The 55,979-nt window shown below is 73.4% G+C and carries 48 protein-coding genes, 6 tRNA genes, 1 rRNA gene, 2 pseudogenes and 1 riboswitch (1 of these 58 running past the window's edge); of the genes and pseudogenes, 33 read left to right on the top strand and 24 right to left on the bottom strand.

Annotated elements, in window-relative coordinates; translation table 11 throughout:
• Both ACPFP2_RS26410 and ACPFP2_RS26405 read right to left on the bottom strand, forming a co-directional pair.
• Window positions 1–433 (bottom strand): annotated as a pseudogene (locus ACPFP2_RS26410) (alpha/beta hydrolase); it reaches 352 nt to the left of the window's first position.
• A 19-nt stretch (window positions 434–452) separates the two neighbouring features.
• Entirely contained in the window at window positions 453–1,052 is a 600-nt protein-coding gene (locus ACPFP2_RS26405) for a TetR/AcrR family transcriptional regulator (RefSeq protein WP_424092428.1), read from the bottom strand.
• Between the two features lie 170 nt (window positions 1,053–1,222).
• Here ACPFP2_RS26405 and ACPFP2_RS26400 point away from each other — a divergent pair, with 170 nt between their 5' ends.
• Window positions 1,223–1,903 carry an NADPH-dependent F420 reductase gene (locus ACPFP2_RS26400; RefSeq protein WP_424092426.1) on the top strand — a complete coding sequence of 227 codons (681 nt, stop codon included), beginning with the start codon at window positions 1,223–1,225 and terminating at the stop codon, window positions 1,901–1,903.
• On the opposite strand, the gene ACPFP2_RS26395 is transcribed toward ACPFP2_RS26400, so the two are convergent.
• Window positions 1,904–3,088 (bottom strand): spore photoproduct lyase family protein, encoded by a 1,185-nt coding sequence (locus ACPFP2_RS26395; protein ID WP_424092425.1) that lies wholly within the window; start codon window positions 3,086–3,088, stop codon window positions 1,904–1,906.
• 421 nt (window positions 3,089–3,509) lie between these two features.
• Between ACPFP2_RS26395 and ACPFP2_RS26390 the strand changes: the two genes are divergently transcribed.
• From ACPFP2_RS26390 to ACPFP2_RS26360, 7 genes are all read left to right on the top strand, one after another.
• A tRNA-Trp gene (locus tag ACPFP2_RS26390) sits at window positions 3,510–3,582 on the top strand.
• A 132-nt stretch (window positions 3,583–3,714) separates the two neighbouring features.
• A tRNA-Glu gene (locus ACPFP2_RS26385) sits at window positions 3,715–3,788 on the top strand.
• Window positions 3,789–3,798: 10 nt separating this feature from the next.
• A tRNA-Gly gene (locus tag ACPFP2_RS26380) sits at window positions 3,799–3,871 on the top strand.
• Window positions 3,872–4,068: 197 nt separating this feature from the next.
• Window positions 4,069–5,268, top strand: coding sequence for an RtcB family protein (locus tag ACPFP2_RS26375; RefSeq protein WP_424092423.1), 1,200 nt, complete (start codon window positions 4,069–4,071; stop codon window positions 5,266–5,268).
• 37 nt (window positions 5,269–5,305) lie between these two features.
• Window positions 5,306–5,377 (top strand) — tRNA-Arg (locus tag ACPFP2_RS26370).
• Between the two features lie 37 nt (window positions 5,378–5,414).
• Window positions 5,415–5,486: transfer RNA gene (locus ACPFP2_RS26365), tRNA-Gln, on the top strand.
• An 82-nt stretch (window positions 5,487–5,568) separates the two neighbouring features.
• A tRNA-Cys gene (locus tag ACPFP2_RS26360) sits at window positions 5,569–5,639 on the top strand.
• A 207-nt stretch (window positions 5,640–5,846) separates the two neighbouring features.
• On the opposite strand, the gene ACPFP2_RS26355 is transcribed toward ACPFP2_RS26360, so the two are convergent.
• From ACPFP2_RS26355 to ACPFP2_RS26345, 3 genes are read right to left on the bottom strand one after another with little or no spacing between them, the layout of a single operon-like run.
• Window positions 5,847–6,752: a Gmad2 immunoglobulin-like domain-containing protein gene (locus tag ACPFP2_RS26355; RefSeq protein ID WP_424092422.1), complete on the bottom strand. Its 906-nt coding sequence runs from the start codon at window positions 6,750–6,752 to the stop codon at window positions 5,847–5,849.
• Window positions 6,749–8,137 (bottom strand): ATP-binding protein, encoded by a 1,389-nt coding sequence (locus ACPFP2_RS26350; RefSeq protein ID WP_424092420.1) that lies wholly within the window; start codon window positions 8,135–8,137, stop codon window positions 6,749–6,751. The genes ACPFP2_RS26355 and ACPFP2_RS26350 overlap by 4 nt, the downstream gene beginning before the upstream one ends.
• A gap of 13 nt (window positions 8,138–8,150) precedes the next feature.
• Window positions 8,151–8,831 carry a response regulator gene (locus ACPFP2_RS26345; protein WP_424092418.1) on the bottom strand — a complete coding sequence of 227 codons (681 nt, stop codon included), beginning with the start codon at window positions 8,829–8,831 and terminating at the stop codon, window positions 8,151–8,153.
• Window positions 8,832–9,424: 593 nt separating this feature from the next.
• On the opposite strand from ACPFP2_RS26345, the gene ACPFP2_RS26340 reads away from it, so the two are divergent.
• Both ACPFP2_RS26340 and ACPFP2_RS26335 read left to right on the top strand, forming a co-directional pair.
• On the top strand, window positions 9,425–11,161 hold the full coding sequence (locus tag ACPFP2_RS26340; RefSeq protein ID WP_424092416.1) for a M28 family peptidase: 1,737 nt from the start codon (window positions 9,425–9,427) through the stop codon (window positions 11,159–11,161).
• A 107-nt stretch (window positions 11,162–11,268) separates the two neighbouring features.
• Window positions 11,269–11,682, top strand: a complete 414-nt coding sequence (locus tag ACPFP2_RS26335) for a type II toxin-antitoxin system Phd/YefM family antitoxin (protein WP_424092414.1) — start codon at window positions 11,269–11,271, stop codon at window positions 11,680–11,682.
• Between the two features lie 10 nt (window positions 11,683–11,692).
• Here ACPFP2_RS26335 and ACPFP2_RS26330 read toward each other — a convergent pair whose 3' ends face one another.
• The 5 genes from ACPFP2_RS26330 to ACPFP2_RS26310 form a co-directional block, all read right to left on the bottom strand.
• Entirely contained in the window at window positions 11,693–12,655 is a 963-nt protein-coding gene (locus ACPFP2_RS26330) for an anti-sigma factor RsbA family regulatory protein (protein ID WP_424092412.1), read from the bottom strand.
• Entirely contained in the window at window positions 12,652–13,467 is an 816-nt protein-coding gene (locus ACPFP2_RS26325) for an MEDS domain-containing protein (protein WP_424092410.1), read from the bottom strand. Before ACPFP2_RS26325 ends, ACPFP2_RS26330 begins: the two co-directional genes overlap by 4 nt.
• A 98-nt stretch (window positions 13,468–13,565) precedes the next feature.
• The gene (gene smpB / locus ACPFP2_RS26320) at window positions 13,566–14,048 is read right to left on the bottom strand and encodes an SsrA-binding protein SmpB (protein ID WP_424092408.1); all 483 of its coding nucleotides are present in this window, start codon (window positions 14,046–14,048) and stop codon (window positions 13,566–13,568) included.
• An 86-nt stretch (window positions 14,049–14,134) separates the two neighbouring features.
• Entirely contained in the window at window positions 14,135–14,701 is a 567-nt protein-coding gene (locus ACPFP2_RS26315; protein WP_424092406.1) for a hypothetical protein, read from the bottom strand.
• Window positions 14,702–14,832: 131 nt separating this feature from the next.
• Complete coding sequence (locus tag ACPFP2_RS26310) at window positions 14,833–16,614, bottom strand: S8 family serine peptidase (protein WP_424092405.1); 1,782 nt, start codon at window positions 16,612–16,614, stop codon at window positions 14,833–14,835.
• 198 nt (window positions 16,615–16,812) lie between these two features.
• Here ACPFP2_RS26310 and ACPFP2_RS26305 point away from each other — a divergent pair, with 198 nt between their 5' ends.
• The 4 genes from ACPFP2_RS26305 to ACPFP2_RS26290 all read left to right on the top strand — a co-directional run bounded on the left by ACPFP2_RS26305 (window position 16,813) and on the right by ACPFP2_RS26290 (window position 21,291).
• Entirely contained in the window at window positions 16,813–17,469 is a 657-nt protein-coding gene (locus ACPFP2_RS26305) for a class I SAM-dependent DNA methyltransferase (protein ID WP_424092403.1), read from the top strand.
• Window positions 17,470–17,557: 88 nt separating this feature from the next.
• A complete protein-coding gene (gene htpG, locus ACPFP2_RS26300; protein ID WP_424092401.1) occupies window positions 17,558–19,444 on the top strand; it encodes a molecular chaperone HtpG in 1,887 nt (628 codons plus the stop codon).
• A gap of 100 nt (window positions 19,445–19,544) precedes the next feature.
• Window positions 19,545–20,297 (top strand): hypothetical protein, encoded by a 753-nt coding sequence (locus tag ACPFP2_RS26295; RefSeq protein WP_424092399.1) that lies wholly within the window; start codon window positions 19,545–19,547, stop codon window positions 20,295–20,297.
• A gap of 141 nt (window positions 20,298–20,438) precedes the next feature.
• Window positions 20,439–20,609, top strand: a riboswitch (cyclic di-AMP (ydaO/yuaA leader).
• A complete protein-coding gene (locus ACPFP2_RS26290; RefSeq protein ID WP_424092397.1) occupies window positions 20,608–21,291 on the top strand; it encodes a transglycosylase family protein in 684 nt (227 codons plus the stop codon). Its footprint overlaps the riboswitch before it by 2 nt.
• A 122-nt stretch (window positions 21,292–21,413) precedes the next feature.
• On the opposite strand, the gene ACPFP2_RS26285 is transcribed toward ACPFP2_RS26290, so the two are convergent.
• Entirely contained in the window at window positions 21,414–22,064 is a 651-nt protein-coding gene (locus tag ACPFP2_RS26285; protein ID WP_424092395.1) for a universal stress protein, read from the bottom strand.
• A 57-nt stretch (window positions 22,065–22,121) separates the two neighbouring features.
• On the opposite strand from ACPFP2_RS26285, the gene ACPFP2_RS26280 reads away from it, so the two are divergent.
• The 4 genes from ACPFP2_RS26280 to nhaA all read left to right on the top strand — a co-directional run bounded on the left by ACPFP2_RS26280 (window position 22,122) and on the right by nhaA (window position 26,337).
• The gene (locus ACPFP2_RS26280) at window positions 22,122–23,339 is read left to right on the top strand and encodes a D-arabinono-1,4-lactone oxidase (RefSeq protein ID WP_424092393.1); all 1,218 of its coding nucleotides are present in this window, start codon (window positions 22,122–22,124) and stop codon (window positions 23,337–23,339) included.
• Window positions 23,339–23,713, top strand: a complete 375-nt coding sequence (locus ACPFP2_RS26275; protein ID WP_424092391.1) for a sensory rhodopsin transducer — start codon at window positions 23,339–23,341, stop codon at window positions 23,711–23,713. The genes ACPFP2_RS26280 and ACPFP2_RS26275 overlap by 1 nt, the downstream gene beginning before the upstream one ends.
• A gap of 34 nt (window positions 23,714–23,747) precedes the next feature.
• The gene (locus ACPFP2_RS26270) at window positions 23,748–24,887 is read left to right on the top strand and encodes an FUSC family protein (RefSeq protein ID WP_424092389.1); all 1,140 of its coding nucleotides are present in this window, start codon (window positions 23,748–23,750) and stop codon (window positions 24,885–24,887) included.
• 121 nt (window positions 24,888–25,008) lie between these two features.
• The gene (gene nhaA, locus ACPFP2_RS26265; protein WP_424092387.1) at window positions 25,009–26,337 is read left to right on the top strand and encodes a Na+/H+ antiporter NhaA; all 1,329 of its coding nucleotides are present in this window, start codon (window positions 25,009–25,011) and stop codon (window positions 26,335–26,337) included.
• A 19-nt stretch (window positions 26,338–26,356) separates the two neighbouring features.
• Here the strand turns inward: nhaA and ACPFP2_RS26260 are convergent, their stop codons facing one another.
• Both ACPFP2_RS26260 and ACPFP2_RS26255 read right to left on the bottom strand, forming a co-directional pair.
• Window positions 26,357–27,037, bottom strand: coding sequence for a potassium channel family protein (locus ACPFP2_RS26260; protein ID WP_424092385.1), 681 nt, complete (start codon window positions 27,035–27,037; stop codon window positions 26,357–26,359).
• Complete coding sequence (locus ACPFP2_RS26255) at window positions 27,030–28,391, bottom strand: TrkH family potassium uptake protein (RefSeq protein ID WP_424092383.1); 1,362 nt, start codon at window positions 28,389–28,391, stop codon at window positions 27,030–27,032. Before ACPFP2_RS26255 ends, ACPFP2_RS26260 begins: the two co-directional genes overlap by 8 nt.
• Before the next feature lie 244 nt (window positions 28,392–28,635).
• Between ACPFP2_RS26255 and ACPFP2_RS26250 the strand changes: the two are divergent.
• A pseudogene (locus ACPFP2_RS26250) lies at window positions 28,636–29,868 on the top strand (cation:proton antiporter); the annotation flags it as partial.
• 256 nt (window positions 29,869–30,124) lie between these two features.
• Here the strand turns inward: ACPFP2_RS26250 and ACPFP2_RS26245 are convergent.
• A complete protein-coding gene (locus ACPFP2_RS26245) occupies window positions 30,125–30,901 on the bottom strand; it encodes an ABC transporter permease subunit (protein ID WP_424092381.1) in 777 nt (258 codons plus the stop codon).
• A gap of 4 nt (window positions 30,902–30,905) precedes the next feature.
• The gene (locus ACPFP2_RS26240) at window positions 30,906–31,817 is read right to left on the bottom strand and encodes an ABC transporter ATP-binding protein (RefSeq protein WP_424092379.1); all 912 of its coding nucleotides are present in this window, start codon (window positions 31,815–31,817) and stop codon (window positions 30,906–30,908) included.
• Window positions 31,818–31,902: 85 nt separating this feature from the next.
• Between ACPFP2_RS26240 and ACPFP2_RS26235 the strand changes: the two genes are divergently transcribed.
• Window positions 31,903–32,361, top strand: a complete 459-nt coding sequence (locus ACPFP2_RS26235) for a GbsR/MarR family transcriptional regulator (protein ID WP_424092378.1) — start codon at window positions 31,903–31,905, stop codon at window positions 32,359–32,361.
• Between the two features lie 9 nt (window positions 32,362–32,370).
• Here ACPFP2_RS26235 and ACPFP2_RS26230 read toward each other — a convergent pair whose 3' ends face one another.
• The 5 genes from ACPFP2_RS26230 to ACPFP2_RS26210 form a co-directional block, all read right to left on the bottom strand.
• Window positions 32,371–32,817 carry an OsmC family protein gene (locus tag ACPFP2_RS26230; protein ID WP_424092376.1) on the bottom strand — a complete coding sequence of 149 codons (447 nt, stop codon included), beginning with the start codon at window positions 32,815–32,817 and terminating at the stop codon, window positions 32,371–32,373.
• A 75-nt stretch (window positions 32,818–32,892) separates the two neighbouring features.
• Entirely contained in the window at window positions 32,893–33,954 is a 1,062-nt protein-coding gene (locus ACPFP2_RS26225; protein ID WP_424092374.1) for an ABC transporter ATP-binding protein, read from the bottom strand.
• Window positions 33,951–34,772 (bottom strand): ABC transporter permease, encoded by an 822-nt coding sequence (locus tag ACPFP2_RS26220; protein ID WP_424092372.1) that lies wholly within the window; start codon window positions 34,770–34,772, stop codon window positions 33,951–33,953. The genes ACPFP2_RS26225 and ACPFP2_RS26220 overlap by 4 nt, the downstream gene beginning before the upstream one ends.
• On the bottom strand, window positions 34,769–35,548 hold the full coding sequence (gene modA / locus ACPFP2_RS26215) for a molybdate ABC transporter substrate-binding protein (RefSeq protein ID WP_424092445.1): 780 nt from the start codon (window positions 35,546–35,548) through the stop codon (window positions 34,769–34,771). The genes ACPFP2_RS26220 and modA overlap by 4 nt, the downstream gene beginning before the upstream one ends.
• 5 nt (window positions 35,549–35,553) lie before the next feature.
• The gene (locus ACPFP2_RS26210; protein ID WP_424092371.1) at window positions 35,554–35,973 is read right to left on the bottom strand and encodes a TOBE domain-containing protein; all 420 of its coding nucleotides are present in this window, start codon (window positions 35,971–35,973) and stop codon (window positions 35,554–35,556) included.
• 294 nt (window positions 35,974–36,267) lie between these two features.
• Here ACPFP2_RS26210 and ACPFP2_RS26205 point away from each other — a divergent pair, with 294 nt between their 5' ends.
• The 5 genes from ACPFP2_RS26205 (at window position 36,268) to fxsT (ending at window position 44,667) form a co-directional block, all read left to right on the top strand.
• Window positions 36,268–36,447, top strand: a complete 180-nt coding sequence (locus ACPFP2_RS26205) for an FXSXX-COOH protein (RefSeq protein WP_424092370.1) — start codon at window positions 36,268–36,270, stop codon at window positions 36,445–36,447.
• Window positions 36,419–38,755 carry an FxsB family cyclophane-forming radical SAM/SPASM peptide maturase gene (locus ACPFP2_RS26200; protein ID WP_424092368.1) on the top strand — a complete coding sequence of 779 codons (2,337 nt, stop codon included), beginning with the start codon at window positions 36,419–36,421 and terminating at the stop codon, window positions 38,753–38,755. The genes ACPFP2_RS26205 and ACPFP2_RS26200 overlap by 29 nt, the downstream gene beginning before the upstream one ends.
• A 164-nt stretch (window positions 38,756–38,919) precedes the next feature.
• On the top strand, window positions 38,920–39,600 hold the full coding sequence (locus ACPFP2_RS26195) for a TIR-like protein FxsC (protein WP_424092366.1): 681 nt from the start codon (window positions 38,920–38,922) through the stop codon (window positions 39,598–39,600).
• Window positions 39,587–40,753, top strand: a complete 1,167-nt coding sequence (locus ACPFP2_RS26190) for a TIR-like protein FxsC (RefSeq protein ID WP_424092364.1) — start codon at window positions 39,587–39,589, stop codon at window positions 40,751–40,753. The genes ACPFP2_RS26195 and ACPFP2_RS26190 overlap by 14 nt, the downstream gene beginning before the upstream one ends.
• Complete coding sequence (gene fxsT / locus ACPFP2_RS26185; protein WP_424092362.1) at window positions 40,750–44,667, top strand: FxSxx-COOH system tetratricopeptide repeat protein; 3,918 nt, start codon at window positions 40,750–40,752, stop codon at window positions 44,665–44,667. Before ACPFP2_RS26190 ends, fxsT begins: the two co-directional genes overlap by 4 nt.
• Here the strand turns inward: fxsT and ACPFP2_RS26180 are convergent.
• Together ACPFP2_RS26180 and ACPFP2_RS26175 are read right to left on the bottom strand one after the other, a co-directional pair.
• A complete protein-coding gene (locus ACPFP2_RS26180) occupies window positions 44,661–45,614 on the bottom strand; it encodes an alpha/beta fold hydrolase (RefSeq protein WP_424092360.1) in 954 nt (317 codons plus the stop codon). The two genes, fxsT and ACPFP2_RS26180, sit on opposite strands and share 7 nt — an antisense overlap.
• Before the next feature lie 237 nt (window positions 45,615–45,851).
• Window positions 45,852–46,850 (bottom strand): helix-turn-helix domain-containing protein, encoded by a 999-nt coding sequence (locus ACPFP2_RS26175; protein ID WP_424092358.1) that lies wholly within the window; start codon window positions 46,848–46,850, stop codon window positions 45,852–45,854.
• A gap of 229 nt (window positions 46,851–47,079) precedes the next feature.
• Between ACPFP2_RS26175 and ACPFP2_RS26170 the strand changes: the two genes are divergently transcribed.
• The 6 genes from ACPFP2_RS26170 (at window position 47,080) to ACPFP2_RS26145 (ending at window position 50,969) form a co-directional block, all read left to right on the top strand.
• The gene (locus ACPFP2_RS26170; protein ID WP_424092356.1) at window positions 47,080–48,012 is read left to right on the top strand and encodes a diacylglycerol/lipid kinase family protein; all 933 of its coding nucleotides are present in this window, start codon (window positions 47,080–47,082) and stop codon (window positions 48,010–48,012) included.
• Between the two features lie 26 nt (window positions 48,013–48,038).
• Entirely contained in the window at window positions 48,039–48,671 is a 633-nt protein-coding gene (locus ACPFP2_RS26165) for a DUF998 domain-containing protein (RefSeq protein WP_424092355.1), read from the top strand.
• 58 nt (window positions 48,672–48,729) lie between these two features.
• Window positions 48,730–49,533, top strand: coding sequence for a nucleotidyltransferase domain-containing protein (locus ACPFP2_RS26160; RefSeq protein ID WP_424092353.1), 804 nt, complete (start codon window positions 48,730–48,732; stop codon window positions 49,531–49,533).
• A gap of 119 nt (window positions 49,534–49,652) precedes the next feature.
• Window positions 49,653–49,964, top strand: coding sequence for a hypothetical protein (locus tag ACPFP2_RS26155; RefSeq protein ID WP_424092351.1), 312 nt, complete (start codon window positions 49,653–49,655; stop codon window positions 49,962–49,964).
• Window positions 49,958–50,182 (top strand): helix-turn-helix transcriptional regulator, encoded by a 225-nt coding sequence (locus ACPFP2_RS26150; RefSeq protein WP_424092349.1) that lies wholly within the window; start codon window positions 49,958–49,960, stop codon window positions 50,180–50,182. The genes ACPFP2_RS26155 and ACPFP2_RS26150 overlap by 7 nt, the downstream gene beginning before the upstream one ends.
• A gap of 190 nt (window positions 50,183–50,372) precedes the next feature.
• The gene (locus tag ACPFP2_RS26145; RefSeq protein WP_424092347.1) at window positions 50,373–50,969 is read left to right on the top strand and encodes an NAD(P)-dependent alcohol dehydrogenase; all 597 of its coding nucleotides are present in this window, start codon (window positions 50,373–50,375) and stop codon (window positions 50,967–50,969) included.
• Between the two features lie 38 nt (window positions 50,970–51,007).
• On the opposite strand, the gene ACPFP2_RS26140 is transcribed toward ACPFP2_RS26145, so the two are convergent.
• Window positions 51,008–52,411 carry a hypothetical protein gene (locus tag ACPFP2_RS26140; protein ID WP_424092345.1) on the bottom strand — a complete coding sequence of 468 codons (1,404 nt, stop codon included), beginning with the start codon at window positions 52,409–52,411 and terminating at the stop codon, window positions 51,008–51,010.
• A gap of 282 nt (window positions 52,412–52,693) precedes the next feature.
• On the opposite strand from ACPFP2_RS26140, the gene ACPFP2_RS26135 reads away from it, so the two are divergent.
• Window positions 52,694–53,710: a glycosyltransferase gene (locus tag ACPFP2_RS26135; RefSeq protein WP_424092343.1), complete on the top strand. Its 1,017-nt coding sequence runs from the start codon at window positions 52,694–52,696 to the stop codon at window positions 53,708–53,710.
• Between the two features lie 666 nt (window positions 53,711–54,376).
• Window positions 54,377–55,893 (top strand): 16S ribosomal RNA (locus ACPFP2_RS26130).
• Window positions 55,894–55,979: the final 86 nt, after the last annotated feature.

The following is a 55,979-nucleotide window of genomic DNA, read 5'->3' as shown; positions in this document are numbered from 1 at the left end:
CGGCGGCGAACCGCTCGGGCCGGCGCAGCGCCCACTTCACCGCGCCGTAGCCGCCCATCGACAGCCCGGCGACGAAGGTGTCCTCCCGCCGGGTGGAGAGGCGGAACAGCGAGCGGCACACCTGCGGCAGTTCCTCGCTGAGGAACGTCCAGTACCGGTTGCCGTGGACCTCGTCGGCGTAGAAGCTGCGCTCGGCGCGGGGCATGACCACGGCCAGGCCCAGCGGGGCGGCGTACCGCTCGATGGAGGTGCGCCGCAGCCAGATGGTCTCGTCGTCGGTGAGGCCGTGCAGCAGGTAGAGCACGGGCGGGTCACCGTCGGTGCTCGCGCCGGCCAGCCCGATCTGGGACGCCGTGGGCTGCGGGAGGATCACCTGCATCGAGGTGTTGAGGCCGAGCGCCTCGGAGAAGAAGTCGCAGCGGACCAGTGCCATGGTCCAAGACCGTACCGGCTCAGTCCGTCGGCCGTGGGCACGCGGCGGCCACCAGCGCCTCGGCGGCGGCGCGCGCCTCGGCGGGGGCCGACGGGTCGGCATCCAGGACGCCGGCGGCGAGCCCTCCGTCGAGCAGCAGGGTGAGCTGGCGGGCGAGCCGGTCCGGGTCCTGCGCCCCGGCACGGCGGGCCAGGTCGGTGACCCAGGCCCGGACCACCGCCTTGTGTTCCACGGTGCGGGCGTGCACGTCGCTGCCCGGGGCGCTCTCGGCCGCGGTGTTGATGAACGCGCAGCCGTGGTACCCCTCCCGGCGGCACGCCGTGCCGAGGGCGTCGAACATCCCGACGAGCTGGTCGCGAGGCTCGTCCCCGGCAGCCCGGGCGGCGGCGCGCAGCGCGCCGAACCAGGCCTGGTCCACCGTGTCGAGGTACGCCAGGACGAGGTCGTCCTTGCGGGGGAAGTGCTTGTAGAGGGTCGCCTTGGCCACCCCGGACTGGGCGATCACCGTGTCGACCCCGACGCCCCGGGGGCCGTGGGCGTAGAAGAGCCGGAAGGCGGTCTCCAGGATGCGCTCGCGCGCGGGCTGCCGGCCGCTGCCGGCCGGGGTCGTCGCCGCCATGTCGCCACCTCCCGTGGGCCGCTGGTCCCGCCATGATACCGACCGGTCTGTCCACCGGTCCGGTTGTGCTCGCGGATGGGCTCCCCGCATACGTCTTGTCGGTAGACAGACCTGTCTGTTAGTTTCGGTGGGGCGGGCAGGACGCCCGCCATGACGACAGGAGCAGGACCATGAAGATCGCCGTACTGGGCACCGGGGTGGTCGGGCAGACCTTGGCGGGACGGTTGACCCGGCTCGGCCACGAGGTGCGTGTCGGCACCCGTGACGTCGCCGCCACCCTCGCCCGCACCGACCCCGACGGCATGGGCAACCCGCCCTACTCGCAGTGGGCGCGCCAGCACCCCGACCTCGCGCTGGGCACCTTCGCCGAGGCGGCGGCCGACGCCGAACTCGTCGTCAACGCCACCCACGGCGAGGCGTCGCTCGCCGCGCTGACCGCCGCCGGGGCGCAGCACCTCGCCGGCAAGGTGCTGCTCGACACCGCCAATCCGCTCGACTTCTCTCAGGGCTTCCCGCCCCGCCTCTTCGTCGCCGACACCGACTCGCTCGGCGAACGGATCCAGGCGGCCTTCCCCGAGCTGAAAGTGGTCAAGGCCCTCAACACGCTCACCGCCGAGCTGATGGTCAACCCGAAGGCGGTCGCCGCCGGGGAGCACAGCGTCTTCGTGGCGGGCAACGACAGCGAGGCCAAGGCGACGGTGGTCGCCCTGCTGGAGAGCTTCGGTCACACCGACGTCATCGACCTCGGTGACCTCACCGGCGCCCGGGGCACCGAGATGCTGCTGCCGATCTGGCTGCGGCTGATGGGCACCCTGAACACCCCGATGTTCCAGTTCAGGATCGTGCGGTAGTCAGGTCCAGTAGAGGACCCGGCAGTCGGGCACCCGGGCGGCCAGTTCGGCGGTGAACCAGGAGCGAAGCTCCGCCATCGTCTCCCGCGGGTAGACGTACTTGACCGCGCCGAACCTGCCGTGTTTGCGGCTGCGGCGCGCCTCGTCCATCTCCAGCTTCGTGCCCGGGTACCAACCGAGCAGCACCTCCCGGCTGCCGGGGGTGAACCGGTGGGTGATCAACTCGGCGGTCAGGTCCAGTCCCGGCACCCCGCGCACCGCGTCGGCGACCATGGCCAGCAGGTGCCCGTAGTGGGTCCGCCAATCCGGCAGCGGCATGATCGGAGCGACGGTCAGCCCCACCGGATAGCCGTCGAGCGCCAGCCGGCGCAGCGCGGCCAACCGCGCCGGCACCGGGCTGGTGCCACCCTCGAACCGGGTACTCACCGGCAGGCAGTTCACGCTGAACCGGACCCGGGTGCGCCCGGCGTGCGGCAACCCCACGAACGTGCCGACGTCGTCGTACTTGGTGGTCCAGCGCAGCTGCACCGGGGCCTCCCAGGCGGCGAAGTGCTCCACCGCCCGCCGCCAACTGCCGGTCAGGTGCTCCAGCGCCAGCGGATCGGTGTAACAGGACGCCTCGAACGTGGTGCCCTCGTCGGCGCGCCCGGCGCTGCGGCTGGTCACCGTGCCCCTGCCGGCATAGTCGGCCAGCCCGTCGAGGATCTCGTCCAGGTCGGCGTACACCCGGGTCACGGGCGGGCCGGAGAGCGAACCGGCGAGGTAGCAGTACTGGCAGTGCGCGGGGCACCCCTCGGCCAGGTCGACCCGCCAGTCCGCGCTCGGCGCGATCGGCTGCAACCGGCGTCGCGACGGTGGGCTCGCCACGATCGCCATGGTCGCCTTCGCCCGGGCGTACGTCTCCCGCTCGGTCTCCCCGCGCAGGCCGGTCAGCCGGTTGGCGCGCAACCGCTGCACCTCGATGCCCAGCGCCTCGACCCGGGCGGCGATCCGCCGGGCGTGCGGGTGCTCCCAGGCGGCCGGAGTGACGACCACCCGGCGCGGCGTCCACCGCCGCGCCGGGCGCGGCGGTGGGGCCAGCCCGGCCAGATCGCGGGTCGCCACGCCCTCGCCGCTGGCGTCGTGCGGCGCCGGCGGCACACCCACCGCGAGCGGCCGGTCGACGTCGACGCTGTCCGGTTGCATCCCGCCCGGTTACCCAGGTCCCGCCGGTCCACGCGGGCGCCCGTCATCGGATGCGTCCCGCTCGGCCACCCGCGCTCCGGCGTCACCGTGCTCAAGTCCGGCAGGACGGCGGACGGCGCCTGCCGAAGCGTGATCGCGAATATCCGTTGCGGGCTCCGGAGGGCTCACCTACCTTCAATGGGCAACGTCACGCCGATCGATCCGGGGAGCCCACCGTGCAGCAGCGAACCAGCACCGAGACCACGCGGCCCATGCCGCGCGGCGGTGCCATGCTGCCCGCGGGCGAACGAGCCCGGGGCCCGCTCCAGGGCCGATGCGGCTGGCGACCAGGGTGGCGGCGCGGATAGCGCCACGCGCGACACGCGCAGCCGCCCACCCCACCGGGGACCGGGCGGCTCTTTCGTCTCCCGGCACCCGCCCAAGGGGTGTAGCTCAACTGGCAGAGCATCGGATTCCAAACCCGACGGTCGCAGGTTCGAATCCTGTCACCCCTGCATCCTGTCCCGGCGTGCGCCGGCGACGTCGCATCTTCTCAACTCCACAGTGGACGGCATGAGCACGAACCCGGCCGGCGCCCCAGCGCGCCGGCCGGGCGAACGACACGGGGTGGACGCACCACCCCGCACGGGCCGTTGGAGCAACTGGCAGCTCACCCGGCTCTCCACCGGGAGGTTTACGGGTTCGAGCCCCGTACGGCCTACGCACGACCCGCGGTTGTAGCGCAGCAGGCAGCGCGTCGCCTCGCCATGGCGAAGGTCGCCGGTTCGAACCCGGCCAACCGCTCTCCGGGCCCCGCCACCGGGGCATGACGGGCCCCGCCACCGGGGCATGACGGGCCCCGCCACCGGGGCGTCACGGGCTGCGCGCCGGGCGCAGAGAGGCCTTGCACGCCACTCCCGCCGGGTTCGACTCCCGGGCGGTCCACGAACCTTCCGCCGCCCCGATCGGGGTACGGCACCACGACGACACAGGAGACGACGATGGCATTCACCCCGCTGCCGGGCACCAGGGCCCCGGTACGGGTCTGGACCGACCCGTACGGCATCGAGCCGCAGGCCGCGCAGCAGCTGCGCAACATCGGCGCGCTGCCCTGGGTGCAGGGCGTCGCCGTCATGCCCGACGTGCACTTCGGCAAGGGCGCGACGGTCGGCTCGGTCATCGCCATGCGGCAGGCCGTCTCCCCGGCCGCGGTCGGTGTCGACATCGGCTGCGGGATGAGCGCGGTGCGTACCTCGCTCACCGCGGCCGACCTGCCCGACAACCTCGCGGCGCTGCGCGCGGCGATCGAGGCGGCCGTCCCGGTCGGCTTCGCCAAGCGGACCGACCCGGTCGACCCGCGCCGGGTCCGCGGCCTGGAGCAGGCCGGCTGGGACGCCTTCTGGCGGCGCTTCGGCGAACTGGACCGGAAGGTGGCGCAGCTGGAGAGCCGCGCCCAGCACCAGCTGGGCACCCTCGGTGGCGGCAACCACTTCATCGAGGTCTGCGTCGAGCAGGACGGCCCGGACGCCGGGCAGGTCTGGCTGATGCTGCACTCCGGCTCCCGCAACATCGGCAAGGAACTCGCCGAGCGGCACATCGGGGTGGCGCGGCGGCTGCCGCACAACACCGACCTGCCCGACCGGGACCTGGCGGTGTTCCTCGCCGGCACCCCGGAGATGGACGCCTACCGCCGTGACCTGTGGTGGGCGCAGGAGTACGCCCGGCGCAACCGGGCGGTCATGCTGGCGCTGCTCTGCGGCGTGGTCCGCGACCACTTCCCGCAGGTCAGCTACGGCGAGCCGATCTCCTGCCACCACAACTACGTGGCGGAGGAGACGTACGACGGCGTCGACGTGCTGGTCACCCGCAAGGGCGCGATCCGGGCCGGTCGGGGGGACCTGGGCATCATCCCCGGGTCGATGGGCACCGGCTCGTACATCGTGCGCGGCAAGGGCAACCCGGACGCGTACTGCTCGGCGTCGCACGGCGCGGGGCGGCGGATGTCGCGGGGGCAGGCGAAGCGCACGTACAGCACCGAGGACCTGCGGCAGCAGACCGAGGGGGTGGAGTGCCGCAAGGACGCCGGGGTGGTCGACGAGATCCCCGGCGCGTACAAGGACATCACCGAGGTGATGGCGCAGCAGGACGACCTGGTCGAGGTGGTGGCGCACCTCAAGCAGGTGGTCTGCGTGAAGGGTTAGGCCGACCGGTGCCCCGAGGGGTGGGCGCCGGTCGTACGCCCCGGTGGCTCAGCGGAGAGAGCGCCGGTCTACGAAACCGGAGAGCCAGGTTCGAATCCTGGTCGGGGCACGGTCCGCATCCGGCGCGACGTCGGAGCAGAACCCCTTGCGAGCTGGTGCAATCGGCAGCACACCCGTCTCTGGAACGGGCGATGGAGGTTCGAGTCCTCCGCTCGCAGCACGAATCCTCGTGGCCCAACACCAGGTTCCGGACCTGGGGGTCGCTGATTCGAATCCAGCCGGGGGCGCGTTCCATCACCCGACCGAGTGCCCGAGTGGCCAGGGAGCGGTCTGCAAAACCGCGTACACCGGTTCGATTCCGGTCTCGGTCTCGATCTGCCGTCCACTGTGGTGACGCCGGAGGACGTGGGTCCAGCTGCTGCTCATGACGGCGGCCCGCCCGGTTCGACCCCGGGGCCGGCGACCGGTGACGGCGCGGCCGTCGGTCTCCCTGCCCGGGGTGACCGACGGCCGCGCCCGTGCATGTACCGGTGCACAGGGGCTCCGGGCAGCAGCAGGGACGGCCGGAGCGGATGGGCTCAGCCGGTGGCGGCGAGCGTCACCGGAACGGTCACCAGGTGGGTGCGGGCGCCGTCGTGGGGCGACACCTCGTACACCTCGACGGTGCCGGTGCCGGCCGTCGGCAGCCGGTAGGCGACACCGGCCCGGTAGTCGCCCCGGCAGCCGCTGCCGCAGGTGGCGGTGGTGAAGCCCGCGCCGACCACCCGCCCGCCGGCGTCGAGGATCCGGATCGAGACGGTGGCCTCGTACACGTCGGCGCTGCCGGCGACGGTGACCGGCGTGCCGACCCGCTGCCCGACGGTGGGCTCGGTGACCAGGATCGGCGCCAGCACGTCGGCCAGGTCGGCCCGTCCGAGCACCAGGTCCGGGTCGGTGAAGGCCACCCGGCGCACGGTGGGGAACTGGGTGAGCGTCCAGACGATCTGGGCGCGTCGCAGCCGCAGCGTACGGGTGTCGGTGTCCGCCAGCGACGGGTGCGCGGCGATCGTGGCGGTGCCGTCGGCGATGCGGACCACCTCGACCCCGGGTGGGACGAGGGTGGCCAGGCCCGCCGCCGCCTCGGCGGGGGTGGGGCCGGTGGCCAGTTCGGCCAGCGCCAGCCGGGAGGTGGCGACGGTGGCGGGTCGGGTACGTCGGGTCGGCGTCACCGTCCGGTCCCGGGTGAACCAGAGCTGCACGGTGACGCTGCCGGTCGGCGCCGGTGTGGCGGTGCGGGTGGGCGCGGGTGGCGGGGTCGGCCGGGCGGTCGGGGTCGGCCCGGTCGGCGTGCCGGTGGGCGGGGACGGCACGGTCACGGGCGTGCCGGTCGGCGGGCTGCCGGGCGGGGCGGCGGTGGGGGCCGGGCCGAGGGTGCCCGAGGGTGCGTCGGCGCAGCCGGTGAGCAGCAGCACCAGCGCGGTGAGCAGGGCGGCCGGGCGGCTCACGGGTCGCCGTCCGGTGCGGGGGTGACGGGCAGCGTCAGCCGGAACGTGGTCCCGACGCCGGGGGCGCTGCGGACCGTCAGGTCGCCCCGGAGCAGCCGGGCGTTCTCCCGGGCGATGGCCAGGCCGAGGCCGCTGCCCGGCCCGGAGCGCGCCGGGTCGGCCTTGTAGAAGCGCTCGAACAGGTGCGGCAGGTGTTCGGCGGCGATCCCCGGCCCCCGGTCGCTCACCTCGTACACGAGCAGTGGGCCGCGGCGGGCGGCGGTGGCGCGGAGGTCGCCCCGGCCGTGGGTGACGGCGTTGCCGATTAGGTTGGCCAGGATCCGTTCCAGCCGGCGCGGGTCGGTGCGGACGGTGACCGGGTCGCCGTCGACGACGACCCGGTCGGCCCAGCCGTGTGCGGTGACCAGGGCGTCGAGCAGGGCGAGGGTGTCGACCGCGCGGACGGTCACCGGTTCGCGTCCGGCGTCGAGCCGGGAGATCTCCATCAGGTCCTCGACCAGGCTCCGCAGCCGCACCACGTCGGCGACCAGCAGCTCGGCGGTGCGCCGGCTGTCGGCGGGCAGCGTGTCGAGCTGGTCGCCCAGCAGCGAGGCCGCCGCCACCAGGGCGGTGACCGGGGTACGCAGCTCGTGCGCGACGTCGGCGGTGAACCGCCGTTCCCGTGCCTCCGCCCGGGTCAGGTCGTCGATCTTCGTCTGGAGCGCCTGGGCCATCTCGTTGAACGCCGTGGCCCAGTCGCTGAACTCGTCGCGGCCGTGCACCGGCAGTCGGGTGGCCAGCAGTCCCTCGGCGACCGCCCGGGCCGCCCGGCTGGCCCGGCCGACGGGGTCGAGGGTACGCCGGGCCATCCAGTGCCCGACCCCGGCCGCGAGCGCCACCACCGCCAGCCAGCCCACCGTGAGCGCGGTGCGCAGCTGGTCCAGCCCGCTCATCAGGTCGCTCTCGTCGGTGACGGCGTACAGCTCGGCGGTGGCGCCGGGGATCCGGCCGCCGACCACGAGCAGGTGCCGTCCGTCGTCGTCGACGCGTTCGTAGCCCAGTTGCCCGTCGGCGACGGCGTCGCGCAGCGGGTGGCCCGGGGCCGGGGCGTATCCGGGGTGGGAGGCCTCGGTGCGGTCGGTGACCAGCAGCACGTGCCGGCCGCTGCCCTCGAAGCTGGCCAGCAGCTCGGTGCGGCGGGCGTCGGTCAGCGGCACGAACTGTCCGGCGAGGACGAGCTGGTAGCGGGCGTCGGCCGCCGCCCGTTGCACCGCGCCGTCCAGCCGGGCCTGGCGCACCATCAGGTACGACCCGCTCGCCAGCCCGCCGGCGGACACCCCGGCGACCAGCACGAACGCCACCGTCAACCGGCGTCGCAGCCGGCCCGGCGGTACGCCCGTGTTCATCGCCGTCCTCCCGTCAGCCGGTGGCGAGTTTGTAGCCGACCCCGCGTACGGTGCGGATCAGCCGGGGTGCGACCGGGTCGTCCTCGATCTTGGCGCGCAGCCGCTGCACCGCCACGTCGACCAGCCGGGAGTCGCCGAGGTGGGAGTGGTTCCACACCCGGTCGAGCAGCAGTTCCCGGGTGAACACCTGCCCGGGCCGGCGGGCCAGCTCCAGCAGCAGCCGGAACTCGGTGGCGGTGAGCGGCAGCTCCCGGCCGGCCTTGCGGGCGACGAAGCGGGCCGGGTCGATCTCCAGGCCGCCGACGGTGAGGGTGCCCTCCTCGACCACGGCGGCGGCGCGACGCAGCCCGGCGCGGACCCGCGCCACGAGTTCCGGCATGTCGAACGGTTTGCGCAGGTAGTCGTCCGCGCCGCACTCGAGGCCGACGACCACGTCGATGGTGTCGGTGCGGGCGGTGAGCATCAGGATCGGCACGGCGCTGGTGCGCCGGATCTCCCGGCAGACCTCCAGCCCGTCGAGGCCGGGCAGCATCACGTCCAGGACGACGAGGTCGACCGGCTGGGACCGCCAGGCGGCCAGCGCGGCCCGGCCGTCCACGGCGGTGGCGACCCGGAAACCGGCCCGCCGCAGACCGAGGGCGGTGACCTCCCGGATGGAGGCATCGTCCTCGACGAGCAGCACCCGGCCCTCCATGACCTCCTCAGGGTAGTCCCGCGACGGCGGCGTGGACCCCGGCGTAACGGCTGGTGACGGGGGGTCCGGTCGACGGTCGGCCCGGTCCCGACGGGCGGGGTGACCGTCCTCAGCGGCCGGTCCGGCGGGTGGTCCGGACGTCGCGGGGTCCCGGTGGGCCCGCCCGCGACGGCGCCGCGCGGGCGGCGGGGCAGCCGCTCAGGCGACCCGGGCGACCGCGTCGACGAGCGGCGCGGGAACGGCCTGCGGGTGCAGCACGGCCGCGATCGCCTCGACGCCGTCGGCCAGGCGGGGGCAGGTCCGGCGGGCTGACGTCCCGGCAGTGTGCCCAGCGCAGCGGGTGGTCGATCGTCGGGTCGTCGTCGCGGTGCGACCGGTCGCCCGGAGGCGGGGTCGATGCTGCCGTCGTCCTCCGTACGACTGGCAAATTGTGACACCGTCCGGCCGGTTGACCGCGAGATTGATACATGTCAGTGTTTGCTTCCCCGGTGTGACCGCCGCGACCTCACCCCCGGGTCGCGGGCGTCCCGTCCGCCCCGAACCACACCCCCACTCGGGACCCGGTCACACCCGTGCCCCCATGAGGAGCCCGCATGAAACTGAGAACGCCGACCACGGGCCTCGCGCTCGCCGTGCTCGCCGCGGCGACGCTGACCCTGGCCGCGCCACCGGCCACGGCGATCCGGCCGACCGCCGCCGCACCCGTGGCCGCGCTCGCGGCGCCGGACATCTCGGTGACCAACGTCCAGGCCCACCTGACCCAGTTCCAGACCATCGCCACCAACAACGGCGGCAACCGCCGGGCCGGCTCGGCCGGCTACACGGCCTCGGTCAGCTACGTCAAGTCCAAGCTCCAGGCCGCCGGGTACACGGTCACCGAGCAGGTCTGCACGAGCTGCGTGTACCGGTCGAATAACCTCATCGCCGAGTGGCCGCAGGGCCCCGCCGACCAGGTCGTCATGTTCGGCGCCCACCTGGACGGCGTCTCCGCCGGCCCGGGCATCAACGACAACGGCTCCGGCTCGGCCAGCCTGCTGGAGAACGCCCTCGTCCTGGCGAGCCAGAACCCGACGATGACCAAGCGGGTCCGGTTCGCCTGGTGGACCGACGAGGAGCAGGGCCTCAACGGCTCGGAGTTCTACGTCAACTCGCTGACCGCCACCCAGCGCGGCTACATCAAGGGCTACTACAACTTCGACATGGTCTCCTCGACCAACGGCGGCTACTTCATCAACCGGCTCACCTCCACCACCGCCGCGCCGCTCAAGGCGTACTGGGACTCGCTGGGCCTGCAGCCGGAGGAGAACGTCGAGGGCCAGGGCCGCTCCGACGACTACCCCTTCCAGCAGGCCGGCATCCCCACCTCCGGGTACGCCACCGGCGCCAGCGCCCGCAAGACCAGCACCCAGGCCGCCAAGTGGGGCGGCACCTCCGGCGCCGCGTACGACCCGTGCTACCACCGGTCCTGCGACACCACCAGCAACATCAGCGCCACCCACCTCAACCGCAGCGCCGACGGCGTCGCGTACGCCATCTGGCAGCTCGCGGTCGGCACCGGCACCCCGACCAACGACTTTTCCGTCGCGGTCAGCCCGACCTCCGGCAGCCTGGTCCGGGGCGGGTCCACCACCGCGACGGTCAGCACCGCCACCACCAGCGGCAGCGCGCAGACGGTGGCGCTGTCGGCCTCCGGCGCGCCGGCCGGCGTCACGGTGTCGTTCAGTCCGTCGTCGGTCACCTCCGGCGGCTCCGCGACCATGACGGTCAGCGCCTCGTCGACCGCCACCACCGGCACCTTCGCCATCACGGTCACCGGCACCGGCTCGGTGACGCGCACCGCCACCTACAGCCTCACCGTGACCGGCACCGGCGGCTGCACCGGCGGACAGGTGATCGGCAACGGCGGCTTCGAGTCCGGCACCACCCCGTGGACCGCCACCTCGGGCGTGATCACCAACTCGACCAGCCAGCCGGCCCGCACCGGCTCGTACAAGGCGTGGCTCGACGGGTACGGCAGCACCCACACCGACACGCTGTCGCAGTCGGTGACGGTGCCGGCCGGGTGCTCGACGTACACGCTCGGCTTCTACCTGCACATCGACACGGCCGAGACCACGACCGGCACCGCGTACGACAGGCTGACCGTGCAGTTCGGCAGCACCACCCTGGCCACGTACTCCAACCTCAACGCGGCCAGCGGCTACCAGCTGCGCTCGTTCAACGTGGCCGGGTACGCCGGGCAGACCGTCACCCTGAAGTTCACCGGGACCGAGGACTCGTCCCTGCAGACCAGCTTCGTCGTCGACGACGTGACCCTGCAGGCGAGCTGACCGGGCGGGGCGGGGTGGGCCGGGTGCCCACCCCGCCCCGACCTGCGGCGCCGGCCGGGCAGACCCCGACGACGGTAAATGTCGTACCCCGGTCGGACCATGTGGGCATGGCTGCCCCCGCGCTGACCCACCACAGTGGTCCACCCCGCTCCATGCCGCTGCGCGAGCTGCGCACCCGGCTGACCCAGGTGATCGCCATGGCCGAGCTGACCGACACGGTCACCCTGGTCACCCGGGACGGCGATCCCCGCCCGCTCGCGGCCGTGGTGCCCGTCGCGGCGGCCCGCACCGCCGCCCAGGCCCGCGCCGACGACGAGCGCCTCGCCGCGGTCACCGCCGGCTGGGCCCGTCGCCTGGAGGAGACGCACCGCCACGGCGTCCGCCGGCACGCGGCCGAGCTGCGGGCGGTCACCGACGCTCTCGCCGCAGTGTGGGCGGAGCTGGACCGGCGCGTCCCACCCGGGGTCGACGCCGCCGTGGACCGGCTGCGCGCCGCCCAGGCGGACCTGCTGCGCGGCTGACCCGCCCCGCTCAGCCGGCGTGGTTCGGGTCGCCGGTGGTCAGCCGCAGCGTGAAGCCGTCCGGGCCGGGCTGCATCACCACGTGGTCACAGGACTGGTAGGTGATCCACAACCCCAGCCCTCCGGCGGTGGCGCCCGGCGTCGGCAGTAGGCCGGCGTACGGGTCCGACGGCCCCTTGCCGGCGTCGCTGACGGTCACCACCACCCGTCCGCCGCCGGCCCAGAGCCGGAACCGCACCGGCGGCAGGCCGTGCCGCAGTGCGTTGGTCACCGTCTCGCTGACCGCCACGGACAGGTCGTCCACCTCCTCGGCGGAGAGGTGGGCGGTGGCGATGGCGTACACCGCCGCGCGGGTCCGGGCCGGAGTCGGGTCGCACAGCTCGATCAGCGGGGCGTCCCGCTGCAACGGGTCGGGCGGCACCTCCCGGGGCTCGCGCAGGTAGGTCTCCGGCTCGGTGTAGACCTCGTTGGGCAGGTGCCGGCCGTCGGCCGTGGTGGTACGCGGGTGGGTGCGGGCGACATCGGCGAGGATCTCCGCCGGCGTGGTCCGGGTGTCGTACGGGCACACGCTCCACAACGGGAACTCGTCGAACGCGTGGTTTGTCGCCGACTCGTAGCGTGCCCACCAGTCCCAGGACCGGCCGAACGCCACCGGTGGCAGCTCGCCGACGATCCGGATCTGCGCCGCGCCCGCGGCGACCTGGTCGGCCAGCAGCCGGCGGTACGACCGGATCGCGGCGGTGGGGCGCGCGTAGACGTCCCCGCCGTCGAGGAACGTCACCCCGGATCCGGCGGGCAGCGCCGAGCGGACCAGGGCGGTGTTGCGCTCGCCCAGTGACACCAGGGACGGCTCGCCCGCCGCGACCCCTTCGCGCAGGAACGGCAGGACGGCGGCGAGCAGTTCGTCGTCGGAGTCGTAGAGCAGGGCCTCGTGGTAATAGCCGCGGTGCCCGACGGCGGCGCCCGTCCTCATCCGGCCGCCTCCACGCGCACCCGGGTCAGCCCGAGCAGCGCGACCAGTCGGGACGCGGGCGCCAGGTCGGTGCGCAGCACCACGTCGCCGTGCCGGCCCTCGGCGTGCCGGTGCAGGTGCACCAGACTGCGGTAGTCGATGAAGCGCAGGTCGGCGGCGCGGATCACCACGTCGCCCGTGCCGGAGTCGGTGCGCCGCAGGGCGGTGGCGAACACGTCCTGGTTCGACGTGTCCAGCTCGCCGTCGAGGACCAGGCCGTCGTCACCGGCGTGCAGGTGGAAGAGGCTGGCGCCCGGGTCGGACGTCGGGTGCAGGCAGGCCAGCTCCTCGATGACCAGCTCCCCGAGGCGGGTGCGGTCGTAGCCGCAGACGGCCGACATCGGCCGGGTGAGCATGAACCGGTCCACGAGGTGCTCGTAGCGGGCGAACGCCTCCCGCCGCCGCGGGTCGCGTACCAGGCAGGTGGCGTCGGCGGCGATCCGCCAGCCGGTGTACCCGTCGGTGAGCGCCGCCTCGATCGTCGTGGTGTAGGACTCCAACTGGGCGTCGTGGGCCAGGATGCCGTCGCCGTACATCTGCTCCACGGAGACGATCTCCGCCGCGCCCGTCTGCAGCGCCTCGCGCAGCCGGGGCGTGCTGTTCCACCGCTCCACGACCACCGGCACCGGTTCGGGGCTGACGTAGCTGACGCGGTCACCGGCGGTCAGGCCGGCGAGCAGGAACTCGCGGGCCCGCGCCTCGAAGATGGCCGGATCGTCGTAGCTCCAGCAGGCGTGACCGACACGCCCGGAAGCCGTCGCTCCGCTGGTCACGCCGACCGCCTCCTCATGCCCGCAGTGTATGCCCGCCGCGCAGGCGGCCAGGAACCCGGCCGGTCGGTCGATGGCCCGTGCCCGTACGGCGGGCCGGATCATGTGGGGCGGCGGCCCTTGAGCCTGCGCCCCAGCTCACGGGCGATCTCCCGGTTGGCGTCGCGCTCGGCGAGCGCCTGCCGCTTGTCGTACGACCTCTTGCCCCGGGCCAGGGCCAGCTCGACCTTGGCCCAGCCGTTGCTGAAGTACATCGACAGCGGCACCAGCGTCACGCCGCCGTCGCGCAGCTTCTCCAGGATCCGGGCGATCTCCACCCGGTGCAGCAGCAGCTTGCGGGTGCGCCGGGGCTGGTGGTTGGTCCAGGTGCCGAAGCCGTACTCGGCGATGTGCAGGCCGTAGAGCATGATCTCGCCGTCGCGTTCCTGGGCGAACGCGTCGACCAGCGACACCCGTCCCTCGCGCAGCGACTTCACCTCGGTGCCGGCCAGCACGATCCCGGCCTCGTAGGTCTTCAGGACGGTGTAGTCGTGCCGGGCCTTCTTGTTGGAGGCGATGAGTGTGCGCCCGGTCTCCCTGGCCACGGCGACCTCCCCGGTGAGCTGCGGACCGGGAGCAGGATACCCGCCGGCGCCGCCCGGGGAGGCGACGCCGGCGGGCGTCGGGCGGGTCAGACCCGGCACTGCCAGGAGTACGCGTCGCGGAAGCTGACGAAGCGTTCCACGGTGGCGTACCCGAAGGTGGTCTCGCGGCACGCGGCGAGCACGTCGACGTCCGAGTACGTCGGGCCGCCGCGACTGTAGGTCACGCACCGCCAGTCGTAGACGGTCGTGCCGAGCAGCGCCGCGTCGGAGTGGCCGGTGGCCTGGCACCAGCGACGGAAGTCGGGGGCGACCACGTCGGCCCGCACCCGCCAGCAACGCACCGACGTCGGGTCGTAGAAGTCGCCGATCCGGTCCACCGCGCTGTCGGTGGCGTACGTCCACCGGCAGGCGGCGTCGAACGTCAGGCCGGTGCGGCGTCCGTCGGCGGTGCGGCAGTGCCAGTCGTACGCGGTGCCGCCGGTCAGCACCGCGTCGGACGCCCCCTGCGAGCGGCAGTACGCGGACAGGTCGAGCCCGCCCAGCTCCTGAGGCGGTAGTGGTGACGCGTTGGCCGGGGCAGCGACGGCCGACGCGGTGAGCAGGGTGAGGACGACGGTGGCGAGGACGCGCAGGACACGGTGCAGCGGGCGCATGGTGCTCCTTCCGGTTGCCGGGTCGTACGGATCGGGGTGCCGGCCGGCGGGCGGGCCGGACCGGCGTCCGGGACCTGCCGGGCCGGTGGTGCGGCGGCGGGGCCGGACGGGGACGGGGCGGCGGAGGCGGGTCAGCGGTCGCACGGCCACACGCCACGGAAGCCGACGGTCCGGTCGCGCACGGTCTGCACGGTGCCGGCGGCGGCCACGGTGAGGCGGCGGTTGTCGATGTCGAAGCAGCCGGCGTCGCTGTCGGTGTACGCCTGCTCGACGTGCGTCCAGTCGCCGAGCGTGTACTTGTACTCCAGTTCGGTGCCGGCGGGCACGGTCAGCACCACCCGGTACGGCCCGGTGGGCGGGTCGACCCGCCGCATGCGCTGCCCGGCGGGGTCCCAGTCGGGCAGGCCGGCGCCGAGACGGCTGAGCGTGCCGGCGAGGTGCACGCCGCGCTCGTCGATCAGCGGCACGCCCGGTTGCGCCCCGGCCGAGAGGACCAGCCGGGTGGTGTCGCCGGGGCGGCCGGTGGCGGCGCGCACCGCGAGGTCGACGTCGAGCACCCCACTGCCGCAGCCGCACTCCTGCGGGTACGCGGTCGGCCGGGCGGTGCTCCGCAGCAGCGCGGTGAGCTGGGCGGGGGTCAGGTCGGGACGACGGTGGAGCAGCAGCGCCGCCGCGGCGGCGACGTGCGGCGCGGCCATGCTGGTGCCGGTGTACTCGGCCCAGCCGTCGCCCTCGGCCACGGTGCGTCCGGTGTTCACCGTGGAGAGCACCCCGCGGGTCCGGTCGCCGCCGGGTGCGGCGATCTCCACGGCGGCGCCGAAGTTGGAGTAGCCGGCCCGTTCGCCGGTGACCGTGCTGGCCGCGACGGTGACCACGCCGGCGCAGCCGGCGGGGGAGTAGTTCGCCGCGTCGGCGCCGGAGTTGCCGGCCGACACCACCACGCTCACGCCCCGGGCGACCGCCTGGTCGATGGCGGCCTGGGTGGCCGGGTCGCAGCTCACCGAAGCGCCGAGGCTGAGGTTGAGCACCCGGGCCGGGGTCGGGTTGGCCGGCACCCCGGGCACCTCGCCGCCGGAGGCCCAGACGATCGCGTCGACCATGTCGGCGGTGGTGCCGCCGCAGCGGCCGAGCACCCGCACCGGCTGGATCCGGGCCGCCGGGGCGAGTCCGGCCACCCCGGCGCCGTCGTCGCGGCGCGCGGCGATCGTGCCGGCCACGTGGGTGCCGTGCCAGCTGCTGGGGCGGAACGTCTCACCGCAGTCGCCGGGCTCCTCCCAGTCACCCTGGTCGGTGGCGTCCGGGTCACGGCCGTCGCCGTCGCGGGCGTCGGCCGGGTGGCTGACGAAGTCGTAGCCGGGCACGAGGTTGGCGGCCAGGTCGTGGTGCGCGGTGACACCGGTGTCCAGGACCGCGACGGTGACGCCGGAGCCGTCGGCGCCGGTGGCCCAGGCCGGTTCGGCGTAGACGCCGCCGAGAGGGTCGTGCAGGTCCCACTGGTCGTCCCAGCGGGTGTCGTCGGGGGCGTCGGTGACGGCGGGACGTACCCGGGTGTCGGGGCGGGCCCAGGTGACGTCGGCGCGCTGGCGCAGCCGGTCGAGGACGGCGCGGGCGGTGCCGGTCGGCAGCGGCCGGTCGGCGCGGACCAGCAGGTCGCCAGTGGCCAGGACCCGGACGACGGTCAGCCGCGCCCCGGTGTCGCGGCCGACGGCGGCGAGGTCGTCGGTGAGCCGGGCGGGGTCGGTGGCGCGGGCGGTCCGGGCACCGGTCGGCGTGCGGGCGCCGACCAGGAACGAGGTGACGGCGCCGCCGGTCGGCGGCGGCTCGGCGGGCCGCGCCACGGCGGGTGCCGCGGGCAGCAGGGCGGTGGCGGTCGCGAGCGCCACCACCAGGTGCATCGGGGTACGGAGGAACACGTCTCTTCCTTTGCGCTCGGGCGCGGGCCCACGCACCGCGGGCCCCGGCACCACGCTAGGAGTCTCTGCAAGAACTTGGAAGACCAATGAAATATCAGTCACGAGAAGAAAGAGTTTCCATAATCTTGCGAAAGTGAACGACCGTCCACACGGTGGGATCCACTGTGTCCCGCCGTCCGGGCGGTAGGGTCGGCGACCGTGACCGCGGCCGACTTCCTCACCACCACCCGCGCCTCGTACGACACGATGGCGACCGACTACACCGAGTTCGTCGCCGGCCATCTGGCGGCCCAGCCGCTGGAGCGCGCCCTGCTCGCCGCCTTCGCCGAGACCGTGCGCACCGGCGGCGGTCCGGTGCTGGAGGTCGGCTGCGGCAATGGCCGGATCACCCGGCACCTGAGCGACCTCGGCCTCGACGTACGCGGGCTCGACCTCTCACCCGGCATGATCGCCGAGGCCCGCCGGCTCCACCCCGACCTGCGCTTCACCGTGGGCTCGATGCTGGACCTCGACCAGCCCGACGGCACCCTCGCCGGGCTGGTCGCCTGGTACTCGGTCATCCACCTGCCCGACGACCGGCTGCCCGAAGCGTTCGCCGGGTTCCACCGGGTGCTCGCCCCGGGCGGCCACGTGCTGCTCGCCTTCCAGGTCGGCGACGAGCCGGTGCACCGCACCGACGCCTGGGGACGCCAGGTCGACCTCGTCTTCCACCGCCGCCGCCCGGAGCGGGTCGCCGCCCTGCTGGAGGCCGCCGGGCTGGAGGTGCGGGCCCGGCTGTGCCGGGAGCCCGAGCAGTGGCAGGGCAGCCCGGAGCCCACCGCGCAGGCCTACCTGCTGGCCCGCCGGCCCCGGTGACGACCGGGCGTGACCGGACCGCCACGGCGGCTCGTATCCTTTGCGCGGATCCCAGAGGGGACCGGAACCACCGGATGAGGAGGTTGGTGTGAGCAGCCGGACCGAGACGTTGGAGTTCCAGGCCGAGACGCGTCAGTTGCTGCAGTTGATGGTGCACTCCATCTACTCGCACAAGGACGTCTTCCTGCGCGAACTCGTCTCCAACGCCTCCGACGCGCTGGACAAGCTGCGGCTGGAGTCGCTGGTCGACAAGGACCTCGACGTCGACACCTCGGACCTGCACGTCGAGATCTCCACCGACGCCGAGGCGCGGACGCTGACCGTGCGCGACAACGGCATCGGGATGTCCCGCGAGGACGTCGTCTCGCTGATCGGCACCATCGCCCGCTCCGGCACCGCCGAGCTGCTGCGCAGGCTCAAGGAGTCCAAGGAGGCGGCCAGCCAGGAGCTGATCGGCCAGTTCGGCGTGGGCTTCTACTCCACCTTCATGGTCGCCGACAAGGTCACCCTGGTCACCCGCCGTGCCGGCCAGGCAGAGGGCACCCGCTGGGAGTCCACCGGCGAGGGCACGTACGTGGTGGAGACCGTCGACGACGCCCCGCAGGGCACCACGGTCACCGTGCACCTCAAGCCGGCCGACAGCGAGGACAACCTGCACGACTACACCGACCACGGCAAGATCCGCGAGATCGTCAAGAGGTACTCCGACTTCATCGCCTGGCCCATCCGGCTCGTCACGGCCGACGCCGAGCCGGCCACGCTCAACTCGATGAAGGCGCTGTGGGCCCGCCCGCGCGACGAGGTCGCCGAGGAGGAGTACCGCGACTTCTACCGGCACGTCAGCCACGACTGGGCCGACCCGCTGGAGACCATCCACATGCGCGGCGAGGGCGTCTTCGAGTACGAGGCGCTGCTCTTCATCCCCTCGCACGCCCCGTTCGACCTGTACATGGCCGACGGCCGCCGGGGCGTCCAGCTCTACGTCAAGCGCGTCTTCGTGATGGACGACTGCGCCGCGCTGATGCCCAGCTACCTGCGCTTCGTCAAGGGCGTGGTGGACGCGCACGACCTGTCGCTCAACATCTCCCGGGAGATCCTCCAGCAGGACCGGCAGATCCAGGTGGTCCGCCGCCGGCTGGTGCGCAAGGTGCTCGCCACCGTCAAGGAGCTGCGCACCGCGCACGCCGAGCGCTACCGCAGCTTCTGGTCCGAGTTCGGCCGGGTGGTCAAGGAGGGCCTGCTGGAGGACCCGGACAACACCAAGGCGATCCTCGACATCGTCTCCGTCGAGTCCACCCACGACGCCGCCGAGCCCACCACCTTGCACGACTACGTCGCGCGGATGAAGGAGGGACAGGGCGAGATCTACTACGCCACCGGCGAGAGCCGGGCGACGCTGGAGAACTCGCCGCACATGGAGGCGTTCCGGGCCAAGGGCTACGAGGTGCTGCTGCTCACCGACCCGGTCGACGAGGTGTGGGTCGAGCGGGTCGGTGAGTTCGACGGCAAGCCGTTGCGGTCGATCGCCAAGGGCCAGGTCGACCTCGACACCGAGCAGGAGCGCGAGGAGGCCGGCACCCAACGGGAACGGCAGGCCAAGGAGTACGCCGACCTGCTGACCTTCCTCGGCGGCGCGCTCACCGACACCGTGAAGGAGGTCCGCCTCTCCTCCCGGCTGACCACCTCGCCTGCCTGCATCGTCGGCGACGCGCACGACATCACCCCGACCCTGGAGAAGATGTACCGGGCGATGGGGCAGGAGGTGCCGGCGGTCAAGCGCATCCTGGAGCTCAACCCGACCCACCCGCTGGTCACCGGGCTGCGTGCCGCGTACGAGCGCGACGCCGCCGACCCGGCGCTGACCGAGACCGCCGAACTGCTGTACGGCATGGCGCTGCTCGCCGAGGGTGGCGACCTCGCAGACCCGGCCCGGTTCGCGCGGGTGCTCGCCGACCGGTTGGCCCGTACCCTCTGACCTGCCCGCGGCCCGGGGCCGGACCTCGCGTCCGCCCCGGGTCGCACCGGCCGCCCGACCGGCCGTGCCCCGGGTGGCGGCGGGTGGGCACAATGCGCTCATGCGGGCAGGACGGGGGTACGGCATCGCGGTCTGCGCGGTGGTGCTGGCGGCGCTGCTCACGGGTTGCGCGGCCGGCGACGACGACGCGGACGCGCAGCGCCGGGCGAGGGAGCAGGCCCGGGCCCGGCTGACCGAGGTGACCGGTGCGATCGCGCGCGACCGCCCCTGGGAGGCCGATGAGTTCGGACGCCTGGTCACCGGCCGGGAGGGCGTCGACCTGATGAGCCTCGACGGCACCACCCGGCAGGAGGGGGCCGGGGTGTCGCTGGTGGTCCGGGTCCGTGGCGAGGCGATCGTCCTCGACTGGAACGGCGCCGAGTCCGCCCGCGCCGAGGTGACGCTCTGCCACCGGCTCGGCTACCGGCCCGACGACCAGGTGGATCCGGTGACCGAGGTGGACTGCCCGCCCACCGCGCCGATCACCCCACGTCCCGCCCCGAGCCTGCCGTCGGGCACCGACGAGCGGCTGCGCCGCTCGCTGCCCACCGGCCCGGCGGCCACCGAGGACTCCGTCGGCGCGGCCGTCGACCGGCTGCGGCTCGATGCCCGGGTACGGCGGGACGTGGCGACCGCCGACGGCGCGGTGGGCCTGGCGCTGCGCGAAGGTCGACGCGGATCGTGCCTGCTGGCCAGAGTGGTCGGTGACCGCGTCGAGGTCTGGCGACCGCCGAGTGTCCTCATGCAGCCGGGTGAACTCACCTGCGACGGGCGCACCGCGGCCCTCGGCCTGGGGCAGAGGGACCCGAGTTGACCGGGCATTGTGCACGGCTGCCGGACGTCCGCAAGCGGGAGCCGGGAGCCCTCGCCTGACCGGGTGAAGAACCTCTCAAGAAGTGGGCATTACGCCGAAACGCTTCCTAACGTCGATCTGGTCCGCGATCGCGGACACCGGGGTCGGTAACGCCTAATCCATGCCGCCGACCACGGACCTTGTCAGTTGGGCATGGAGCGGGGGACCCACACGTTCCTCGGTGCACGTCACCTCGGGGTGAAGCCGCCACGGCGGCCGGGCTCCTCGGCCCGAACCCGACAGCTCACCTCGTCGGCGTGGAGGATCACACATGGCAACTGCATACACCGCCCGTCACCGACGGGTCAGCTCGCGCCGCGTCGCCGTCGGCACGCTCGCCGTCGGCGCGGTCACCGGGGTCGCCGCCGTGCTGGCGCCGGCCGCCCCGGCCAGCGCCGCCAGCGTCAACTGGGACGCGATCGCCCAGTGCGAGTCCGGCGGCAACTGGCGCATCAACACCGGCAACGGCTACTACGGTGGCCTCCAGTTCTCCCAGAGCACCTGGTCCGGCTACGGCGGCAAGAAGTACGCCGCCCGGGCGGACCTGGCCACGCGTGGCGAACAGATCGCGATCGCCGAGAAGGTGCTCGACGGTCAGGGCATCGGCGCCTGGCCGACCTGCGGCAAGAAGGGCGGCTCGACCAAGAGCTACGCCACCAAGTCGGAGAAGTCGCAGAAGTCGCAGAAGTCGGAGCGGCGCTCCGAGCCGCGCCGGACGGCCAAGGCCACCACCGAGCGGTCGACGCGTACCGAGCAGCGCGGCAGCCGCAGCCAGCAGCGCAGCGCCCCGGCGGCCGCCGGCGACACCTACGTGGTGCGCAGGGGCGACACCCTGTCGCAGATCGCCGAGGCGAAGGACCTGGCCGGCGGCTGGCAGGCGCTGTACGAGCGCAACCGGCGCGTCGTCGGCGCCGACCCGGGCCTGATCTTCCCGGGCCAGAAGCTCAGCCTCTGACGCACCACCGCCCCTGCGGGGCACCGCACCACCGACGCCCGGCCGGTCTCCCGTACCGGCCGGGCGTCGCCGTCCACGTCCCGCCCCGCTCGGGTGAGGCGTTCCGCGCCGGCGGGAACGCCTCACCCCGGCAGGTCGCCGAGCAGGACCGGGCGGCGGGAACGGTGGGCCAGCTCCTCGGCGACGTTGCCGAGCAGCCGCTCACCGAGCCCGTGCCCGGACCGGCCGACGACGAGCAGGTCGACGTCCCGGGCGTCGGCGACCGCCAGCAGCGCGTCCACCGGGTGACCGGCGATGATCTCGGTGCTCGGCTCGGGCAGCCCGGCCGGTAGCCCGGCGACCCGCTCGTCGAGCATGCGCCGGGCCCGTCGGTCCTCCTCGGCGGCCTCGACGTCGACCAGGTCCGGGCTGGTCACGGCGACGAGGACCAGCTCGCCGGCCGTGCCGGTGAGCGCGCGTACGACGGTGCGCAGGGCCCGGTCGGAGTCCGCCGACCCGTCCAGCCCCACCAGGACCCGCAGCCCGGCGCCACGGCCCGATGGCGGGCGGGAGCGCACGTCCACCCGTCGGGTGCCGGCCCGGCCGCGCTCCACGGCGATGGGCACGAAGATCGGGCCGAGCAGCCCACCGACCAGGTACCACAGCAGATTGCGGTGCCCGCCCCGGGTGACGAACACGGCCGCGGTGACCAGGCCGACCGCCAGCCAGACCAGCACCGCCAGGACGACCCACCACACCTCACCCATCGTCACCCCCGGTCGGTCCGCCGTCACGCGCGACTACCCGGCCCGGCGACGGGTAAGCCGCCCGTCCGGCGGGGAGGGGGTCGCGTGGCACGGGAGTTCGTCAACTGGTCCGGCAGTCTCGCCTTCACCCCGGCCGAGTACGCCGAGCCCGCCGACGAGGACGAGGTGCGCCGCCTGGTGGCGCGCGCCCGTGAGTCCGGGACGAAGATCCGCCCGGTCGGCTCCGGCCACTCGTCGAGCCCGCTGGTGCGCACCGACGGGATCCTGGTCAGCCTGGACCGCCTCGCCGGCGTCCTGCACGACGACGGCGACCTCGCCACGGTCGGCGCCGGCACAAAGCTCAAGGCGCTGGGTGAGGGGCTCTACGAGGCGGGGCTGGCCATGGACAACCTCGGCGACGTGGACTACCAGTCGATCGCCGGCGCCACCGCCACCGGCACCCACGGCACCGGCCTGGGCTTCGGCAACCTGTGCACCCAGGTTTCCGGCGTACGGCTGGTCACCGGTGCCGGCGAGGTGCTGGACGTGTCGGCGGCGAGCAACCCCGACCTGCTGCCCGCGGTGCGGTTGTCCCTGGGCGCCCTGGGCGTGGTCACCCAGGTCACCCTCGACGTGCAGCCCCGCTTCGAGCTGCACCGCCGGGCGTGGTGCGCGCCCGTCGACTGGACGCTGGACCATCTGGCCGAGTTGCAGCACACCAACCGCAACATGGACTTCTACTGGTACCCGCGCAGCGACCTGACGCAGATCCGCACGATGAACCGGGCGGACGGGCCGGCGCCGGGGCGGCCGTGGGCCACGCCCCGGGTCCCCGAGTCCGCGCCGTGGGCCGTGCCCCGGGAGGTGCGGGTGGGGCCCACGCACCGCACCATTCCCCGCCACCGGGAGCTGCGGTTCGAGGAGATCGAGTACATGCTGCCGGCGGAGGCGTTCCCCGCCTGCTTCGCCGAGGTCCGCCGTCGGGTGAAGGAACGCCACCGCCGGGTCGCGGCGTGGCGGGTGCTGGTGCGCAGCATCGCACCGGACGACATCTGGCTGAGCAACGCCTACGGCCGGCCGACCATCACCATCGCCTGCCTGCAGAACACCACGCTGCCCTACGAGGAGTACTTCCGGGACGTGGAGGCGGTCTTCCGGCAGTACGGCGGACGGCCGCACTGGGGCAAGAAGCACTGGCTGACCGCGCGTGAGCTGCGCCCGCTCTACCCACGCTGGGACGACTTCCAGCAGGTACGGCGGCGACTCGACCCGGACGGGATCTTCCTCACCCCCGACCTGGCGCGGCTGCTGGAGGAGTCGTGATGGCGGGCGTCGGCGCGCTGGTCTGGGTCGTCCCGGGCGGGCACATCCCCTTCCCCGGGCACGGCCCGGAACCGCAGTTCACCGGATTCGATCAGCTCTGCGTCCTCAACGGCACCGACACCCCGGCCGAGCTGGCGCTGGACGTCTACTACGAGGACGCCGACCCCGTCGGGCCGTACCGGATCCTCGTCGAGGCCCGACGGATCCGGCACGTCCGCGTCAACGACCTGATCGACCCGGAGGCGATCCGCCTCGACCGGCCGTACGGGCTGGTGCTGCGCTCCCCGGTGCCGGTGGTGGTGCAGTTCCTGCGGCAGGACACCCGCCTGCCCGGGGTGGTCGCGTTGACCGGCACCATGGCGTACCCGGTGTGAGGTTCGTCGGGTCCCGGGCCGGGTACCCGCGCCCATGCGGGTCACGGCGCGGACGGCGGACGGGACGGGACCGCTCGGACGACTCCGGGGCCGGCTGTCGGGCATCGGCCGGGACAGCTACCGACGGCTGCAGACGTACCTGATCGTCGCGGTCCAGGCCGGCCTGGCCGCGGCCCTGGCGTGGGTGCTGGCCGGGCGGGTGCTCGGCAACCCGGAGCCCACCTTCGCCCCGGCCGCCGCGGTCGGTGTGATCGCCGCCGCCCTCGGCAACCGGACCCGGCGCACCGTGGAGCTGATCGTCGGCGTGGTCCTCGGCATCACGGTCGGCGACCTGCTCATCGCCGTGTTCGGGACCGGCCCGTGGCAGACCGGGGTGATCGTCTTCCTCGCCATCACCGGCGCGGCGCTGGTACGCGGCACTGGCGCGCTGATGACCCAGGCCGGCGGTACGGCCGTGCTGATCGCCACGCTCACCCCCACCGCCCCCGACCTGGAACTGCCCCGAACGGTCAACGCCCTGGTCGGGGGAGCGGTGGGACTGTTCGTGGTGCTGGTCCTCGCGCCGCTCAATCCGCTGCGCACCGTACGGCGGATCGCCGACCCCGCGCTGGACCTCTTCGCCCGGGAGATGAGCGCCTCGGCGCGGGCCCTCGCCACCGGCGACGCCCGCGACGCCGAACGCGTGCTCGACCGGATGCGGGCCGCCGAGGCGGAGCTGAGCCGTCTCGGCGAGGTGGTCGCCGCGGCGGACGAGGTGGTGCGCTACTCCCCGGTGCGGTGGCGTCGCCGCAGGGCGCTGGCCGCGTACCGCCGTGGCGTCGAACACATGGACCGGGCGTTCCGCAACAGCCGGGCGCTGGTGCGGCGGATCGGCACCACGCTGCGCGACGGCGAGCCGGTGCCCGCCGGGCTGCCCGCCGCGGTCGAGCACTTCGGGGAGGCGGTCCGTCTGCTGCACCGCGAGTTCCTCGCCGCCCGCGAGCCGGTACGGGCCCGGGACCGGGTGCTCACCGCCGTGCGGGAGGCCGGTGCGGCGTGCCGGCAGGACGTGGGCTTCTCCGGCACGATCGTGGTGTCGCAGCTGCGTACGGCCGCCAACGACCTCCTGCGGGCCACCGGGGTGCCGCGGGACGAGGCCCGGCGGATGGTTCGCCGCGCCGCCGCGGGGCACTGAGGTGGTGGCCGGGCGAGGCTCCACCGGGCCGTGTCCCGCCGGAGTGGATAGGGTTGGATCAGGTGTGCCGGGAAGTCTGGTCGGCGATGGATGACGCGTTCCCTGCCGACGAGGAGTTTTCGTGACCGACGCCACTCGGCGCCGCCCCAGCCTGTTCGCCCGCCGCTCCTGGGGCGAGACCAGCCGCATCTCCGCCATCCTGCGCAGGGAGACGGTGGGCGGCGCGCTGCTGCTCGTCGGGGCGCTGCTGGCCCTGGTCTGGTCGAACTCGCCCTGGGCCGAGGGGTACCAGTCGCTGCGGGACTTCCGGCTCGGTCCGGCGTCCCTGCACCTGGACCTGAGCCTGGCCACCTGGGCCGCCGACGGCCTGCTGGCGATCTTCTTCTTCGTCGCCGGACTTGAGCTCAAGCGCGAGTTCGTCGCCGGTGACCTGCGTGATCCGCGTCGCGCGGCGGTGCCGGTGGCGGCCGCCGCCGGCGGGGTGGTCGTACCCGCCCTGATCTACACCGTGATCGCCGCGGGCGCGGGGGGCGGCGCGGCGAAGGGGTGGGCGATCCCCACCGCCACCGACATCGCCTTCGCCCTGGCCGTGCTCGCCGTCATCGGCCGGTTCCTGCCGTCGGCGCTGCGCACGTTCCTGCTCACCCTGGCCGTGGTCGACGACCTGCTGGCGATCGTGATCATCGCGATCTTCTACACCACCGACCTGTCGGTCCTGCCGCTGCTCGGCGCGCTGGTCCCGCTCGTGATCTTCGGGCTGCTGGTGCAGCGGCGGGTCCGGTCCTGGTGGCTGCTGCTCCCGCTGGCAGCGGTGACCTGGGTGCTGGTGCACGAGTCCGGGGTGCACGCCACCGTGGCGGGCGTCCTGCTGGCCTTCACCGTCCCGGTGATCCGTAGTGGGGGTGCCGGCGGCCCGGACGCGGGCCCCGGGCTGGCCGAGCACTTCGAGCACCGGTTCCGGCCGGTGTCCGCCGGCATCGCGGTGCCGATCTTCGCGTTCCTCTCCGCCGGCGTGACCGTCGGCGGCTTCGCCGGCCTGGTCACCTCGCTGACCGATCGGGTCGCCCTCGGTATCGTCGTCGGCCTGGTGCTCGGCAAGCCGATCGGCATCCTGGCCGCCACCTGGCTGGTCTCCCGCTTCACCCGGGCCGACCTGGACGAGGGCCTGAACTGGCTCGACGTGCTCGGCCTGTCGCTGCTCGGCGGGATCGGCTTCACCGTGTCCCTGCTCATCGGCGAGCTGGCCTTCGGGCTGGGCAGCGAGCGCGACGACCACGTGAAGGTCGCGGTGCTCGCCGGGTCGCTGCTCTCCGCGCTGCTCGCCACGGTGATCCTGCGCTCCCGCAGCCGGTTCTACCGCCGGGTGCACGAGATCGAGCAGATCGACCGCGACCGCGACGGCGTCCCGGACGTCTTCGAGACGCCCACGGACGGAACCGCCGGGCGGTGATCCGCCGGCGGGAGCCGGCTCAGTCGCTGGTCGCGAACCGTTCCACGCTGTCGATCGGGCCGACGACGAGGATGAGGTCGCCGTGGGCGAGCACGGTGTCCGGGGTGGCGTGGGTGAACTCCGGCTTCCGCCCGGCCAGGGTCGCCTGCGGCTTCACCGCGACGACGGTCACGCCCCAGCGGCTGCGTACCCGGGACTCCCGCAGCGGCCTGCCGACCACGTCGCGCGGCGGGGTGGTCTTGATCACCGCGAAGTCGGCGTCGACCTCGACGTAGTCGAGGATCCGCCCGGAGAGCAGGTGGGCGACCCGCTCACCCATGTCGTGTTCGGGCGCGACCACCTTGGTGGCGCCGACCCGGGTCAGGATGTGGCGGTGCTGGTCGCTGATGGCCTTGGCCCAGATGTCGGGAATGCCGAGTTCCGACAGCAGGCTGGTGGTGAGGATGCTGGCCTGGATGTCGGTGCCGATGGCCACGACGGCCCGGTGGAACTCGGCCACGCCCAGTTGCCGGAGCGCCTCGATGTCCGTGGAGTCGGCGGTGATCACGTGCGGCAGGCTCCCGGACAGCGCCTGGACCACCTTGGGCCGGCTGTCGATGCCGAGCACCTCGGTGCCCCGGTTGGTCAGCTCCAGGGCCAGGGCGCTGCCGAAGCGGCCCAGGCCGATGACGACCACGGGATCGTTCGGTGTGTCAGCCAACGATGGTCCTCTCCTCGGGTAGTTCGTAGCGGCGGGTCCGGTCGCGCAGCGCCAGCGCCGAGGCCAGGGTGAGCGGCCCGATCCGGCCGGCGAACATCAGCACGGCCAGCAGCAGGTCCGCCTGCGGGGGCAGGCTGCCGGTGATCCCGGTCGACAGGCCGACCGTGGCGAACGCGGAGACGACCTCGAACAGGATCGGCTCCAGACCGTACGAGGTCATCGCGACCAGCGCGAACGTGGCCGTCGCCACGGCGGCGGCGCTGAGCAGCGCCACCGCCAGGGCCTGCCGCTGGTTGCTGGGCGGGATCCGACGCCGGCCCACGTTGACATGGGTCTCGCCGCGCATCTCCGACCACAGCACGAACGCCAGCAGTCCGAAGGTGGTCACCTTGATGCCCCCGGCGGTGCCGGCGCTGCCCCCGCCGATGAACATCAGCACGTCGCTGGCGAGCAGGCTCTCCGGTCGCATCGCCCCGATGTCGACGCTGTTGAACCCGGCGGTACGGGTCATCGTCGAGGCGAAGAACCCGGCGAGGAACTTCTCCGGCGCGTTCAGCGGCCCCAGGGTCCGCGGGTTGGTGTACTCGGCCAGCGTGAACACCAGGGTCCCGAGGAGCAGCAGGGTGGCGGTGAGCGTGACGGTGAGGCGGGTCATCACCGACCACAACGCCGGCCGGCGCCAGCCGCGCAGGAGTTCGAACACCACGGGGAACCCCAGCCCGCCCAGGATCACCGCGGTGGTGACGGTCAGGTTGATCCATGGGTCGGTGACGTAGCGGACGAGGCTGTCGGCGTTGGTGGAGAAACCGGCGTTGTTGAACGCGGAGATCGCGTGGAACACGCCGTGGTAGGCCGCCGCGCCGAGCGGTTCGTCGTAGGTGGTGGCGAACCGCAGCGCCAGCGACACCGCCACGACCGCCTCGCTGATCAGGCTGAACAGTACGATCCGCCGGACCACGCCCCGCACGTCGGTCAGGCTTAGGCTCCTGGTCTCGGCCTGGGCGAGGAACCGCGCGCGCAGTCCGAGCCGACGGGAGAGCAGCACGGTGAACAGCGTCGCCAACGTCATGATGCCCAGGCCGCCGACCTGGATGAGCAGCAGGATGACCACCTGCCCGAACCCGGACCAGTAACTGCCGGTGTCGACGGTCACCAGCCCGGTGACGCAGACCGCGGAGGTCGCGGTGAACAGCGCGTCGACCAGGGGCGCCCGCTGCCCGGACTGGGTGGCCGCCGGCAGTGACAACAGGGCCGTGCCGGTCGCCACCGCCGCGCCGAACCCGGTGCTGATCACCTGGGCCGGGTGCCGGAAGCGGTTGCCGTTGTGCTTCCACGCGGGCAGCCGCCTCAGCATCGGCGCGCCGCGCCCGCCGGCCGGCCCGGGCCCGACTGTCCTGCCGGCGCACCGCGCCGGGCCGTCATCGCCACACGCCGGATCATCGCATGTCCGTGCCGGCGGGGGCCGTCGGGCCGGGATGCCGGGTCCGGGCCAGGCTGACGCCCTCTCGGTTGCGGCCGGGGCTTATGATCACCGGGATTCGTGGAGCGCCGGGAAGCCTGGTCGGCACCGTGACCCGTCGTGCCTCCCGGAGGTTGCCGTGCTGCTGTTGTCCTTCGCCGTCGTCCTGCTGGCGGCGGTGCTCGTCTCCGCCCTGGCCCACCGGACGATCCTCTCCACCGCGGCGCTGTTCCTGGTGGCCGGCTTCGTGCTCGGTGAGGACACCGGCGGGGTGCTGCACCTGCGGGCGGACTCGCCGATCGTGGCGCAGCTCGCCGAGCTTGCGCTCTTCGCCGTGCTGTTCACCGACGGGATGCGGGTCGGCTGGGCCGACCTGCGCTCCGCGTGGCGGCTGCCCGGGCGTGCGCTGGGCTGGGGCCTGCCGCTGACCCTGCTGGTCACCGCCGTGCTGGCGCACTACGTCGCCGGGCTGGACTGGCCGGAGGCGTTGCTGGTCGGGGCGATCCTCGCGCCGACCGACCCGGTGTTCGCCGCCGCCCTGGTCGGCAACGACAAGGTGCCGGCCCGGCTGCGACACCTGCTGAACGTGGAGTCGGGCGTCAACGACGGGTTGGCCCTGCCGTTCGTGGTCGTGCTCCTGGCCGTGGCCGCCGGCTCGGACGACCTGCACCTGGGGGAGTTGGCGACGGAACTGGCCCTCGGACTGCTCATCGGCGTGCTGGTGCCGTTGCTGGCGATCCGGCTCGAGCGGACCCGCTGGTTCGCCGCGTCGGCGGCGTACGCCCCGCTCAACGGGGTGGCCATCGGGCTGCTGGTGCTGGCCCTGGGCAAGGCGACGCACGGGAACCTGTTCCTGGCCGCGTTCGCCGCCGGCATCACCGTGGCCACCTTCGGGCCACGGCAGCGGACCGCGTTCGAGCACTTCGGCGAGAACGTGGCCGAACTGCTGAAGCTGGCCGCGCTGCTGGTGTTCGGGGCGTTGATCTCGGTGGAGTTCCTCGGGGAGATCTCCTGGGCCGGCTGGGTGTTCGCCGTTCTGGCGATCGTCGTGGCCCGGCCGGTCGCGCTGGGGATCTCCTTCCTGCGTTCGGGGCTGAGCCTGCGGGAGCAGGCCGCCGCGATGTGGTTCGGGCCCAAGGGGTTCGCCTCGGTCGTCTACGGGCTGCTGGTGCTGGAGTCCGGCATCGCGGCCGCGGACGAGGTGTTCCACCTGGTGGCGTTGACCATCGTGATCTCGATCCTGGCGCACTCGTCGACCGACGTGGTGGTGGCCCGGGCGTTCGACGACACCCGCGACACCCCGCACTGGCACGGGGTGCTGCACCGGCTCCGCTCGCGGCGCGCGGCGAACGGGCCGGCGCGGCGTGCCGACCGGCGGGCGGGCGAGACGCTGACCGGCGACGCCTCCACCGGCGACGCCTCCACCGGCGACGCCTCCACCGGCGGTGCGCCGGTCGGCGACGCCGCCCCGCACGGGCGGCCCGGCACGACGTAGCGCCACCGCCACGCTGCGCCGCGCGGGTGCCCGCGCAGGTCGTCCGGCGAGCCGCACCACCCGGCTGCGGTGGCCTCGCCGCGCCCACCGACGGGCGGCGGGCCCGTCACCCGCCCGGCCGCCGGGGGTCGGCTCAGGTGGCCAGGTCCCGGCGGTCGAAGGTCACCACCGCGACGGCCAGCAGGACCAGCGCGGTGCCCGTCAGTGTGGCGAGGCCGTCCCACTGGAAGCCGTGCCGCAGGGGCTCTCCGCCGATGTAGTGGTGGAAGGGCGAGAGGTGGCGCAGGGCGCCCGCGCCGACCTGGCCGGCGAGCGCCTGGATGACGTAGGCGAGGGCCACGGCGGCCGCGCCGCCGCCGAGCGCCGCGCCCCGGCTGCCGGTGGCCGCGCCGATGGCCAGGGTGAGGGTGCCGAAGACGACGACGAGCAGCGCCAGGGCCAGGCACTGGGCGGCGAACTCGGCGACGCCGATGTCGCCGAGGTCGGCGCCGGGGCGTACGGCCAGCATGGCCACCCAGACGGTGGCGGCGATCAGCGCGGCGCCCGCGGCGAGGGCCGCGAAGCGGTCGAGCAGCACCCTCGTGCGGGACACCGGGTGGGCCAGCAGCAGGTCGAGGTGACCGGCTTCCTCCTCGCCGGCGATCGCCCGGGCGCCGGTGGCGACGCCCCAGATCACGGCGACCAGCGGGACGATGATGCCGAACACGCTGGAGCCGAGGTAGCCGGCGGCCGAGCCGAGGTCCTCCATCCGCAGGGCCTCGCGCATCGCGGGGGAGAAGCCCTGCACCGCCTGACCCATCGCGCCGTCGGCGACCTGGGGGTAGAAGCCGGCGTAGAGGGCGCCGACCAGCGCCGTCCCGGCGGCGAATCCGGCGAGCGCCCGGCGCCCCTCCCAGAGAGTGTGGGTCATGACCTCAGGCACGGCTGGCCTCCACGGTGTCGTCGGTGCGGTAGTGGGCGAGGAAGAGGTGTTCCAGGTCGGGTTCGGTCACCCGCAGCCGGGCCAGGCGGTGCCCGGCGAGCAGGCGGATCAGCGCGTCCGGGCTGCCGGACAGGCGCAGGCGGGCGGTCTCTCCGTCGACCACCAGGTCCGAGACCTCCGGCAGGGCGGCGAGCCCGGCCTGGTCGGCCGGCCCGACGAAGGTGATCTCGACGTCGTGGGCGGCCCGGTCGCGCAGCCGGGCGACGGTGTCCAGGGCGACCAGGCGACCCTCCCGGATCATGCCGACCCGGTCGGCCACCGCCTCCACCTCGGTCAGCACGTGCGACGACATGAAGACCGTCTGGCCGGCGAGTTTCGCCTCGCGGACCAGGTCGAGGAAGGTCTGTTGCACCAGCGGGTCCAGGCCGGAGGTGGGTTCGTCGAGGATCAGCAGGTCCGGTCGGTGCATGAAGGCCTGCACCAGGCCGACCTTCTGCCGGTTGCCCTTGGACAGCGCGCCGATGCGGGCGCCCAGGTCGAGGTCCAGCCGGCCGGCCAGCGCGTCGATGCGGGCCCTGGGCACGCCGCCGCGCAGCGCGGCGAGGTGGCCGAGGCACTGCTCGACCCGTTGCCGGGGTGCGACGGTGAAGTCACCGGGCAGGTAGCCGATCCGTCGGCGCAGGTGCGCCGCGGCCCGCCGGCAGTCCGTGCCGAACAGCAGGGCTCGGCCGTCGGTGGGACGGATCAGGTCCAGCAGCAGCCGGATGGTGGTCGACTTGCCCGCGCCGTTGGGCCCCAGGTATCCGAAGACCTCTCCTTCGGCCACCGTCAGGTCCAGGCCGGCCAGCCCACGGCGGCGGCCGTACGTCTTGGTCAGTTTCTCGAGTCGGATGACCTCACTCATGCCTCCGACATTATCGAAGTTTCAGAGATTTCTGAAGATACGAAGATGTTAAGGTTCGAGCCGGAACCGAGAGGGAGGCGACGGCATGACGGCGACGAGCGATCCGGCGGAACGGCTCGCCCTGGTCCTCGCCGAGGGGGGCCTGCAACGGATGACCGCGCGGGTGCTCGCGGCCCTGCTCTTCACCGAGCAGGAGACGATGACGGCCGGCGAGATCGCCGAGGCGCTCACGATCAGCTCGGGCAGCGTCTCCACGGCGCTCAAGTCGCTGACCGGCATCGGGCTGATCGAGCGGGTACCCGCGCCGGGCAGCCGCCGCGAGCACTTCCGCATCCGCGACGGCGCCTGGGCCACGCTGATGTCCAGCCAGAACGCCGTCGTCACCGTCATGCGCGACGCCGCCGAGCAGGGCATCGCGGCGACCGGACCGGACAGCCCCGCCGGTCGCCGCCTCACCGAGATGCGGGACTTCTACGACTACCTCTGGCGCGAGATGCCGGCCCTCATCGACCGGTGGCGCGCCGATCGGGCCGGCTCCCGGTGACCCCGCGGCTCAGGCCAGGTCGACGCTGACGTCCGGGGGGTCGGCCAGGGTGTTGCCCACCGTGCAGTGCGAGGCCACGGCGAGCAGCGCGGCCCGCCGGTCGGCGGGCAGCCCCGGCGGGACGTGCACGGTCAACCGGAGCGCGGCGACCCGGGCCGGCCGGTCGGCGGCCATCTCGTAGTCGGCGCTGACCCGCAGCCCGTCCCGGCCGAGCCCGTGCCGGGTCAGGTAGCGGCCGGCGTAGAAGGCCACGCAGGTGGCGAGCGACCCGACGAGGAGTTCGACCGGGGTGGGGGCGGTGTCGTCGCCGCCGTCGGTCACCGGCTGGTCCACCCGTACGCGGTGTCCGCGCGCCGTGAACTCGTACGCCTCGCCGTCGAGGAACCGGGCGTCGATCCGCCGGGTGCCGACCTCGGCCTGCTGTCGCATGTCGTCCTCCTGCTCGTCCGTCGCCACCAGTCAACACCCCCAGGGGTATGACGGCAGGCGTCGGTCGACCCGTCCCGACGGGACCTTCGACCCGTCCGCCGGTCAGGCCGGATAGGCACGGGTCTCGCTGGCCTTGACCGCCGCCCACACCTGCTGCCCCGGGACCAGTCGCAACTGGGCGACGGCGGCCGGGGTCACGTCGGCGGCCGCGTCGAGTGCCCCGGTCAACTGCACCCGCAGGTTGTCGCCGTGCCGCTGGACCCCGGCGACGGTGGCCGGCCAGGTGTTGCGGGGACTGCCCTCGGGTCGGCGCGGGTGCAGCGCCACGGCGGCGGGCGGGAACACCACGAACGCGTCGCCGTCGACCCGGTCGGTGCTGGCCAGGGTGAAGCCGTCGGCGAGGCGTACCCGGTCGCCGTCGGCCCGGCCACGGTAGAGGTTGAGCCCGACGAGCCGGGCGACGTAGTCGGTGCGCGGCCGGGCGGTCACCGTCGCCGCGTCCCCCTCCTGCACCACCCGACCCTCCTCGATGATCACCAGCCGGTCGGCCAGGGCGAGCGCGTCCAGCGGATCGTGGGTGACCAGCAGCGCCGCGCCGTCGTGGTCGGCCAGGTGCCGGTGCAGCTCGGCCCGGGTCTCCAGCCGGGTGCGGGCGTCCAGCGCCGCGAGCGGCTCGTCGAGCAGCAGCACCCGAGGTCGTACGACGAGCGCGCGCGCCAGGGCGACCCGCTGCGCCTGCCCGCCGGAGAGTTCCCGGGGCCGGCGGCGGGCGTACCCGCCCAGGCCGACGCGCTCCAGCCAGCCGGCGGCCCGCTCCCGCGCCGCGCGTCGGTCCAGCCCCTGCCGGCGGGGCCCGAACGCGACGTTGTCCAGCGCGCTGAGGTGCGGGAAGAGCAGGTAGTCCTGGAACACCACGCCGAAGCGCCGCCGCTCCGGCGGCACCCACCGGTCGCCGCCGGGCCGGTCGAGGTCGACGCCGTCGACGGTGACGTGCCCGGCGGTGAGCGGTTGCAGCCCGGCGAGAGCGCGCAGGGCGGTGGTCTTGCCGGCCCCGTTCGGGCCGAGCAGCGCCACCACCTCGCCGGCGGCCACCCGCACCGGCACGTCGAGGCGGAAGCCGTCCCGGTCCACGACCAGATGGGCGTCGAGCGGCGGCGCGGTCACGGGCTGCCGATCCAGCGGTCGCGCAGCCCGGCGAGGATCGCCACCGAGACGGTGAGCAGGACGAGGCTGAGCACGATCGCCGCCTCCAGGTCGGTCTCCAGGGCCAGGTAGACCGCGAGCGGCATGGTCTGGGTGCGGCCGGGATAGTTGCCGGCGAAGGTGATGGTGGCGCCGAACTCGCCGAGCGCGCGGGCCCAGCAGAGCACCGCGCCGGCGGCCACGCCGGGGGCGATCAGCGGCAGGGTGACCTTGGTGAAGGTGGTCCAGCGGCCGGCGCCGAGGGTGGCGGCGGCTTCCTCGTAGCGGCTGTCGGCGCCACGCAGCGCCCCCTCCACGGCGATGACGAGGAACGGCATGGCGACGAACGCCTCGGCGAGCACCACGCCGGTGGTGGTGAAGGGCAGGGTGACGCCGAAGGTGCTGTCCAGCCACTGCCCGAGCAGGCCCCGGCGCCCGAAGACCAGCAGCAGCGCCACCCCGCCGACCACCGGCGGCAGCACCAGCGGCACGGTCACCAGCGCCCGTACGATCCGCCGGCCCGGGAACTGCGCCCGGGCCAGCAGCCAGGCCAGGGGGACACCGAGGGCCAGGCAGAGCAGGGTGGCCAGGGTGGCGGTCTGCACCGACAGCCGCAGCGCGGTGAGCACGCCCGGGGCGACCAGCCGCTGCGGCAGGCTGTCCCACGGGGTGCGGGCCAGCAGCCCGACCAACGGCAGCACCAGGAAGAGCAGCCCGAGCCCGGCCGGGACGGCCAGCGCCACCGGCACCTGTCGCCCCGGTTGCCGCCGGCGGGTCGTGGCCGCTCGGACCACCGTCACGGGCCCGACGGGGGCTGGAACCCGGCGGCGCTGAGCACGGCCCGGCCACGTGCCGAGTGGATCTGGTCGACGAAGGCCCGGGCGGCGGTCGGGTTGGTGGCGTCGGCGAGCACGACGATCGGACAGTCGTTGACCGCCGCGGCGGACTCCGGGAACTCGACGCCGTCGACCTCGGCGGAGGCGGCGCGGGCGTCGGTGCGGTAGACCAGCGCCGCGTCGACCTCGCCGAGCGTCACCTTGGCCAGCGCGCCCCGGACGTCCTGCTCCAGGGTGACCGGGGTGAGCCGGACGGTCGCGGCGTCGAGCGCGGAGCGGGCGGCGGCGCCGCACGGCACCTGCTCGGCGCAGAGCGCCACCGTGACGCCGGGCCGGACGAGATCGGCCAGGCCGGTGATCCGGTCGGGGTTGCCCTTCGGCACGGCGATGACGAGCTGGTTGCGGGCGAAGACGGTGGGAGCGCCGTCGGCGGCGCCGGCCTCGGTGACCGTCGCCATGTTCCTCGGGGCGGCCGAGGCGAACACGTCCGCCGGCGCGCCCTGGACGATCTGGGTGGCCAGGGCGGAGCTGCCGGCGAAGTTGAAGGTGACCCGCACGCCCGGGTGGGTCGCCTCGAACTCCCGGCCGAGTGTGGTGAACGACTCGGTGAGTGAGGCCGCGGCGAAGACGGTGAGCGTGCCGCGGGGCGTACCCGTGGGGTCGGCCGGTCGGTCGTCGGCGCCGCAGCCGGCGGCGCCGAGCAGGCCCGCCGTGACGAGGGCGGCCAGCAGGGTGCGGATCCGACTCACGCGCCGCTCCTCGCCCTGCCGCCGGGGGCGGCGCGTTCGATCACGACGGTGGTCGACTTGATCACGGCGACGGCGACCGACCCGACCGTGAGGCCCAGTTCGTCGACCGCTTCCCGGCTCATCAGCGACACCACGCGGAAGGGCCCGGCCTGGATGTCGACCTGTGCCATCACGGTGTCCTTGACGACGGCGGTGACGATCCCGCGCAGCCGGTTGCGGGCCGAGGAGAACTCGGCCCCACCGTCGGGCCCGGCGCCCTGGCCGCGGACGAAGCCGGCCAGGTCGACGCCGTCGACGAGCCGGTGGCCGTGCTCGTCCCGGCTGGCGGCCAGCCGCCCGGCGTCGATCCAGCGCCGCACGGTGTCGGTGCTGACCCCGAGCAGTTCGGCGGCCTCGCTGATCCGGAACACGGTCACCCGGCCACCTTAGCGGGCCGCAGACGCGTGGTGGAAGGCGGCTGTCGCCTCGCGTACCGGAGGGTGTTGACGTGATTCGGGCCGCAACTGCGGCTCGGCTGTGGCTGTCGTCCCCGGCGGTGGGTCGGGCGCGGGGGCGGGTGCGGGTGCCCGGCAGGCGGCGCGGTGGCAGCGCAGGTGAACGCAGAGCGGCCGTGACATCACCGCGCGTGCCATATATTATCGTCGATGGTCGGCGTTGACCGTCGTCCCGGGCCGAGGCCCGCCGACCTCCGACTCGCATGGGGGAACGACGTGGAGCGCATCGCAGTCCGTCCCGACCAGGCCCCGACCCCGCCACCGCTGGACGACCTCCGGCACACCCCGCTCGGCCAGATCCCGCTCTCCCGCGCGCGGGACGTCGCCCACAGCCACGACCGCAGGGTCAACCGCCCGACCGGCGTCGATGTCCAGGGCTTCGGTTCTGCGATCTGACCCTGCCGAGCCGCGCAGGGAGCCCGCCGCCGGGGTCGGCCCGCTGAGCCAGTACGTGCTGAAGCTGACCAGCCGCTGCGACCTCGCCTGCGACCACTGCTACGTCTACCAGCACCCCGACCAGTCCTGGCGCCGGCAGCCCCGGGTGATGGCGACGTCGACGCTGCGGGCCGCGGCCCGCCGGGTCGCCGAGCACGCCGCCGCGCACCGGCTCGACACCGTACGGGTCGTGCTGCACGGCGGCGAGCCGCTGCTCGCCGGCGCGGCCGGCCTCGACGCCGCCGCCACCGAACTGCGCCGGCACATCGATCCGGTGACCCGGCTCGACCTGCGCATGCAGACCAACGGCGTGCTGCTCACCCCGGAAATCTGCGACGTGCTGGTCGCCCACGACGTCAAGGTGGGCGTCTCCCTCGACGGCGACCTCCCCGCCAACGACCGGCACCGGCGCCACGCCAACGGCGCGAGCAGCCACGCCGCCGTGCGGCGCGCGCTGGCGCTGCTGCGTCGCCCCGCGTACCGCGCCAGCTACGCCGGCATCCTGTGCACCATCGACCTGGACAACGATCCGGTACGCGTCTACGAGGCGCTGCTGGCCGAGCAACCGCCGCACATCGACTTCCTGCTCCCGCACGCCAACTGGGAGCGCCCGCCGCCACGCCCCGACGGCGTCGCCACCCCGTACGCCGACTGGCTGCTGGCGATCCACCGGCGCTGGCTGGCCGACGGGCGGCCGGTGCCGATCCGGCTGCTGGAGTCACTGCTGTCCACCGCCTCCGGCGGCACCAGCCGCACGGAGGCGGTCGGGCTCGGCTTCGCCGACCTGGTCGTGATCGAGACCGACGGCTCCTTCGAGCAGGTCGACTCCCTCAAGTCGGCCTACGACGGCGCGGCAGCCACCGGGCTGGACGTCTTCCGGCACGGCGTCGACGACGCCGCCGCCCACCCGATGATCGCCATCCGGCAGAGCGGCCTGGTCGGCCTCTGCGCCACCTGCCGCGACTGCGAGGTGGTTCGCCAGTGCGGCGGCGGGCTCTTCGCCCACCGGTACCGTGCCGGCGCCGGTTTCGACAACCCGTCCGTCTACTGTGCCGACCTCAAGGAGTTGATCAGCGCGATGGCGGGCACTCCTGCGTACGTGCCGGCCCGTCGGCAGGGCGCCGACTCGCTCGGCCGCGAGGTGCTCGACGACCTCGCCGGTGGCCCGGGCGGCGAGGAGAGCGCCCGCCAGCTCGCCTCGGTCCACCTCGCCATGGTCCGCGCGCTGCTCGTCGCGCTCAGCCCCCGCACGGCCGACGACCCGGTGGCGGCGGCCGGCTGGCAACTCCTGGTCGACCTCGACGTCACCGCCCCCGACGCCGTGCGGGCCGTGCTGGAGCACCCGTTCGTCCGGCGCTGGGCGCAACGCTGCCGGGACACGGCGGCGGGGGACGCGTCGTACTTCGCCTGCGTGGCGGCCGCCGCCGCGATCCGGGCCGGGGTCGACGCCGACCTCGACGTGCCACTGCGCGACGGAGTGCTGCACCTGCCCACGCTCGGCGCGCTCACCGTCGCCGCCGACGCGCGCACGGCCCGCCTCGCCGTCCGCGACGGCGGCTTCGACGCGCGTGTCGACGGCCTGCGCCACCGGGTGCGCCTCGGCGCCGACGCGCCCGCGCACTGGCTGCCGGCCCGGCACGTCCGGGCCGGCGGGCGCGACCTGCTGCTCGAGGACACCGACCCGTACCGCGACTGCTACCACCTGCCGGTCGCCGCCCGCCTCGCCGTCACCGACGCCGCGCGGTGGACCGGGCAGCTCGACCGGGCGTTGCGCCGCGTCGACACCGAGACCGACGGGTACGCCCCCGGCGTGCGGACCCTGCTGCGCGCGGTCGTGCCGCTGCGCCCCGACGACAGCGGGGTGCAGCGCAGCGCCGCCGCCGGGGCGGCCTTCGGGGCGGTGGCGGTGGCGCCCGCGCCGGACGACGCGGCGCTGGCGGTGCTGCTGGTCCACGAGGTGCAGCACCTCAAACTCGACGCGGTGCTCGACGTCTGCGACCTGTTCGACCGGCACGACGTACGCCGACTGACGGTGCCGTGGCGTGCCGACCCGCGTCCGGTCGAGGGGGTCCTGCACGGCACGTACGCCCACCTGGCGGTCGCCGAGGTGTGGCGACACCGGTCCGGCCCGGCCGCGGCCGCCGCCTTCCGCCGGTACCGCGACTGGACCGGCAAGGCCCTGGACGCGTTGCTCGGTCTCGGCGCGCTCACCACCGCCGGGGACCGGTTCGTGCGTCGGATGCGCGACACTGTGGACAGCTGGTCGTGACCGCTCCGGTGCTGTCCGGACAGCGTGCGCACCGGTTCAGGGCCGGTGACCGGGCCGATCCCCGGCGGGTGAGGCGGTGCCGGTCACCGTGCGGGACAGCGCGGGCTGTGTGGCTGTCGATACTGTGGGCGGTCGAGGATGTCCACACCGGGCGGGAGCGGCGCGTGACGGAGGAAGACTTCCGGGTCGACCCGGGAGCGCCCGTCTTCTTCCTCAGCTACGCCCGGACCCGCAACCGGGTCGCCGCGCCGCCGAGGGACACCAACCGGAAGGTCTTCCAGCTCTTCGTCGACCTCTCCGACCACGTGGTCGAGCTGCTCGGGCTGCCTGCCGGACGGCCGGCCGGGTTCATGGACCGGATGCTCGACGGCGGGCAGGTGTGGACCGACGACCTCGCCTTCGCCGCCGGGCACTGCCAGGTCTTCATCCCGCTGATCTCACCGCAGTACCTCAACAGCGCCTGGTGCGCCCGGGAGTGGGACGCCTTCGCCCGCCGCCGGTTCACCCTGCGTCCCGGCGCGGCGACGACACCGGGGGAGACCCCGATCATCCCGGTCAACTGGTCGGTGGTGGAACGCCGGTCGATGCCGCCGGTCGTGTCGCAGCGGCAGATGTTCAGCCCGACCCGGCTACCCTCGGACATCGCCCCGCAGTACCAGGAAGAGGGCATCTACGGCCTGCTCAGCCTGGGCAAGAACGGCAAGGACGCCTACGACGCGGTGGTCTGGCGGTTGGCCCAGCGCGTCGCCCGGGCGTACCACACGCACTGGGTGCGGGCCGAGGTCCCCGCCGACATGGGCCAGCTCCGCGCCACGTTCGAGGAGGTCGGGCATGACCTGGTCTGACACTTCCTCCACGGCCGCGCCCGCCGGCCGGCAGACGTACTTCTTCCTCAGCTATGCCCACTCGGTGCCGCTGTCGGCCGCGGTCCGGCCCGACACGGACTTCTGGGTCAACCGGTTCTTCCAGGACCTCGGCGCGGCCGTGCGGCGCACCGCCCGCCGCACCGGTGAACTCGACGTGGGCTTCTTCGACGGTCTGGTCGACCCCGGCGCCGACCTGAAGCGGGCGCTCACCGACGCGCTCAGCGTCACCCACGTCTTCGTCCCGCTCTACTCGCCGAAGTACTTCAGCAACCCCTGGGCCCTCGGCGAGCGCGACTCGTTCCACAGCCGCCTGCGGGGCCTGCCACCCGGGCGGGCCGCGCGGCACGTCCTGCCGGTGCTCTGGCTGCCGCTGTCGCCGTGGGAGGAGCGACCCGAGACGGCGCAGGCGCTGGAGCTGGCGCGAAACCCGGCCGACCGCGCCGACTACGCCGAGAACGGGCTGCGGGCGCTGTGCAAGCTCAGCGCCTACCGCCGGCAGTACGAGAGCGTCCTCGCCGCGCTCGCCGAGCGGGTCGTCGCGGTCGCCGAGTCCGATCCGCTCGCCCCGTCCCGGGCGACCACGCCGGCCAGCAGCACGGTGGTCGACGGCGGGGACACGCCGTTGGTGATCACCACGGTGACCCCGCACGGGGCCCGCTGGCGACCGTACGGCGACCAGCACGCCCTCGCCGTCGCCGACTACGTGGCGGCCACCGCCGAGCGGCTGGGCCTGCCCACCCGGGTGGTCGAGATCGCCGAGGCCCGGGCCCGGGCGCCAGAGAGCCCCACGGTCGTGCTGGTGGACGCCTCCGTCGACCCCGACGACGCGCGTGCGGCGGTGGACGCGCTGCCGCGCTGGGCCGTCCCGCTGGTCATCGCCCCGGACGGCGCGCGTGGCGACAGCACGCCCGAGACGATCGCCGGTAGCTTGCAGGACGCGCGGTTCCCGCAGGTGCTGCCGGTGCGGGAGATCGTCGAGTTCGAGCGCAGCGCCCCGCAGCTCGTGATCGAGGCCCGCAAGCTGTTCCTGCGGCACGGCCCGGTCGACCCGCCCGACGGCCCGGCCGTGCCCCGGCCCAGCCTGCGACCGGACGGCCCATCAGACGCACCGCGAGGGAAGGAAGACCGATGACGCAACCACGTGAGGGCCAGGTCGTCACCTTCTACTCCTACAAGGGCGGCACCGGCCGCACCATGGCGCTGGCCAACACGGCCTGGATCCTGGCCGCCAACGGCCAGCGGGTGCTGGTCGCCGACTGGGACCTGGAATCCCCGGGCCTGCACCGCTTCTTCGCGCCGTTCCTCGACCCGGAGCAGGTCGCCTCCACCGGCGGCGTGATGGACCTGATCCTGGAGTACGAGTGGGAGAACGCCCGGCGGCGCAGGGCGCCCGGTGACGCCGCCGCCCGCCCCGGTGACTGGCACCGCCAGTACGCCCGGGTGCACAACTACGCCTTCTCGGTGAGCTGGGACTTTCCCGGCGGCGGCAGCCTCGACCTGCTGCTCGCGGGCCGGCACAACCCCGACTACGCCACCAGCGTCACCGGACTGAACTGGGACAACTTCTACAACCGGCTCGGCGGCGCGCAGTTCTTCGACGCGCTGCGCGAGGACATGAAACGGCACTACGACTGGACGCTGATCGACAGCCGCACCGGCATCAGCGACGTCGCCGAGATCTGCACCATCCATCTGCCGGACGTGCTGGTGGACTGCTTCACCCTCAGCGGCCAGGGCATCGACGGCGCCGCCGAGGTCGCCGGCCGGGTCCGGGGCTACGAGGGCCGGCGCGCCCGGCGGGTGCTGCCGGTGCCGATGCGGGTCGACGACGGCGAGAAGGGCAAGCGCGACGCCGGCCGGGCGCTGGCCATGCAGCGCTTCGCGGGCCTGCCCAGCGGCATGACCGACGCCGAGCGGCAGGAGTACTGGCTGACCGTCGAGGTGCCCTACCGGGCGTACTACGCCTACGAGGAGACCCTGGCGACCTTCGGCGACGAGCCGGGTGGCCGGACCACCCTGCTGTCGGCGTACGAGACGTTGACCGGTCACATCACCAACGGCCGGGTCACCGCGCTGCCCCGCATCGACGAGCCGCTGCGCCGGCAGACCGTGCAGCGCTTCGAGCGCAAGCCGGCCGCCGCCGACGAGCTGATCGTGCTCCGGCACGTCGCCGAGGACCAGGCCTGGGCGGAGTGGGCGCAGGCCGTGCTCACCGCGGCCGACCTTCGGGTGCAGCCCGTCACGCCGGACGAGCCGGCCCCGGCCCGTGCCGGGGTCACCCATCGCGAGCTGCGGCTGGTGTCGCGCGCCTACCGCGCCGGCCGGGGCCGCTCGGTGGCGGACCTCGTCCCGCCCGGCGTGCCGGTCCTGGCCCTGCACCTCGACGACAGCGCACCCGCCGCGGACGTGCCGGTGGGCAGTTGGGCCTCGGTGCACGACCGCAGCGCCGAGGCCGCCGCCGAGCAGCTGCTCAAGCTCGTCGGGCGGGTGCCGGGCGAGCGCGGGCACGCCGTTGCCGGCGCCCGGTTCCCGGCCGTCGGGGCGGAGGTGTTCAACCCGCCGGGCCGCAACGTCCGCTTCACCGGTCGCGAGCTGCTGCTGCGCCGGTTGCGCGAGGAGCTCAAGGCCGGGGGCGCCGAGGCCGTCCCGGTGGCGCTGCGCGGTGGCGCGGGTATCGGCAAGACCCAGCTCGCCATCGAGTACGCCCACCGCTTCCGCGGCGCGTACGACATCGTCTGGTGGGTCGACGCGGATCCGCCGCAGTTCGTCGACGTCCAGGTCTCCGACCTGGGCCGGGAACTCGGCCTGCCGGAGCTGCCGACCATCCCCGAGAAGACCCGGGCCGTACGGCAGTGGCTCAGCCGCGGCGATCGGCGCGACGGCGGCGGCCAGCCGCTGCGCTGGCTGCTCGTCTTCGACAACGCCGACCAGTACGAGCACGTCAAGGAGTACCTGCCGCAGGGCAACGGGCACGTGCTCGTCACCACCCGCAACCCGGACTGGGGCGACCTGGCGCGGGCGATCGACGTGGAGGCGTTCCAGCGCGCGGAGAGCGTGACGCACCTGCGTGCGCGCATCGGCGAGCAGTCGATGAGCGTGACCGAGGCCGAGCGGGTCGCCGACGCGGTGGAGAACATCCCGATCCTCGTCGCGATGGCCGGCGCCTGGCTCGCCGACACCGGCACCCCGGTCGGGGAGTACCTGGCCGGGCTGGAGCGCACCGGTCCGGAGACCGACGTGTGGGGCCGGTCGCTGCAACGGTTGAAGGAACAGTCCGCCGGGGCGTACCGGTTGCTCCAGCTCGCCTCGGTGCTGGCCCCGGAGATCTCCCTCGACCTGCTCTACGGCGACCAGGTGGCGCGGGTGATCGCCCCGCACGACCCGGTCGTCGCGGCGCGTGTCGCCGACCGGGTCTCCGAGCGGGACATCGCCGCCGCGCTGGTGCAGCGGATCAACCGGCTCGCGTTGATCAAGGTGGACCTGCACGCCCAGCGGGTGCAGGTGCACCGGCTGCTCCAGGCGGCGCTGCGGGTCCGGATGTCCGACCGCGAGCTGGACGAGGTCAAGCACGACGTGCACCGCATCCTCGCCGGGTCCCGCCCGTCGGGTGAGGTGGAGGACCCGGCCCTGCAGGAGCGTTTCCGCATCCTCTGGCCCCACCTGGACGGCTCCGACGCGGTCTCCTGCCACGACGACGACGTCCGGCAGTTGGTCATCGACCGGATTCGCTACATCTACCTCAACGGCGGTTTCGAGCAGGGCGAGCAGTACGCCCGGCAGGCGGACAAGATCTGGTCCACCCGGCTGGGCGAGCTGTCCCCGGACTCGGCCGCGCACCGGGCGCTGCGGGTGCAGCTGCTGCACCTGCGATTCAACTGGGCGAACCTGCTGCGCAGCCTGGGCCGCTTCGAGGAGTCCTGCCGGCTGGACGAGGACACCCTGCGCCAGCAGGAGGAGCTGATCGGCCCGAGCCACCCGTACACCCTGATGACGGCCGGCGGCTACGCCGGTGACCTGCGGGCGCTCGGTCGCTACCGGGAGGCGCTGGAGCGGGACCTGCGCACGTACGCGGCGTCGGTGGACGTGTTCGGCGAGGATCATCGCCGTACCCTGATCTCGGCGAACAACCTCGCCGCGTCGTACCAGATGATGGGGCACTTCGCGAAGTCCCTGGAGCTCAACGAGAGCACCCACCGGCGGCTGCGCCTGGTCCTCGGCACGGACCATCCGCGTACCCTGCTCTCCGCCAGCAACCTCGCCCGCGACCTGCGCGAGGTCGGCGAGTACGAGCGTTCCGTGGCGTTGCTGCGCGGCGTCGCGGAGGGCTACCGGGGTCTCTTCGGCGACCAGTCCCGCGACGTGCTGGTCACCCAGGCCAGCCTCGCCGCCTCACTGCGCAGCACCGGTGAGATCGCCGCGGCGGCGGAGCTGCTGGAGGTCGCCCACGAGCGGCTGCGCGCCAGCTTCGGCCCGACCAACCCGGACACCCTCTTCGCCTGGCTGAGCTGGACGGCGAACCTGATGTTGCAGGGCGAGGCCGAGCGGGCCCGCGCGGAACTGGTCGAGGCGGGGCAGGTCTTCGCCCAGATCTTCGGCGCCGAGCACCCGTACGTGCTGGTCTGCCACAACAACCTCGCCGTGGCGACCTGGGACGCGGGGGACCAGCAGACCGCCACCGGGCTGGCCGGGCCGGCGGCGGAGGCGTTGCGCGCGGCGCTGGACGCGGAGCACCCGTTCGTGATGGCGGCGGAGAACAACGTGGCGGTCTTCGCCGTCTACTCCGGTGACCTGGAGGGCGGGCGGGCGCAGCTGCGGGACGTGGTCGGCCGGATGACCCAGGTGCTCGGGCCCGAGCACCCCGACACCCTGCGCAGCATGGGCAACCTGGAGACGGTGCACCAGATGGCCTCGGGCGGTCGGGTCAGCATCGGGCGGACCCGGATCGCCGACCGGCTCGCCGACCGGATCGGCCAGCACCACCCGAGCGTGATCGTGCTGCGGGACGGCCGCCTGGTCCGCCGCGTCCTCGACCCGCACCACTACTGAGCGTGCCGGGTGCCGATCAGCAGCTCGTGGCAGGTCGGCACGTCCGCGTCGGTGAGCCAGCGCAGCACGCGGGGCAGCTCCTCCACGGCGTCGAAGTGCGCCGCGCCGGGCTGGACCTCGATCTGCGCGCCCGGGATCTGTTCGGCCAGCCACCGGGCGTGCCCGACCGGGGCGAAGGTGTCCTCCGCGCCGTGCCACAGCCGTACCGGGGTGGCGGTGGTGTCGATCGCGCCGAGGTCGAACTTCCAGCTGCGGCGCAGCGCCAGCACGTCGTCGATCCACCCGTACGGGCCGGCGCGCAGCGCCTCCTCGTAGGTGTCGGCGATGAGCCGCCGCAGCGCGGCGTCGTTGACCGCCCGCCGGTCCGCCGCGCTCATCTGCACCATCAGCTCCTCCAGCAGGAACCTCGGGTCCTCGGCGGCCCGCTCGGCGCGCCGGCGGATCTGCGCGATCATCGCCGCCGTGTCGAGGTGTTCCCGGCCGCCGAACCCGCGCACGTTGTCGCTGTTCATCCCGGCGAACCAGTCGAGCTGGGGCGCGTCGGCGGGGGCGAAGCTGACCAGCACCGCGACCCGGGTCACCCGGCCGCGCAACGCGCCGTCCGCCGCGCAGGCGAGGGCGTGCGGGCCGCCGCCGGAGCGGCCGGCGATGGCGAAGCGTTCCAGCCCGAGATGGTCGGCGATCGCCTCCACGTCGCGTGCGGCGTCCGCGACGTCGCGCCCCTCGCGCCGCTCCGAGTCGCCGTAGCCGGGGCGGTCGTAGGCGATGAGGCGCACGCCGAGGCGGTAGAGGACGATGCCGCGGGGCTTGGGTCCGCGCCGGCTGCCGGGGGTGCCGTGCATGAGGAAGACGGGGTGACCGTCGGGCGCGCCGGTGACCTCGTACGCCACCCGCCGGTTGTCGGCGCGGTGGGCGAATTCGGCCCCAGGCTCGCCTTCTCGGGTCACTCCAGCCTGCCTTCCGGTGCTGCGTTCAGCCCACGTCCGTAACCCGGTGCCGAGTGGTGACGCCGATCCGGCTCCACTCGGCATTCGAGCCTAACGGTCGGGCCGGTCGCGACGCTATGGAGTGCGTCGACAAGCGGCCCGATCTGTCGGAAAGGACAGCTTCCGCCGTCTCCGGCGGGAACTTCCACGGTCGGAACTCGCCGGTGCCGGGACCGGCCGGCGTCGGGGCGGGAAGTGTCAGCAGGCGGTCGCCCGGGTGTCCGGGCCGGGTCCGCGCAGCTCCACCGGCACGTCGGCCCCGGCGAGGGCGGCCGCCGGGTCACCGTAGCGCCAGTGCACCCGGTACTGGGCGCGCAGCCGGGGGCGGGGGACCTCCCACTCGTACGCCACGACGCCCTGGCGTTCCTGCCGGAAGGGGGTGACGGCCGTGGTGGTCTCCGAGGTGAAGGAGGTCTCGCTGGCCCAGACCGTCGGTCGGGTGGCGGCCGGGAAGTCCAGCCGTACGGTGAGCCGGCGGGTGGGCAGCCGGATGTCGCGTTGCAGCCAGTCGCCGAACTTCCACACCGGCACCCGGTAGGCGTAGTGGATCACGGTGCGCTGCCCGGGGTAGAGCGGCGCCGGGGCGCCACCGCTCTCGAACAGCAGGGCGATCTTCATGAAGGCGTCCCGGCTGCGGGTCACCCGCCAGCGCATCGGCTCGGGTCGCTCGGCGCCGAGGGACGCCTGGAAGCTGACCTCGTCGAGGGTGAGCGGGTGACGGCTGTGGAAGGCGGTGGACCGGGCCGGGTCGTCGGGGAAGCGGTCGATGTCGATCTGCACGGTGTGTCGGGTGATCGGTTCGGTGCCGACGCTGTGCAGCACCCGCCGGAAGCGGCACTCGTACCCGCCGTCGACCAGGGACAGGTCGGCCTGCTCGTCGTCGATGACCAGGTGTGGCCCGGCCGGCGGGGGGACGGCGGTGGGGCCGAGTCCGGAGGCGCGGCCGGCCGGGCCCCGGGTGCCGGCGAACGCGACGTAGCGCTGCCAGATCCGGTTGCCGCTGTCGAGCACCAGTTCGACCCGGCGGGCGAACTCCTCGGTCGGTTGGTGCCGTCCGTTCTCGATGTGGCTGACGTACGACGGGTCGAAGCCGGTCCGCTCCGCCAGTTCCTTCTTGGACAGTCGGCGTTGGTGGCGCCAGTGCGTGAGCTCTCGTACGAAAGCCGCAGCCGTGTCGTCCTCTGTGGAGCTACCCATGCCCCCGTCCTCGTTGTCGGGCCTCAAGTGTGTCCCAGGTGTTGCGGTCGCGCCAGCCATGATCTCGCAGCCGTGCAGCCTGCCTGGCCAGCAGGCGACCAGGGTGTGAACGGCCTGTTACGGCGCGGCCGACAGCGGGCCGTCGGCGTCGCGCCCCGCTACCGGACGCCCGTCCGGCCGATCTTGTCGGGCGCGTGGAATCGCGCGTGGCGGGGTATCACTTCCGGTCATGAGCAGCAGCGCCACGACGGAACCGGACACCCGCACCGCGACCGCCGCGACCACCGTCGCCGTCGTCGCCCACCGGAAGAAGACCCTCGGCGGCGGCCTCGACGAGCTGCGCGCGACGCTCGTCTCCGCCGGCGTCGAGCGCCTGCTCTGGTACGAGGTGCCGAAGAGCCGCAAGGCCCCGAAGAAGGCCCGCAGGGCGCTGGAGAAGGGCGCCGATCTGATCTTCGTGTGGGGCGGCGACGGCATGGTGCAGCGCTGCGCGGACACCCTCGCCGGCTCGGACGCCGCGATGGCGATCCTGCCCGCCGGCACCGCCAACCTGTTCGCCACCAACCTGGGCATCCCCACGGACCTGGCCGAGGCGGTCCGGATCGGGCTGCACGGCCGCCGGCGCAGGCTCGACCTGGGCCGGCTCAACGGAGAGCACTTCGCGGTGATGGCCGGCGCCGGCTTCGACGGCGACCTGATCCGGGAGGCCGACCGCAAGCTCAAGGGCAGGCTCGGCCGGGTCGCGTACGTCTGGACCGGGCTGCGCCACGTGCGGGGCGACCTGGTCCGCACCCGGATCCGGGTCGACGGCGCCGACTGGTTCGACGGCGAGGCGAGCTGCGTGCTCTTCGGCAACGTCGGCACCATCACCGGCGGCGTGCCGGCCTTCGACGACGCCCGCCCCGACGACGGCGCCCTGGAGATCGGCGTCTCCACCGCCAGCGGCGCGGTCGACTGGGCCCGTACCCTCGGCCGGATGGCGACCGGTCGGTCGGAGGACTCGCCGTTCGTCCGGATCACCCGGGGGCGGAAGGTCACGGTCCGGTTCGCCACCGCGAAGACGTACGAGTTGGACGGCGGCGCCCGGACGCGCACGAAGCGCCTGAAGGTGAAGGTGGTGCCCGGGGCGTTGACGGTCTGCTGCCCCGAGGCGGACAGTTGAGCCAGGTGCGTCCCGGGGGAGGGGCGATGGTTCCGACGCAGGACATGCTGACGGTCCGCCGGCTGCGGCTGGGCATCGGCGTGGTCGGTATCGCCCTGCCGTTCGTGCTGACCGCCGGCCACGCGCTCGTCACCGGCCGGCCGATCCTGCTGGGCTCGATCAGCGGGGCGTACCACACGGCGATGCGGGACGTCTTCGTCGGCAGCATGTGCGCGATCGGCGTCTTCCTGATCTGCTACCGCTACCGCCGTCTCGACGACGTGCTCAGCAGTGTCGCCGGGGTGCTGTCCATCGCGGTGGCGCTGCTGCCCACCGCGCCCGGCCTGCCCAGCGCCGCGCAGACGCTGGTGGGGCGGCTGCACCAGGTCTGCGCCGCCGCCCTGTTCCTGATCCTGGCCGGCTTCTGCCTGCTGCTGTTCACCCGCACCGACCCGACGGGCGTGCCGACCCCCGAGAAGCTGATCCGCAACCGGGTGTACCGGGTCTGCGGCTGGCTCATCGTCGCCGCGATCGTGGCCGCCGTGGCCAGCACGTTCCTGCCCGACGCCGTCCAGGACGCGGTCGAGCCGGTCTTCTGGTGCGAGACGGTGGCGGTGCTGGCGTTCGGGGTGGCCTGGCTGGTCAAGGGCGAGGCGATCATCCGGGACGGGTCCGCGTAGCGGCGGTCGGGCGGCGGGTGGTCGTTCCGCGCACGGGTGCGCCGGGCAGGATGGCGGGATGGACCGGACCGTACGCCGCTACCTCGACGACCTGGCCGGCACGGCCCGCGACGTCCTCGGCGACGACCTGGTCGGCGCGTACGCGGCCGGGTCGGTCGCGCTCGACGCGTACCAGCCGGGCCGCAGCGACGTCGACGTGGCGCTCGTCGTCGCCGACCGCCTCGACGTCGTCCGCGGGCGGGACCTGCTGGCCCGGCTGCGGCACGAGGCGCTGCCGTGCCCGGCGCGCGGCCTGGAGCTGGTCGTCTACACCCGCGCGGTGGCCGGGTCGGGCACCCCGGAGCCGGGGTTCGAGGTGGAGCTGAACAGCGGGGCACGGATGCCGTTCCGCGCCACCCTCGACGCCGCCGACCGGCCCGCCGCCGACGGCCGTTTCTGGTACGGCCTGGACCGCAGCATCCTGCATCAGACCGGGTACGCCCTGCTCGGCCCGCCCGCCGTCGAGGTCTTCGCCGACCTACGCCCGGACGATCTGCGCCGGCTGCTCGTCGAGGCGTTGCGCTGGTGGCTGGCCCTGCCCGGTCCCGCCGCGAGCGGGCACACCACGGACGGGTCGGGCGGGGACCCGCCGCTGCCGGGCGCGGAGGACGCGGTGCTGGGCGCCTGTCGGTCCCTGGTCCGGCTGCGCGACGGTGTCTGGCTGTCGAAGGTCGCCGCCGGGCGGCGGGTCGCGGCGGCCGGGGCGTACCCGGAGCTGATCGCCCGCTGCGTGGCGGCCCGCAGCGGCGGCACCGCGCCGGGTGGCGGGCAGGCCCGCGACTTCCAACGGTGGGTGCTGCGTCGGGTGCTCGACGGGAGCTGACCCGGCGCGGGGCGGTGGGGGACCGAGCCTGGCGGGATGTGTAAAGAATTCTTGACACGGTGGCACGGGCAAGCCTACCGTCGATGTGTCAAGAACTCTTTACACGTCGGGAGGGGTCCGTGGCCTTCGAGGAGAAACGCGCCTGGATCATGGCGGTCGTCGCCGTCGTCGCGTACGCCAGCTACGCCACCGTCGTCCTCGGCCGCGCCGACGGTGTCCCGCTCGCCGACGTCCCGTACGCCGCCGCCCTGCTCTGGACCGTCGGCGGCGCCATCGCGGCGGCGATCCTGCTGCACATCGTCGTCTCGATCGTCTCCCCCGAGGGGGCCAACCAGGCCGACCAGCGGGACCGCGAGATCCACCGGATCGGCGAGCACATCGGCCAGTCCTTCGTCGTCGTCGCCTACCGGCGGGGCTTCCAGTCGTGGTGAAGCCGACCCGGGTCACCAACTCCATCCGCGCCCTGCGCGCCGCGCACGGCGACCTGACCCAGGCCGAACTGGCCCGCCGCATCGGCGTCACCCGGCAGACCGTCATCGCCATCGAGCAGGGCCGCTACTCGCCCTCCCTGGAGATGGCCTTCCAGATCGCCGGCGTCTTCGGCGTACCACTCACCGACGTGTTCCACTACCCGCAGGAGGACTCGTGAAGGCCCTGGTCCAGGACCGCTACGGCAGCGTCGACGTGCTCCGGCTCCGCGACGTCGACCGGCCCCGGCCCGCCGACCCGGCGACGAGGTCTACGGCACCGGCGCCGGCAGCTACGCCGAGTACGCCCTCGCGCCCGCGCGCAAACTCGCCCGCAAACCGGCCGGCCTCAGCTTCGCGGAGGCCGCCGCCGTGCCGGTCTCCGCCCAGACCGCGCTCACCGCCGTCCGCGACGCCGCCCGGGTCCGCCCCGGCCAGCGCGTTCTCGTCATCGGCGCGGCCGGCGGCGTGGGCCACTTCGCCGTCCAACTCGCCGTGGCCGCCGGGGCGCACGTCACCGGCGTCTGCGGCCCCGCCAAGACCGACCTCGTGCGCTCCCTCGGCGCGGCCGAGGTCGTCGACCACAGCCGGGAGGAGATCACCGACCGGGGCCTGCGTCACGACGTCGTCATCGACACCGCCGGCAACCGCCCGCTGACCCGGCTGCGCCGGGCCCTCACCCCCACCGGCACGCTGGTCCTCGTCGGCGGCGAATCGGCCGGCGGACGCCTGCTCCGGGGCATCGACCGGCAACTGCGCGCCCTGCTGCTGTCCCCACTGGTACGCCAGCGCCTCGTCCCGCTGGTCGCCAAGGAGAGCAGCGACAACCTCGACGCGCTGACCGCACTGATCGACGCCGGCCAGCTCCGGCCGGTCGTGGACCGGACCTGGCCGCTCGCCGAGGCGGCCGAGGCCATCCGGCACGTCGAGGGCGGCCACGCCCGCGGCAAGAACGTCGTCCTACCCTGACCCCGCCTGGTGGGACGGTCAGCCCCACCAACCGTCGGTCAGGTGCCCACCACCTCCGGCCGGTGCGCCGCCGCCGGCACGTACGGCTCGGGCGCCGGCCGGTCGGCGGTGAACTGCCCGCGACGCTCCTGCGGGGTCTCCTCCGCCGGCAGTTCCGCGGGCGGGCGGACCGTGATGACCGGGAACTCGGCGGTCTCCGACCCACCCGCGGCGGCGGCCATCACCGCTGCGGCGGCGAGGTCGGCCACCCGCTTCGCCTCGCGCTGCACCCGCGCCCGCACGTCCTTGGCGTGCCGCTCCACCGAGTCGGCCGCCTGCCGGGCCTCCTCCAGCCGCTTGGTCTCCGTCGCCAGGCTCCGGCGGACCTCCTCCAGGCGTCGCTGCGCCTGCATCAGGTCCCGCTCGGCGGTGTCACCCTCCTGCTGGATCTCGGCGAGTTGTCCCCGGGCGGTCTCCAGTTCCTCCCGGACCTGGGCCAGCGCCTGCTGCCGCTCCGCGATCTCCTGCTGTACGGCGGTCAGCTGCTCCTGATGCCCGGCCACCTGCTCGTCGGCGCGCTGGCGCACCTCCGTCGCGTACTGCTGCGCCTCCGCGATCAGTGACTGGATCTGCTGCTCGGCGGCGCTGTGCTGGTTGGTCAGCTCCTGCTCGGCCGCCGCCCGGTGCGCGACCAGCTCCTGCTCGGCCGCGGCCCGCAGCTCGGCGATCTCCTTCTCCGCGTTGGCGTGCAGTTGGGCCAGCTCCTGCTGGCTCTGCGTACGTGCCGCCTGGATCTCCTGCTGGATCTGGGTCCGCGCCGCCTTCGTCAGCGCCTCGGCGGCGGCCCGGGTCTGGGTGATCTGCTTGGCGGTCTGTTCGCTGATCCGCTTCGCCTCCTGCTGGGCGCGCTCGTGCGCGGCCTCACCCTCGGCCCGCAGCCGCTCCGCGCGGTCGTGGATCTCGGCCAGTTCCGTCTCGGCCACCGACCGGCGCTCCTCGTACGCCTTGTCCTGCTCGGCCCGGCGCGCGGCCAGGTCCTCGTCCAGGTCACGCAGCGCCTGGGCGGTCCGCTCGCGCGCCTCGGCCAGCACCTTCTCCGCCTCCGACTGCAGGGTGTTCGCCCGCTGCGTCGCCGACTCGGTGATCACCCCGGCCTGCTTCTCGGCCAGCGCCAGGATCTGGTCCACCATCGGCCCCAGGTCCCGGAACGAGGCCCGGTCGACCTGCGCCGGACGCTGGCGCAGCTCGGTCACCTCAGCCTGCAGGCGTTGGATGTGCGTGGTCAGGCCGTGCAACTGACCGGCGGCCTGGTCGCGCTCCGCCGTCACCGTCGCCAGCTGGCCGTCCGTCTGCTCGACGTACCGGTCCACCTGCCGCTTGTCGTAGCCGCGCAGGGCCGTCTCGAAATGCGGCCGACCGGCCACGTCGTCACGCAGCGCGAACGGCTCCTCGCCGTTGGACATGCAGCACCCTCCGTACCTTCCGAGCGCCACGCGGATGTTCGCCCACGGGCCAGTGATGTGGCGCAACGCTACCGTCGTCCGGGCCCCGGTCATAGGCCCGCCCCGCTGATCGGGACACCCGGCGGGTGCGTCGCCGCACCTCGTCGGACGAGGCCGGCTCCATCGACCGTCCACGTCGGTCACGGCCCCGGCCTCCCCGGGTACGACGTGCGACCGTCACCGCCTTCCGCCGGGCACGTACGGACCCTCCCGACGGGTCGGGCGGGGGGTAGCTTTCCGGACATGCGTCTGCTGTTCGCCAGCCTGGCATCGGTCGGGCACACGTACCCGCTGATCCCCCTCGCGATCGCGGCCCGCGAGGCCGGTCACGAGGTGCACTTCGCCACCGGTGAGGCCGTGCACGCCCCGCTGGCGGCGAACGGGCTGCGGCCCTTCCGGCCGGCGGACGCGTTCTACGACATCTACGCCGAGGACCTCGAGCCGGAGCTGGCCCGGTTGCGGCCCGACCTCGTGGTGCACGAGTGGGGACTGCCGGGGGCGGCCGTCGCCGCGTACCGTGCCGGAATCCCGAGCATCTGGCACGGATTCGGGCGGATGTTCCCGGCGGGGATCGGTCTGGAACCGCCCGTGGCCGCCGGTGAGGTGCCACGACTCCCGCACGTAGACATCTGCCCGCCCTCCCTGCAGGACCGGCGCTTCCTCGCCACCGAGGAGCGCATCGCGGTGCGTCCGGTCCCGTACTCCGAGCCGGGCATCCTGCCGACGGGCGTCGGGACGCGGGCTGGGACGCCGTTGGTATACCTGACCCTCGGCACGGTCTTCGGGACGCCGGAGCTGCTCAGCACGGCCGTCGAGGGCCTGGCGAGGCTGGACGCGTACGTGGTGGTCGCCGCCGGCCGGGTACGCCCGGAGCAGCTCGGCGACGTGCCGGACAACGTCACCGTCCACGCCTGGGTGCCGCAGGCGGAGCTGTTGCCCTACGTCGACGTGGTCGTGCACCACGGTGGCAGCGGCACCACACTCGGCGCGCTCGTCGTCGGGGCACCGCAGGTGGTCCTGCCCCAGGGCGCCGACCAGTTCGCCAACGCCGAGGCGGTCAGCGCCGCCGGGGCCGGACTGCGACTCCTGCCCGGGGAGGTGAGCGCGGACCTCGTCGCCGACCAGGTCGCGCGGTTGTTGCCGCGGCACGGCGACGGCGGCCACCGGGACGCCGCCCGCGCGGTCGCCGAGGAGATCGCCCGGATGCCCGCCCCGCAGGAGGTGGTCCGCCAACTGCCGGAACACCTCGACCGTACGTGAGCCGGCCCGCCGCTGCGCCTCGCCACGAGGCCCGGAACCGCGACGACGGGCCCGGCTGTGCGATGTGACCGGCGCCGCGTTCCGTGGATTTGACGATCAACTCGCCGGCCGCGTAACTTTCTCTCTGCCAGCGCGGAACGGACGAAACAGGGCGAAAGACCTGGGAGGCCGGAGCGCGGAACCGACATTCGGGTGGTGCCCCGAATCGACCAGGGGGTCGATTTGGTGAGGCGGAGCCGACCGGGTAAGGTTCCACGTCGGCAGGGAAACGGACGGATTCGTGGGTGACCGCGAGCGGCCGTCCTGCCGAGAATCCACGAGTCGAGCGGCGTGAGCCGGTTGATTTGTGGTGCCTGGAATTGTGGTGGAAGTGGTGTGGATCGCGACAGAGCGGTTTGACACGGCGGATATCAGCGGGTAACGTAGTAAAAGTGCCCGGCGCGAGAGCGTTGGACGCGGTTGGACGATGTGCCCCGGGTCGGGGGTCCTGCGGTTGTGGGGTTTCCGGGCGGTGTGTGGTTGTTCTTTGAGAACTCAACAGGGTGCTTGATAAGCCAGTGCCAATTATGATTTATACCCCGGACTGGCGATTCTCTTTCGGGAGGGTTGTTGGTTGGGATTCCTTTGGCAACACTTTTGTTGTCAGGACAGTTTTTCGACAAGTTTTTGTTGGAGAGTTTGATCCTGGCTCAGGACGAACGCTGGCGGCGTGCTTAACACATGCAAGTCGAGCGGAAAGGCCCTTCGGGGTACTCGAGCGGCGAACGGGTGAGTAACACGTGAGCAACCTGCCCTAGGCTTTGGGATAACCCCGGGAAACCGGGGCTAATACCGAATATGACCTCCGATCGCATGGTTGGTGGTGGAAAGTTTTTCGGCCTGGGATGGGCTCGCGGCCTATCAGCTTGTTGGTGGGGTGATGGCCTACCAAGGCGACGACGGGTAGCCGGCCTGAGAGGGCGACCGGCCACACTGGGACTGAGACACGGCCCAGACTCCTACGGGAGGCAGCAGTGGGGAATATTGCACAATGGGCGGAAGCCTGATGCAGCGACGCCGCGTGAGGGATGACGGCCTTCGGGTTGTAAACCTCTTTCAGCAGGGACGAAGCGTAAGTGACGGTACCTGCAGAAGAAGCGCCGGCCAACTACGTGCCAGCAGCCGCGGTAAGACGTAGGGCGCGAGCGTTGTCCGGATTTATTGGGCGTAAAGAGCTCGTAGGCGGCTTGTCGCGTCGACTGTGAAAACCCGCAGCTCAACTGCGGGCCTGCAGTCGATACGGGCAGGCTAGAGTTCGGTAGGGGAGACTGGAATTCCTGGTGTAGCGGTGAAATGCGCAGATATCAGGAGGAACACCGGTGGCGAAGGCGGGTCTCTGGGCCGATACTGACGCTGAGGAGCGAAAGCGTGGGGAGCGAACAGGATTAGATACCCTGGTAGTCCACGCTGTAAACGTTGGGCGCTAGGTGTGGGGGGCCTCTCCGGTTCCCTGTGCCGCAGCTAACGCATTAAGCGCCCCGCCTGGGGAGTACGGCCGCAAGGCTAAAACTCAAAGGAATTGACGGGGGCCCGCACAAGCGGCGGAGCATGCGGATTAATTCGATGCAACGCGAAGAACCTTACCTGGGTTTGACATGGCCGCAAAACTCGCAGAGATGTGAGGTCCTTCGGGGGCGGTCACAGGTGGTGCATGGCTGTCGTCAGCTCGTGTCGTGAGATGTTGGGTTAAGTCCCGCAACGAGCGCAACCCTCGTTCGATGTTGCCAGCGCGTTATGGCGGGGACTCATCGAAGACTGCCGGGGTCAACTCGGAGGAAGGTGGGGATGACGTCAAGTCATCATGCCCCTTATGTCCAGGGCTTCACGCATGCTACAATGGCCGGTACAATGGGCTGCGATACCGTGAGGTGGAGCGAATCCCAAAAAGCCGGTCTCAGTTCGGATCGGGGTCTGCAACTCGACCCCGTGAAGTCGGAGTCGCTAGTAATCGCAGATCAGCAACGCTGCGGTGAATACGTTCCCGGGCCTTGTACACACCGCCCGTCACGTCACGAAAGTCGGCAACACCCGAAGCCGGTGGCCCAACCCCTTGTGGGAGGGAGCCGTCGAAGGTGGGGCTGGCGATTGGGACGAAGTCGTAACAAGGTAGCCGTACCGGAAGGTGCGGCTGGATCACCTCCTTTCTAAGGAGCACCATCCGTCGAAAGACGGCATGGAGCCCACGGCCCGCGAATGTCGGGTCGGGGTGCTCAGATGGCGGAGACACTGG

Source organism: Micromonospora citrea, from assembly GCF_049629545.1.
GTDB lineage: Bacteria > Actinomycetota > Actinomycetes > Mycobacteriales > Micromonosporaceae > Micromonospora > Micromonospora citrea_A.
Note: the sequence above shows the minus strand (reverse complement) of the source record. Positions and strands in the feature narration are given on the sequence as shown.

Excerpts from the sequence above, each read along its gene's own strand:
- ACPFP2_RS26245 (WP_424092381.1), bottom strand. The coding sequence starts at position 30,901 with ATGACCCACACTCTCTGGGAGGGGCGCCGGGCGCTCGCCGGATTCGCC.
- ACPFP2_RS26335 (WP_424092414.1), top strand. The coding sequence starts at position 11,269 with ATGGCTGCCCCCGCGCTGACCCACCACAGTGGTCCACCCCGCTCCATG.
- ACPFP2_RS26160 (WP_424092353.1), top strand. The coding sequence starts at position 48,730 with ATGGACCGGACCGTACGCCGCTACCTCGACGACCTGGCCGGCACGGCC.
- ACPFP2_RS26395 (WP_424092425.1), bottom strand. The coding sequence starts at position 3,088 with ATGCAACCGGACAGCGTCGACGTCGACCGGCCGCTCGCGGTGGGTGTG.
- ACPFP2_RS26190 (WP_424092364.1), top strand. The coding sequence starts at position 39,587 with ATGACCTGGTCTGACACTTCCTCCACGGCCGCGCCCGCCGGCCGGCAG.
- ACPFP2_RS26270 (WP_424092389.1), top strand. The coding sequence starts at position 23,748 with ATGCGGGTCACGGCGCGGACGGCGGACGGGACGGGACCGCTCGGACGA.
- ACPFP2_RS26400 (WP_424092426.1), top strand. The coding sequence starts at position 1,223 with ATGAAGATCGCCGTACTGGGCACCGGGGTGGTCGGGCAGACCTTGGCG.
- ACPFP2_RS26235 (WP_424092378.1), top strand. The coding sequence starts at position 31,903 with ATGACGGCGACGAGCGATCCGGCGGAACGGCTCGCCCTGGTCCTCGCC.
- ACPFP2_RS26330 (WP_424092412.1), bottom strand. The coding sequence starts at position 12,655 with ATGAGGACGGGCGCCGCCGTCGGGCACCGCGGCTATTACCACGAGGCC.
- ACPFP2_RS26340 (WP_424092416.1), top strand. The coding sequence starts at position 9,425 with ATGAAACTGAGAACGCCGACCACGGGCCTCGCGCTCGCCGTGCTCGCC.
- ACPFP2_RS26350 (WP_424092420.1), bottom strand. The coding sequence starts at position 8,137 with ATGAACACGGGCGTACCGCCGGGCCGGCTGCGACGCCGGTTGACGGTG.
- ACPFP2_RS26140 (WP_424092345.1), bottom strand. The coding sequence starts at position 52,411 with ATGTCCAACGGCGAGGAGCCGTTCGCGCTGCGTGACGACGTGGCCGGT.
- ACPFP2_RS26255 (WP_424092383.1), bottom strand. The coding sequence starts at position 28,391 with ATGCTGAGGCGGCTGCCCGCGTGGAAGCACAACGGCAACCGCTTCCGG.
- ACPFP2_RS26375 (WP_424092423.1), top strand. The coding sequence starts at position 4,069 with ATGGCATTCACCCCGCTGCCGGGCACCAGGGCCCCGGTACGGGTCTGG.
- ACPFP2_RS26170 (WP_424092356.1), top strand. The coding sequence starts at position 47,080 with ATGAGCAGCAGCGCCACGACGGAACCGGACACCCGCACCGCGACCGCC.
- ACPFP2_RS26200 (WP_424092368.1), top strand. The coding sequence starts at position 36,419 with ATGTCCAGGGCTTCGGTTCTGCGATCTGACCCTGCCGAGCCGCGCAGG.
- ACPFP2_RS26295 (WP_424092399.1), top strand. The coding sequence starts at position 19,545 with ATGCGGGCAGGACGGGGGTACGGCATCGCGGTCTGCGCGGTGGTGCTG.
- ACPFP2_RS26405 (WP_424092428.1), bottom strand. The coding sequence starts at position 1,052 with ATGGCGGCGACGACCCCGGCCGGCAGCGGCCGGCAGCCCGCGCGCGAG.
- ACPFP2_RS26345 (WP_424092418.1), bottom strand. The coding sequence starts at position 8,831 with ATGGAGGGCCGGGTGCTGCTCGTCGAGGACGATGCCTCCATCCGGGAG.
- fxsT (WP_424092362.1), top strand. The coding sequence starts at position 40,750 with ATGACGCAACCACGTGAGGGCCAGGTCGTCACCTTCTACTCCTACAAG.
- ACPFP2_RS26135 (WP_424092343.1), top strand. The coding sequence starts at position 52,694 with ATGCGTCTGCTGTTCGCCAGCCTGGCATCGGTCGGGCACACGTACCCG.
- ACPFP2_RS26165 (WP_424092355.1), top strand. The coding sequence starts at position 48,039 with ATGGTTCCGACGCAGGACATGCTGACGGTCCGCCGGCTGCGGCTGGGC.
- ACPFP2_RS26290 (WP_424092397.1), top strand. The coding sequence starts at position 20,608 with ATGGCAACTGCATACACCGCCCGTCACCGACGGGTCAGCTCGCGCCGC.
- ACPFP2_RS26315 (WP_424092406.1), bottom strand. The coding sequence starts at position 14,701 with ATGCGCCCGCTGCACCGTGTCCTGCGCGTCCTCGCCACCGTCGTCCTC.
- ACPFP2_RS26240 (WP_424092379.1), bottom strand. The coding sequence starts at position 31,817 with ATGAGTGAGGTCATCCGACTCGAGAAACTGACCAAGACGTACGGCCGC.
- ACPFP2_RS26275 (WP_424092391.1), top strand. The coding sequence starts at position 23,339 with ATGGCGGGCGTCGGCGCGCTGGTCTGGGTCGTCCCGGGCGGGCACATC.
- ACPFP2_RS26175 (WP_424092358.1), bottom strand. The coding sequence starts at position 46,850 with ATGGGTAGCTCCACAGAGGACGACACGGCTGCGGCTTTCGTACGAGAG.